Source organism: Parvimonas sp. KA00067, assembly GCF_001553085.1.
In the GTDB taxonomy this organism is placed as follows: domain Bacteria; phylum Bacillota; class Clostridia; order Tissierellales; family Peptoniphilaceae; genus Parvimonas; species Parvimonas parva.
On the sequence record NZ_KQ960141.1, the window covers coordinates 47,033 to 104,703 of the forward strand.

Sequence of the window (57,671 nt, forward strand, 5' to 3'; positions counted from 1 at the left end):
TTTATGTGGCTAATTTATTCTTGCAATTTAGGTTCGCAATAAAAATTTATAATAACAATGAAAATTTTTATTATTTTGTTGAAAAAAACAAAAAAATATGTTAATATATATTTGATAAAGTTAATACTAAAGGGGAGCATTAATTTTTATAGTTAATGCTTAACTTTTTTGCTTAATGTGCGATAGGTATTATCTTTATCATAAGATGTTATTTTTAAGGAGGTGCTAAGTTATAAAAAAGTTATTTTCTTTTTTTCTAGTCCTTTGTAGTGTATTATTTGTATGTAATATTGGTAATGTTGATGCAAAAGTTGAAAAGAAAAAATATTCAAACTGGCAAGAAGTTGCTAAAGATATGCATATAAAATTTACAGAGGCTAAAGAGTATGCCGATAAAAAAGATTTGAAAAAGGCTTATGAAGCTGTAAATTCTGCTTATTTTGACTATTATGAAGTTCAAGGATTTGAAAAAAATGTTATGGTTGCAATTTCTAATAGCAGAGTAAATGAAATAGAGGCAATGTTTAGAGAAATCAAACATACTTTTTTAGGGAATTCAAGTGGTTCTATTGAAAAGACAAAAGCCTCAATAGACGAACTTGATATGAAAGTTTATAAAGATGCACTTGTTTTAGATAAGGTAATTCCAAAAAGTGCTCCGGATTCTGAAGGAAAAGTTGTATTCGGTAATGCTGAAGTTAAACAAGGTGATGAAAAAGCGAAGAATATTCAAGACTTTTTAACATCATTTGGTTTGATGCTTAGAGAGGGATTGGAGGCAATTTTAGTTTGTGTTGCAATTATTGCTTATCTTGTAAAAACAGGAAATAAACATCTTTGTAAAGCAGTTTACATAGGCATGGGTGCTGCTGTTTTATGTAGTTTTGGTTTAGCTATAATGATAAATTATTTATTAGGAGGAGTTGGACAAGAGCTACTTGAAGGTTGGACTATGTTCTTAGCAGTTATTGTTTTATTTTATGTTAGTAACTGGATTTTATCAAAATCTGAAGAAGAGGCATGGGAGAATTATATTCAGTCTAAAGTTCAAAAATCAATAGATAATAAAAGTAAGTGGACTTTAGTTTTTGCAGCTTTTTTAGCTGTATTAAGAGAAGGTGCAGAACTTATATTGTTCTATAAAGCTGCATTTTCAGGTGGGAGTAAAATTTTATATCCTGCAGGTGGTTTTTTAGCAGCGTCAGCTGTTTTGGTGATTGTATTTTTTGTTTTTAGATTTACATCTGTTAAATTACCACTTAAACCATTTTTCTTATTTACAAGTGTACTATTATATCTAATGTGTATCTCATTTATGGGAAAAGGAGTTATAGAATTAACTGAGGCTGGAGTTATTTCAGGTTCAACAGTTATACCTGCAATGCAAGGTTGGAGTATTCCAATTTTGAATATTTACGATAGAGCTGAAACTTTAATTCCACAAATTATGTTATTAATAATAACTGTTTGGATATTGGTAGGACATTATTCCAAATTAAGAAAAATTAAAAATGAAAGTTAATTATTCTAATAGTTTTTATTGGGATTTAAAAAACTTGTTGTTACAAAAAAATAAAAAATTAGGAGGATTTATTTTATGAAAAAGTCAAGAATGGTTGTAACATTAGCATTATTAGCATCAGTAGGTTTAGTAGGTTGTCAAAAAAATGATACTGGAAAAGTAAATGAATTACAAAAGTCAGTTGAAGAAAAAGACAAAAAAATTGCTGAATTAACTGAAAAGTTAAAAGAAGCTGGTGAAGAAGAGGAAGAAGAACCTGAAAAACCAGGTGAATCAGGATTTAAGGAAATCAATATTGGAGAAGAAAAAATTGTAGGACCTTTCCAAGTTGCTGCAGTTTATTTCCAAGGTGTTGATATGATTCCTGAAGGCAGACAACCAAGTGCTGCTGAATCAGATATGCATTTAGAAGCTGATATTCATTTAACTAAGGAAGCTGGTAAAAAATATGGTTTTGGTAATGGAAAAGATATTTGGCCAGCTTACTTAACAGTAAATTACAAAGTTTTATCAGAAGACGGAAAAGAAGTAACTGCTGGTTCAATGATGCCAATGAATGCTGATGACGGTGCTCACTACGGAGTAAATATCAAGAAAAATACTGTTAAAGTAGGAAAATATAAATTGGTTATTGAAATTCAACCATCAGCTGATTACTTATTACACACTGATGAAGAAACAGGTGTTCCTGTAATTAAAGATGGAGGAAAAGCTGCTGCATCTAAATATTATGAAAAACAAACTGTTGAATTCGAATGGAATTATACAGGAGAACAATTACAAAATAAATAATATTTAAATTTTAAATTTAATTTAATTATGACAAATAGGCAAATCCTCTCTTAAAAACTTAAGAGAGGTTTTGCCATATTATGAAATAATAAGAGCCACTCTTTGCTTTTTATCGTGAAATAGTGGATTCTTTTTAGAAGAGAGGTTTTATTTTGGGAAAATTTTATGTTGATGTAATTTTTGCTATATGCACATTTTCTTTTTTCTTTGCATTAGTTTTATCTTTTTTAAAGAAAAATATATCTTTGGCAAATAAAATAATTTCATTTTCAATCTTAGCTGTAGGAATTTTTTTAGGTTTATACATACATATTCTTAGAGTAAAGAATAAAAAGGAAATGGTGCACACAGTTGCAAAATTAAATAGATACGTCTTGGTATTATGTTTATTTATTTTTATTTTAATGAGTATTTCTTTAATAATAAGTTTTTTTGTAAAAAACAAAAAAATATCTAAAGTAATGAAATCTTTAGATTTAGCTTTTATGTTTACATCAATTTCTTGTATGCTTTACTTAATAATACCAAGACTTTTAACTCAAGCTATGGAGTTTATTGCATTTGGAGAGGACTCTGTAAGTACAATGACTTTATTTAGGGTTAGTGGCTATATTTTAGGTATTTTAACTGGAGTATTACTTGTTTTGGCATTGTATAAATTTTTAATAAGATGTAGTAAAAAACAATATTTTATAATTTTTACTCTAATTTTTATTAATACATTTTTAGAATATGCTTTAAGAGGAATTACTTCTATTGTTAGACTTAAACAATATTTGAAAAAAGACTTTAATATGGGACCGATTTTAACTGAAAATAGTAAAGTTTTTGGAATAAAGACTTTTGATTTGATGATTTTTGAAGATAAAAGTGATGTGTATTTCATAGCAATAGCCTTTGCTATTATATTTATAGGTGCTTTATATTTTGTTTATAAGAATTTTAAAGTTAAAGGTGAGTTTGAAAGTAAAGCAAGTTTAAGAAAAGAAAAGTGGAGATTAATTGTTAATAGAAGATGGGCATATTTTACAACTGTTTTATCTTTTGTTATGTTATTCTCTGTAACATACTTAAACTACCAACTTACAAAACCTGTTGAATTAACAGCAGCACAACCTTATAATGAAGAAGGAAACAATATTATTATTCCGTTAACTGATGTTGATGACGGACATTTACACAGATTTTCTTATAATAAAGATGGACATGATATTAGATTTATAGTTGTAAAAAAACCTAATAGTACTTCTTATGGGTTAGGTTTAGATGCTTGTCAAATCTGTGGGATTGCAGGATATTTTGAAAGAAAAGATGATATAGTTTGTAAAAGATGTGATGTTGTTATGAATAAGGCAACAATAGGTTTTAAAGGTGGTTGTAACCCAATTCCTTTTGAATATAAAATTGAAAATTCAAAGATTATAATTGATAAAAGTGTTTTAGATAAAGAAAAAGAAAGATTTCCAATAGGTGAATAATATGTTTTGGAGAATGGTTTTTGGAACTGTAATTAGACAAAGAAAAAAAATGTTTATGATTGCATTCACAGTTGCACTTGGTGTTTCACTTGCAACAGGAATGCTTAATGTAATGCTTGGCGTTGGAGATAAAGTAAATAAAGAGCTTAAAACTTACGGTGCAAATATAAATGTAGTTTCTAAAGAGGCATCTCTTATTTCTGATTTGTATGAAATGGAAAATTCTGAAACTGCAACAAGTGACAAGTATTTAAAGGAAGAAGATTTACCAAAGATTAAGCAAATATTTTGGGGATTTTCTATTGTTGATTTTACTCCTTATCTTGAAAAAACTGCAAAAGTAAATAATCAAAAGACTAAATTTATCGGAACTTGGTTTTCTAAACATATGGATTTATCAACCGGTGAAAAAATAGATACAGGTATGAAAAATCTTAAAAATTGGTGGAAAATAAATGGTGAATGGTTAAATGAGGACGATAACGATAGTGTTATGGTCGGTAGTCTTTTTGCTGGTAAAAATGGAATAAAAATTGGAGATAAAATTGAAGTTAGTAGTGGAAATAAAACTAATTCATATAAAGTAAAGGGAATTTTTGAGTCCGGTGGAAATGAAGATTTAAATATATTTTCTACTTTAAAGACTGCTCAGGATTTATTTGGTATTGAAGGAAAAATTTCAAATATAGAAGTTTCTGCTCTAACAACTCCGGATAATGATTTAGCTAAGAAAGCTACAAGAGACCCTAATAGTTTAACTCCTACTGAATATGAAACATGGTATTGTACTGCTTATGTAAGTTCTATTTGTTATCAAATTCAAGAAGTTGTAGAAGATAGTGTTGCTAAACCTATAAGACAGGTTGCTGAGTCGGAAGGCAAAATTTTGGATAAAACAAAATTACTTATGATTTTAATTACTGCGCTTGGTTCAATAGGTTCAGCTCTTGGAATTTCAAATCTTGTTACAGCTACTGTAATGGAAAAGAGTCAAGAAATTGGACTTATAAAGGCAATAGGTGGTTCTAATTTAAGAATTATGTTGCTTATACTGACTGAAACGGTTATAACCGGAATTATTGGTGGTATAGTAGGATATTTCATAGGACTTGGTTTTACTCAGATAATTGGTATTACTGTTTTTGGCTCATATATTGAACCTGCTGTTATGGTTATTCCGATAGATATTGCTTTAGTAATAGGAGTTTCTTTAATAGGAAGTATTCCAGCTATTCATTATCTATTTAAACTTAAACCGACAGAAGTTCTTCATGGAAGGTAGGATTGTAATGACTAAAAGAAAAATGTATTTAAAGATGATTTTAAGTTCTTTCGTTAGAAGAAAATCAAGAATGGTAGTAGCTCTTTTAGCAGTAATAATTGGAGCAACAATTATGTCCGGACTTATTACAATATATTTTGATATTCCTAGACAATTAGGAAAAGAGTTTAGGTCTTATGGAGCTAACTTTGTTTGTTTGCCTAATGAAGGGAAAATTAGTGAAGAAGATTATAATAAATTTAAAGAGCTTATAAAAGATAAAAAAGTTGTAGGGATTGCTCCTTATAGATATGAAACGACAAAGATAAATCAAAAGCCTTATATCCTTGCAGGTACTGAAATGGATGGTGCGAAGAAAAATAGTCCTTTTTGGTATATTGAGGGAGAATGGTCAACTAATAGTGATACAAATGAAGTTATGGTTGGAAAGGAAATTGCCAATACTTTAGGACTTTCAGTTGGAGATAAATTTAAAGTCACAGGGGTAAAGCATGGAAAAAGTGCCATCGCATCTGATGTAAACGACTCTGCTGAAAAAAGTAAAAATAAAGATACTGGTGATGATTTTTACGATGTAACTTTAACTGTAAAGGGAATTGTAACTACAGGTGGTAAAGAAGAATCTTTTATATTTCTTAATTTATCCAAACTTAATGAAATTGTTGAAGATAGTACAAAAATTGATTCTATCGAATGTAGTATTGAGGCAAATCATAATGAATTAGATAATTTGGCAAAAGATTTGAATGGAAAATTACCAAATGTTTTTGGTACGGCTGTAAAAAGAGTTACTCAATCTCAAGATACTGTTTTGAATAAATTAACAGCGCTTATATTGTTGGTAAATGTTGTAATTTTAGTTTTAACAACAATATCCGTTTCTACAACTATGATGGCAATAATCGCTGAAAGAAGAAAAGAAATCGGATTAAAAAAGGCACTTGGTGCTCATAATAAAGAGATAATAATGGACTTTATTGGAGAGAGTGTACTTCTTGGATTGATAGGAGGAATTGTAGGAGTTGGATTAGGCTTTGTATTTGCACAAAGAGTAAGTCTTAGCGTTTTTGGTAGGACAATTACATTCCAATATTTATTAATTCCTGTAATCGTGGTTGTTTCGGTATTAGTAACTACTGCTGGTTGTATATTACCGGTTAAAAAAGCTGTTGAAATTGACCCGGCTTTAGTATTAAAAGGAGAATAGACTATGGAAAATGATAAAGTAATATTAGAACTAAAAGATGTTTCTAAAATTTATGAGTCAGTTAATGCTCTTAGCAATATAAATTTAAAGGTAAAAAAAGGAGATTGGATTGCCATAATGGGTTCATCAGGCTCTGGAAAGACAACTATGATGAATATAATCGGTTGTATGGATAGACCGTCCAATGGACAAGTTTTAATTGACGGAGTTGATATTTCTAAAGAAAGTCAAAAAAATCTTACAAAGATTAGAAGAGAAAAGATTGGACTTGTTTTCCAACAATTCCATTTGATTAGTTATTTAACTGCTCTTGAAAATGTAATGGTTGCTCAATATTATCACAGTATGATTGATGAAAAAGAGGCTTTAGAGGCTCTTAGAAAGGTTGGTCTTGCAGATAGAGCAAAGCATTTGCCTAGTCAATTATCTGGTGGAGAACAACAAAGGGTTTGTATCGCAAGAGCTTTGATAAATAATCCTGAAATTATTTTAGCAGATGAACCGACTGGTAACTTAGATGAGGCAAATGAAATTATGGTCATAGATATTTTAAAGCAACTTCATAAAGAGGGAGCGACTATAATTGTTGTTACTCATGACCCTGAGGTTGGAGATGAGGCAATGAGAAAAATAACTTTAGATTATGGGAAAATTGTGGATGATAAATTATTGACAATCTAGTTGCTTGATGATATACTAAAAAACGTGATGATAGTATGTTATATAAAATTTTATTTCATCACGTTTTTAGTTAATTTAATTTTAAAATTTGAAGAACAATTTGTTTTATTTGGTGGTGGATATGAAAAAGAAAAATTTTAAATTAAGTACAATTCTAATTTTATTTACAATGTTTGTTACAGCTTGTGGTGGTAAAAAAGAATTGAAAGACGGAACGTTTGAAGGAAATTATAAAGATGACAGTTCTACTGTTAAAGTAGTTATTACTGTTAAAGATAAAAAAATTGTTGACTGTATTAGAGAAGAAAGAGATAATAAAACTAATAAGATAAAAGATGAAAGTTATGGTAAAGATGATGCAGATTTCAACTACAAACAAGCACAAAAAGCAGTAAAAAATAGTCAAGGATATGCTAAGAAATTAGTAGAAGTTCAAGATATTGATAAAGTTGATTCAGTTAGCGGAGCAACTGTTTCTTACAAGAGATTTAAGAGTGCAGTTAAGGACGCTTTGAATAAATAAATTTTTTTGATAGGAGGATTTTTTAATGAAAATCGTAAAAGAAAAATGTGTAAACATAGTAGTTTTAGTGCTAGGTATAATTTTGGCATTAACACCTTTTGTTATAGCTCCTGTTTGTCCGGCAATGGCAAATGGAATGAGAATGAGCTGTTATTATAGTGGATTGCTTGCTACTTATGTTGGAATTGGTATAGTTATTACCTCATTAATTTCAATTTTTGTAAATAATAAGGTTGTTAATATTGTTTTGAACATTGTTAATATACTTGCCGGACTTTCTGTTCACTTAATACCACATAAAATTATTAAAATTGTTATTGGGGCAAAAAAAGATGGAAGTCCAAAATTTATGGGATATTGTATGAAAGATACTATGAAATGTATTTCAAATCATACATTTACAATAGTTTCTGCTTTAGGAATTGCAATAGCTGTTATTTCACTTATTTATGTTTGTTACATTTTTATAAAAAGAGAAAATTAATTTAGATAAAAGAGAGTGTGGAAATGAGTAAAAAAATTGACGTTAAATTTTTAGCAAAAGAAAATATTAGAAAAAAACCACTTAGAAGTATTTCTTTGATTAGTATAATTGCTATTTTTGTTTTGTTTTTATTTTGTGGAACTATTTTATCATCAAGTATTTCAGGAGGAGTAAACAACCTTTCAAACAGACTTGGTGCAGATATTATTGTCGTTCCTGAAGGATACAAAGCAAATATTGAAAGTGTTTTATTAAAAGGTGAGCCAAGTGAATTTTATCTTCCAAATGATTCTTTAGAAAAAATAAAAAAAATAGAAGGTATAGAATCTATAACTCCTCAACTTTATGTAGCTACACTTTCAGCGTCTTGCTGTTCATATCCGGTTCAAATAATTGGGATAGATTATGAATCAGACTTTTTGATTAAGCCTTGGTTACAAAAAACTCTTAATCGTGAGTTAAAGGACGATGAAGTTATTGTTGGAAATCATATAGTTGGAGAAAAAAATTCTAAAGTTAAATTTTTTGAAGAAGAACTTGATATAGTCGGCAAGCTTGAACAAACAGGAATGGGTTTTGACGCAACAGTTTTTGTTAATATGAAAACAGCTAGAAAACTTGCAAAAGCAAGTGAAAGAATACAAAAAAATCCTGCATCTGAAGGAGAAAAAGTTTCTACTATTTTGTTAAAATTAAAGCCAAATTATAGCGCATCAGAAGTTTCAAACAAGATTATGAAAGAATATGCTAAAGATGGAATTTTTGCTATGTTTAGTAAAAAATTTGTAAATGAAGTTTCTTCAAACTTAAAAGTTATTTCAAGCTATATTTATATCTCAATAGCAATAATTTGGATAATGTCAATGATTCTTTTAGCTGTTGTATTCTCTGTTATACTTAATGAAAGAAAAAAAGAGCTTAGCATTTTAAGAGTTTTAGGAGCATCAAAGAAAAAGCTAGCTAGTATTATAATGTATGAATCATTATATATAGGATTTTACGGTTCAGTTCTTGGAATAGTTGTTGGAATGATTACAGTATTTTCATTAATACCAATAATTCAAAAGAATTTGAATTTACCATTTTTAACTCCTTCAATAATGAATTTGCTTTTGGTTTCATTATTTAGTTTATTTGTTGGAACAGTAGTAGGTTGCTTATCTTCAATAAATGCTACTAGAAAAATTAGTAAAACAGATGCTTACTTAACAATGAGGGAGAATGATTAATATGCTAAAGATTGAAAATTTATATAAAACTTATGTTAGAGCAAAAGAATTTAATGCTTTAGATGATGTTAATTTGGAAATAAATGATGGTGAATTTATTACAATTATTGGTAAATCCGGAAGTGGAAAATCAACTCTTCTAAATATAATTTCAGGAATATTAAGTCCAACAAGTGGGAAAGTATTTCTTGACGATAAGGAGATAAGTGCTCTTTCAGATGATGAAAAGTCATTTATAAGAAATGATTCAATAGGATTTGTTCCACAATCAACGGTAACATTATCAACACTTAATGTTTTGGACAATGTTTGTTTACCTTTCTTTTTAAGTAAAAGAGAAGGCGATGTTGTTGGACGTGGAAGATATCTTTTAAAAGAATTGGGAATAGAACATTTAGAAAATTCTTATCCAAGAGAACTATCAGGAGGAGAGCTTAGAAGAGTTACAATCGCAAGAGCTTTGATGAACCACCCAAAAGTAATTCTTGCAGATGAGCCGACTTCCGATTTGGATATTGAAAACACAAAAGAAGTTTTGGAAATTTTAAAGAAGATAAACAAGGACAATAACACTACAATCATACTTGTTACACACGACCTTGCTTGTTTAGAATATTCAGATAAAACATACACAATGTCCTCAGGAAAAATAACAGAAGGAAAAAATATTTAATATAATCTAAAAAACTGATTAATTTTGAATTAATCAGTCAGAGCACAGACAAAACTAATGCTTTGTCTGAGCTCTAAGTAGCGATTTAATCGCTACTTTTTTTGTTGAAAATTAGGTAAGGGTTGGTTCTTATTATTAAAAAAATTTGATTTTATGATATACTTGTGGAGTATATTTTAAAATCACATAAAACTAATTTTTAAAAATTTTTTTATTGTAAAAACAATCTAAAATACTTGACATTGTAATGTCTTTATGTTATTATCTTATGTGGAATATGATGTATAGTTATGTTCAAATTTGGTTTTCAAGGAGGTGTTTCCATGAGAGATAAAGTTGTATTAGCATGTACAGAATGCAAAAACAGAAACTACAATACTAAGAAAAACAAGAAAGTTACTACTAACAGAATTGAGTTAAACAAATATTGTAAGTTTTGTAAAAAACACACTCTTCACAGAGAAACAAAATAGTTAGGAAATGGAGGAGAGTAGTATGGCAAAAACTACTGAACAAAAGCAAGCAAAGTCTAGCTTTATGCGTGGAGTTCGTCATGAATTCAAAAAAATTGTTTGGCCTTCTAAAAAAAGTGTTTTTTATTACAGCCTTGCAGTAGTTGCAATATCTATAATCAGCTCAACTATAATTTGGGGATTAGATAATGTATTAAAAAGATTGTTAGGTTTAATTATCCATTAATTATTAAGGAGGGAAGGACTTTAGTCCGCTTTATATGACAACAGAAGAATTAAAGGATATTAAAGAAAAAGAGGCCAGATGGTATGTAGTACATACATATTCTGGACACGAAAACAAAGTGAAGGCTAATATCGAAAAATTAGTTATTAATCGTGGTAATGACATTGATATATTTGAAGTTGTTGTTCCAACGGTTAAGGAAGAAACAGAAACTGGAAAGATTAAAGAAAGACAATTATTTCCGGGATATGTTTTAGTAAAAATGATAATCACAGATATTTCTTGGTATTTAGTTAGAAATACTAGAGGGGTAACTGGATTTGTTGGTTCAGGGAATAAACCTGTGCCATTATCAGAACAAGAAGTTGAGGCTTTAGGAGTTTCAACAAAACCATATAATGATGTGGATATAAACGAAGGGGATTCTATTACAATTATAGATGGGGCATTTAAAGATTTAACTGCTAAGGTAATAGAGGTATCTCCAGAAAATGGTAAATTAAAAGCTTTCGTTTCTTTATTTGGAAGAGATACACTTGCTGAATTAGACTTTAGCGACGTTGTAAAAAATTAAATTTGAAGATAATTTGAAATATTCAAAACAGAGATATACGAGAGTGGGAGGGGTTTAGCACCCGAAAACCACATTAGTTTTTAAGGAGGAACTATAAAATGGCTAAAAAAGTACAAGCATTAGTAAAATTACAAATTCCAGCAGGAAAGGCAACACCTGCTCCACCAGTAGGTACTGCACTTGGACCTCATGGTGTAAATATAATGCAATTTACAAAAGAATTTAACGCAAGAACAGCTGACCAAGTTGGTTTAATTATTCCAGTTGTGTTGACTGTTTACCAAGATAGATCATTTACATTCATCACTAAGACTCCACCAGTACCTGTATTAATTAAGAAAAAATTAGGTATTGAATCAGGTTCAAAAGTACCAAACAGAGATAAAGTTGGTAATTTAACTAAAGAACAAGTTAGAGAAATAGCAGAAGTTAAAATGCCAGACTTAAATGCAGCAAGCATTGAATCAGCTATCAGTATGGTTAAAGGTACTGCTAGAAGTATGGGAATAACTGTAGAAGAGTAATATTAAGTGGGAGCAAAATAAGCGAACACCACAAGGAGGATATAAATGAAAAAAGGTAAAAAATATTTAGAAAGTTTAAAATTAATAGACAAAACAAATTTATACGATTTAAAAGAAGCATGTGATTTAGCGATTAAAACTTCAACTGCAAAGTTTGATGAAACAGTAGAATTACATGTTAAGTTAGGTGTTGACTCAAGACACGCTGACCAACAAGTTAGAGGTACAGTAGTATTACCTCATGGAACTGGTAAAACTTTAAGAGTTTTAGTTTTATGTAAAGAAAACAAAGCTCAAGAAGCTAAAGATGCCGGTGCTGATTATGTTGGTGGAGATGATTACATTCAAAAAATTCAAAATGAAAACTGGTTTGAATTTGACGTAATTGTTGCAACTCCTGATATGATGGGTGTTGTTGGTAGAATTGGTAAAGTTTTAGGACCTAAAGGTTTAATGCCAAACCCTAAATCAGGAACAGTTACATTTGATGTAGCTAATGCTATTAAAGAAATTAAAGCTGGTAAAGTAGAATACAGAGTTGATAAAGCTAATATCGTTCACTGTCCTGTAGGAAAAGTTTCTTTCGGAGCAGAAAAGATTGAAGAAAACTTAAGAACATTAATTTCTGCTATTATTAAAGCTAAACCAGCTGCGGCAAAAGGAAAATATTTAAGATCAGTTTCTATTGCTACAACAATGGGACCTGGAATTAAATTAGCTTCTACAAGATTAGGAGAATAATTATATTAAGACACCTTAGGGTGTCTTTTTTTTATGTGAAAATTTTAGATGATGATTTTAGTATGAAAACATTATTAAAAAATGTATTTTAAATTTATCAAAAAGTTTTTTGGAAAATATTCTTTTTATATATGGACTTTTCTATATTTTTTTGATATAATCTAAATTAAAGAATTAAAAAATAAAGGAGGAAAATATGTTAAAGGAAAAGGTTGTAGTTAATTCAGAGATTGGACTTAATGCTAGAGTAGCTTCTATGTTTTTACGAAATTCAGTAAAATTCAATTCAGATATTATTTTAATAAAAGATAATAATAGATATAATGGAAAAAGTATTTTAAGTATTTTATCCATGCAAGTAGGAAATGGGGAAGAGATAGAAATAGAAATAACGGGAGATGACGAGAAACAAGCAATAGTTTGTTTAACAGCTTTCTTTAAACAAGACTTGAGAGAGTATTATACTATTTAATCTGCATATAAATTAAATATAGTAAAAAAATTTCTGCTAAGATAACTTAAATTAATTTAAATTTATATCATAAAAAAATCCCTAAAAAGGGATTTTCAGACTGATGACAAAACTAATGCTTTGTCTGCAATCTAATACTGGTTAACCCAGTATTTTTTTTGCCCATATTTTGTGTCTTATTACTATTAGATAGATATAGTATTGTATTTTAAATGAATATATTTTAAAAATAATTTAGATTTTTTATATAAAAATTTTTTATTAATAATATAAAAAATTAGTAAAAAATATTTTTTAGTTTTATACAATGTTTTTTTGAAAAAAATTTTTAATTTTTTTGTTTTGATAAAAATTTAAGTTTTTGTATTGTCTATTAAACTAAATTAAATTTAATTGTTATTAAAATTATCAAAATAGCCGTTTAGATAAAATATTTCTTTTGAAAAAACGTCAAAATTTTTAATACTTCATAACCTAAATGCTTGAAAAATCTTATAAATTTTGCTATACTTTAAGTGAGAGAAAGTCTGATTACTGACTATATTTCACAAAGAATAACCGTATATTAGTTATATACTAGAATGAGTACATATTTATATTTTTAGACTTTACAATTTAATACTTAATGTTTAAAAAAACATATACTATTTATTTTTTATATTCTTTATATGGTTTTTCTAAACTTTTTAAAAGGAGGCAAATTATGGCTTTTGTTTTTAATGTTGAAGAAAATCAAGACAAGATAAATGAACTTTGTGAATTTATCGATAAGAAAAAAGACATTCCCGGAGCGTTGATGCCGGTTTTACAGGAAGCTCAAAGTATTTTTGGTTATCTTCCAGAAGAAATTATGGATTTGATAGCAAAGAGAATGAAGATATTTCCTGCTAAAGTTTTTGGAGTGGCGACTTTTTATTCACAATTTTCATTCATTCCAAAAGGTAAGTACCAAGTTTCTGTTTGTATGGGAACTGCTTGCTATGTAAAAGGTGCTCAAGAAATTTTAGACGAGTTCTGCGATAGAATAGGGGTAGCTGTTGGTGGAACAAGTGAAGATTTAAAATTCTCTGTGGCTCAAACTCGTTGTATCGGGGAATGTAACTTAGCTCCTGTAGTTACAATAAATGAAGATGTTTATGCTTATATTAAAAAGGCAGACATTAGAAGAATAATGAGAAAGTATAAATAGGGGTGATTTTATGATAAAGACTGAAGTTGATATGAAATTATTAGATACTATCAAAGAAGAAAACTATCCTCTATTGATTGAAAGGTTAAAACAAGAACCTGATAAGTACATAATTGACGAAAATGGTATTCGTCTAAAAGGGGAGTTTTTTGAAAAACAAACTAGAATTGCTTTAAAGAATTTTGGTATTGTTGACGAACATAGTGTAAAAGAATATGTTGCTTTAGGTGGTTACTATGCTTTAGCTAAAGTTATTAGTAGTTGTACTCCTGAAGATGTAGTTAATGAAATGAAAAATTCAGGTCTTAGAGGACGTGGTGGTGCAGGTTTCCCTACTGGTAGAAAGTGGGAAGGTGCTATGCAACAACCTGCAGGGCAAAAATATGTTGTATGTAATGCCGATGAAGGTGACCCTGGTGCATTCATGGATAGGTCTATCCTTGAAGGCGACCCACATTCAGTATTGGAAGGAATGGCAATCTGTGGTTATGCAATAGGGGCTGATAGAGGTTTTATTTACGTTAGAGCTGAATATCCTAAGGCTGTTGTAAACTTAAGAGAGGCTATTAAAAAAGCTGAAGATGAAAATCTTCTTGGCGATAATATTATGGGAACAGATTTTAATTTCCATATTGAATTAAGACTTGGTGCCGGAGCGTTTGTTTGTGGTGAAGGTACTGCTCTTATTGAATCTATTGAAGGTAAACGTGGTATGCCTAGAACTAAGGTTTACAGAACAACTGTTAAAGGTTTATTCCAAAAACCTACAGTTTTAAATAATGTTGAAACTTTTGCAAATGTTCCACAAATTTTGGATAAGGGTTCTGATTGGTATAGATCAATCGGAACAGAAGATAGTTCAGGAACTAAGGTATTTGCTCTTGTAGGTAAGGTTGCAAATGCAGGTCTTGTTGAAGTTCCTATGGGTACTACTATTAATGAAATTGTATATGGTATCGGTGGTGGTACCGGTAATGATAAAAAAGTAAAAGCTGTACAAACTGGTGGACCATCAGGTGGTTGTATTCCGACTGATTACTTTGATACTCCGGTAGATTTCGGTTCTCTTGCGAAAATCGGTTCTATTATGGGTTCAGGTGGTATGGTTGTTATGGACGAAACTGACTGTATGGTTGACATCGCTAGATTTTTCTTGGACTTTACTGTTGAAGAATCTTGTGGTAAATGTGTTCCTTGTAGAGAAGGTACAAAGAGAATGTTAGAATTATTGGAAAAAATAACTTCCGGTAAAGGTGAAGACGGAGATATTGAAAGACTTGAAGACCTTTCAGAAACTATTACTGTTGCATCTCTTTGTGGTCTTGGACAAACTGCTGCAAACCCAGTAGTAAGTACGCTTCATTATTTTAGAAATGAGTATGAGGCTCATATTTATGATAAGAAATGTCCTGCCGGAGTTTGTCAATCACTTCTTGAGTTCTTTATTACAGACAAATGTGTTGGCTGTACTAAATGTGCTAAAGCTTGTCCAGTTGACTGTATTACTGGTGTTCAAAAGGAATTACATGTTATTGAACCTTCTAAATGTGTTAAATGTGGCTCTTGTGAAGATGCCTGTCCAGTTAATGCTATAATCAGAAGATAGGTTCAGGAGGTATATTATGGCTAATATGATTAATTTAACTATAAATGGCAAAAATGTTAGTGTTGAAAAAGGAACTACTATCATTGAGGCTGCTAAAAAAGTTGGAGTTGATATTCCTAACTTGTGTTATGAAAAAAGCCTTACCGCCTTTGCCGGTTGTAGAATGTGTGTTGTAGAAATTGAAGGAAGTAGAAAGTTAGAAACTGCTTGTTCTACACTTGCTAAAGAAGGTATGGTTGTTAATACTGAAAGTGAAAAATTAACAAAAATAAGAAGAAATATTTTAGATTTACTATTCTCTAATCACCCAAGTGATTGTTTGACTTGTGAGATGGTTGGAAATTGTAAATTACAAGAATATTGTTATAGATATGGAATGAAAGAAGGTACTTGGATTGGTGAAGTTCAAAATCATGAAATTGATGCTAACAATCCTGTTATGATTAGAAATCAAAACAAATGTATCCTTTGTGGTAAATGTGTTAGAGTTTGTCAAGACGTTCAAATTACAGGTGCTATTGATTTTGTAGATAGAGGTTTTGCCGCTCGTATAGGAACACATAAAAATTTAGATTTAAATACAGAAAATTGTAGATTCTGTGGACAATGTATCAGTGTTTGTCCAACAGGTGCTTTACTTAATAAGCAATTAATGGGAACTAGACCATGGGAAATTAAAAAAGTTAGAACAACTTGTCCTTTCTGTGGTACTGGTTGTAACTTTGATTTAAATGTTAATACTAGAACTGGAAAAGTTATTGGTGTTACTCCAAATGAAGATTCTCCTATAAATGGAACACAACTTTGTGTTAAAGGAAGATTTCATGTTGACTTAATCAATAGTAAAGATAGACTTACTGACCCATTGATTAAAAGAAATGGTGTTTTTGAAAAAGCAACTTGGGATGAAGCACTTAGTTTAATTGTTGATAAGTTTAACGAAATAAAACAAAATTATGGTCCGGATGCTATTGCTGGATTATCTTCTGCTAGAACTTGTAATGAAGATAACTATACATTCCAAAAGATGATGCGTGTGGCTGTTGGAACAAACAACGTTGACCACTGTGCGAGAACCTGACATGCTCCTACAGTTGCAGGTCTTGCAACAACACTTGGAGAAGGAGCAATGACAAACACCGTTAATGAAGTTTTTGATACAGATTTAATGTTTGTTATTGGGTCAAACTCAACAGAAGCCCACCCTATAATTGGAAATAAAATGCAACAATCTCACAGAAAAGGAACTAAACTTATAGTTGTTGATCCTAGAAAAACTGAGATTGCAAGAGAAGCAGACTTACACCTTTCTTTAAAATCAGGTACAGATGCTGCCTTAATAAATGGAATGTTACATATCATCATAAAAGAAGAACTTTATGATAAAGAATATGTAAAAGAAAGAGTTGAAGGCTTTGAAAATGTTAAAGAAATTGTAGAAAAGTACACTCCTGAACTTGTAAGTAAAATTACAACTCTTCCAGTTGAACAAATTTATAAAGCTGCAAGGATGTTCGCAGGAGTAAATGTTGCTGCAATTTACTATACACTTGGAATAACAGAACATACAACAGGTACTTCTAATGTAATGAATCTTTCAAACCTTGGACTTGTTTGTGGATATATCGGTAAAAAAGGTGGCGGTATAAACCCAATGCGTGGCCAAAACAATGTACAAGGAGCATGTGATGTGGCAGCTCTTCCAAATTATTATCCTGGATATAGAAAAGTTGTTGAAGAAAAAGATGCTTTATTATTTGAAGAAATTTGGGGAACTAAATTAAATAGAAAATTAGGTCTTAGAATTCCAGAAATGTTAGATGAAGCTGTTGAAGGAAAACTTAAAGCGATGTATGTAATGGGAGAAGATCCAATACTTTCAGACCCTGATGCAAACCATGTTAAACATGCTATGGGTAATTTGGACTTTTTAGTAGTTCAAGATATTAACTTAACTGAAACTGCAAAAATTGCAGATGTTGTATTACCAGCTACATGTTATGCAGAAAAAGATGGAACATTTACAGCTTCTGAAAGAAGATTACAAAGAGTTAGAAAAGCTGTTGACGCTCCGGGACAAGCTCGTGTTGACTGGGAAATATTAGCTGATATAGCAAGAAGACTTGGAGCTAAGGGATTTGATTTTAAAACATCAGAAGATGTATTTAATGATATAAGAAAAGCAATGCCTACATACAGAGGTATAACTTATGATAGAATAGATAAAGAAAATGGTATTCAATGGCCATGCTATGATGAAAATGATCCAGGAACACCATATTTACACAAAGGTAAATTTGTGAGAGGGCCTAAAGCTCTTATGGTACCAGTTGAATATGAAGGACCAAAAGAACTTGAAAACGAAGAATATCCTATCATTCTTACAACAGGTAGAGTATTATATCATTACAATGTAATGACAAGATATTCAAATGCATTAGATTCTATTCAACCTCATGAATTGATTGAAATTTCAAAAGAAGATGCTGAAAAACATGATATAGAAAATGGAGATTTTGTTAGAGTAACTTCAAGAAGAGGAAGCGTTGTTGGTAGAGCTAAAATTACAGACAGAGTAAAAGAAGGACTTATGTATATGACTTTCCACTTCTCTGAAACTCCGGTTAACCAACTAACAAGTTCACACTATGATCCAATCTCAAAAACTGCAGAATATAAAGTAACTGCTGTTAATATCAAGAAAGTAAATAAACTTGATAAAGGATTGGAAAGCGAAAAATTCATTGACTTAAATGAATTGGTTGAAGAAATAGTTTAATTGAAAAGTATTAAAAGTTGAAGACTTGTTCTTCAACTTTTTTTATGTTTAAATCTGTTTTTTGTTGAAACTTGTGTAGATTTGATATATACTTATAGTAATATATTTATTTTTATTTGAGGAGAAAATTATGAATAAGATTTTATTAGTTGAAGATGAAGATAATATTAGATTATTTACAAAAATAAATCTTGAAAGAGAAGGTTTTGAAGTTTTAGAGGCTGAAAGTGGAGAAAAGGGTGTAGAACTTGCTTTAAAATACAATCCACAAGTTGTTATTTTGGATATAATGTTACCAGGAATAGACGGTTTTGAAGTTTGTAAAATTTTAAGAGAAAAACTTCCTAAGATTGGTATAATAATGCTTACCGCAAAAACTCAAGATGTTGATAGAATTAATGGATTAGAAAATGGTACTGATGATTATTTAAGCAAACCATTTAATCCGGTTGAGCTTATTTTGAGAATTAAATCTTTGATAAGACGTATAGATTCAATCCAAAATAATAGTGATTTAATTAATATTTATCCTTTTAAATTGGATTTGTATTCTAAAACTTTTTATAAAGAAGGTAAAGAAATAGAACTTACACCAACAGAACTTGCAATGGTTACTATTTTTGTTTCTAATCCGGGAAGAGCATTTTCAAGAAATGAACTTTTGAATATGACTTGGGGTGAAGATTTCGAAGGGGATATTAAAATAGTAGATGTTAATATAAGACGTCTTAGAGCTAAGATTGAAGATAATTCAAGTAAACCAAAGTATATTGAAACTGTTTGGGGGACGGGTTATAGATGGAATTCAAACTAAGATATGGTAAATTAGTTGAAAAATTTAGTAATCTTAAGGAACTTTTTTTGAAGAAATCTTTAAGAATTAGAATAATGACTCAATTTTTCTGGATTATTGCTTTAATTGTAATATTTTTTGAAATTTTTTTAGTCTTTACAATAAAAAATTATTATTATTCCGGAGTTACAGGAATCATTCAAAGTCAGGCAAAATATAGTGCGAAGTTATATGAAATTCATTTGGCTAATTCCAGTCTGTCTGAGTTGGTTTTAGATGATTCTGAAGAGTTTTATAGTGAAGTAAATGCAGAAGTTCAGATTTTGAATAACTCAGGGAAAGTACTATTGGATACTGTTAATGGCAATGAGATAGGAAAAGTTTTAACAAGTGGCGATGTTGATTCTGCTAAAAATGGAAGTAATGGTTCTAGTATTTATAAAAATTTAATTTCTAAAAATAATGAATTAGCTGTATCTATTCCACTTAATAATGGTAGTGAACAGATTGGTATTGCAAGATTTATAATATCAATGGAAAATATAGATAATATGATTACTCAAAGATATCTGGTATTTTTCTTGTTTGGATTTTTTGTTTTAGTTATCGCTATAAGTATAAGTATTTTTATGAGTGGTAAAATAGTTTATCCTATTCAAAAACTTACTAATGTAGCTTTGAACTTGGCTGATGGTAGGCTACACGAAAAAGCCGATGAAGTTGGGGATTATGAGATTTCTCAACTTGGAAGTACAATGAATTTAATGAGTGAAAACTTGATTAAAAAAGAACAACTTAAAAAGGACTTTATTTCAAGTATTTCCCATGAGCTTAGAACTCCTCTAACTGTAATAAAAGGTTGGGCTTTTACTTTACAATCTGAGGCTAAAGGGAATAAACTTTTAGAGGATGGGTTGATTATCATAGAAAAAGAAAGTGATAGACTTGGTAATATGGTTACTGAGCTTTTGGACTTCTCAGAACTTAGTAGTGGAAGACTCATAATGAATAAGGAATTGTTAGACCTTAATGAACTTGGTTTATTTATAAATAAACAATTAATGCCAAAATCTAGTGCTAAAAATATAGATATGATTTTAAATTATGATGAGTCTAATAGTGTAATGGTTATGGCTGATAGGGATAGAATTAAGCAAGTCCTTATAAATATTTTAGATAATGCTTTGAAATTTACTGATGAGGGTGGAGTTGTTTTAACTGATATAAAGATTGAAGGTGAAAAGGCTGTTGTTGAAGTTATAGACAATGGTTGTGGTATCTCGGAAGAAGAAATTTCTTTAGTAACAGGAAAATTTTATAAAGGGTCAAACAGCAATTCGCATACAGGTCTTGGCTTATCTATTTGTGAAGAAATCGTTAAAGCTCATAATGGTAATTTGATTATAAGAAGTGTTTTAGAAAAGGGAACAGTAGTTAGGGTTGAGTTACCACTTGAAAAAGGAGATATTCAAAATGAAACATAAAAAATTAATACTTAGCAGTATAGGAATAAGCTTATTGGGATTAATTGTTTTACTGTTTTTCGTTTTAAGAGGTAATTTTTTTAAATATACAGATATAAACTCTATGATTTCAGAGCCAAAGTCTGATTCACTTTTGATATCCGGTACTTGGAAGTTGGAGTCAGTTACCACTATAAGCGACGGAAGTGAATCTACAAGTGAAGATGATAAATTGTATGTTAGCAAAAATTTTGTTTCTTTTGAAAAAATTTCTACAAATAATCCTAAGTTTAAATTTAGAAGATTGAATTTTAAAAATTATTTATTGTATAACGGGGTTATTACTGATAAAATTAAAATTGATTCAGACGAAGTTACCGTTGTTTCTATAAGAGATGAAAAAAACTTTTATAAAGAATTTATTGTTATAGATGAAAATAAAATTTCTACAATTTACAATAAGAAATATTATGTTTTTGAAAGAGTTTCTTTTGATGTTGAAGAAAATTTGATTGGAGATTCCAGTATGGAAGATGTTTCTAAGAAAAAAGATATATCTTTTTTGATAGGTCTTAAAAGTGTAGGAACGGGTAATGTCGATTATGAAACTTTGTTAATTAGAAAAAATGGAGAAAAAAAGATAACTATAAACAAGGTATCAGGGCTATTTATAAATAATAAAAATAAATTTTTTATAGCTAATTCGGTTGGAGATAAAATTTATATTTCTGATGATTATGTAAATAATTCTGAAAAAAAGATATTGGATATAAAAAATGCTACTATAAATTTTTTAAGTGAAAATTATATAAGTGTTGAATCTTTCAATACAGATATGAGCAAAAAAAATTATTCTATATATAATATCAATAGCTTGTCTGATGAAAATAAAATTTCAATAAAAGATATTGCTGGAGATAGAGGAGAACAGGCATATTTTAATAAGATAAGAAAGCTTGGGTATTCAAGTGAAAATATAACTTCTTTTGATATGCGAAATTTTGGAGTTAAGAGAAATAATTTTAGCTGGGTTTTTAAAGGTATTTTAAATAATTATTCACATAATAATTTTATCTCTAGTGAGATTAATTTAGATTTAATACCTAAAGTTAATATTTTTTTGAATAAATCGAGTAAAATTTCAAAAATAAAAGTAAAAGAAAAGACTCAAAATGTTTTAGATTATTTTATTTCTCCTGATGAAAGTATGATAGTAATTTTGACTGCAGATGATATATCCGTATATGAGATAAAAAATCAGAAAATCGAAACTTTGCCAATTTCTACAATTAGCTTAAATAGTAGAAGAGAAGTTGTTAATTTTCAATGGGAAAGTGCGATTAGTAGTGAATTAACTTATAATGAATTTTTAAAAATTAAACAATTAGAATTGAAAAAAACTATATAAAAAATCTCTATGAATAATATAGAGATTTTTTTGTTATAATATTTTGTTCTTAAATTGAATTTATGTCTAATCCTTTTTTTAATTCATTTATTTCTTCCACCATAAAGTCTTTAAATATTTTATTTACATTTGAAAATTGTAAATTCTTATTGTAAACAAAATAGAATTTTCTATTTAAATAAATATTTTTTATATTTAAAATTTTAACCTTATCTTTGAAAGGAGAAATATTTAACATTCTTTGAGAAACGAATCCACTTCCAACGCCTTTTGTTACAAGTTCTAAAATTGTGTTTGTATCGTGAATTATGGCAACACTATTTGAAATTACATTTAATGCATTATTTCTCTTCAACTCATCTTCTACTATTTGTCTAGTACCTGAACCTATTTCTCTTAAAATAATTTTATCATTCTTTAAATCGTCAATACTTATTACTGAATAATTTTTTAAATCAGGATATGCGTCTTTATTAACAACATACACTATGTGGTCATCCATAATTTGAGTGTAAATCAATTTAGGGTTAGATATTTTCAATCCAACTATACCAAAATCTGTTTCTCCAACTAAAATGCTGTCTATTACAGTTCTAGAATCATCATTACTTATATTAAACGAAATATCAGGAAATGAATTTGAAAATTTTTCAATTAAATCCGGTAATATAATCTTTCTTGGAACAGAAGACACACAGATATTTAAAGTTCCCTTTAGGTTTTGTGAATATATATCTAAATCTCTTATAATTTCGTCATAAGAAGATAATATATTAAGAGCATGTTTATATACTATACTTCCTGCTTGAGTTAGAGTAACACTTCTTCTAGTTCTAACAAAAAGGGAAGTATTAAGTTCTGATTCAAGTGCTTGTATATGATTTGTTACAGACGGTTGAGTTATGTATAAAACATCGGCTGTTTTAGTAAAAGATTTTGTTTTAACTATTGTAATAAAAGTTTCTAACTGTTTAAAATCCATAATATCCTCCATAAAATACATATTAAATTTATAATATATATATTTTTATTTATTATAACATTTTTTTAACAAAAAGTAAATATTAATAAAATATAATGAATTTATTGAGAATGTTTTTGATAAAATGTTGAAGTTTCAATCTTTGTATATTAAAGATAAATTTTATTTAAAAATTTACAGAAAACGTGTTGACTTAAGAAATAAAATATGTTAATATATCTTTGTTAGGGGGTATGTAAAATGTTTTCAAACGAGAATATAAAGAAAGTTGATCCAAGTATTGCTGAAATATTGGATAAAGAGTACGAAAGACAAAATAGTCATATTGAATTAATAGCATCTGAAAATTGGGTAAATGATGCGATTTTAGAGGCAGCTGGAAGTATATTAACTAATAAATATGCTGAAGGATATCCTGGAAAAAGATATTACGGTGGTTGTGAAGTAGTAGATGATGCAGAAAGATTAGCTATTGAAAGAGTTAAAGAACTTTATGGTTGTGAATATGCAAACGTTCAACCTCATTCAGGTTCTCAAGCTAACTTTGCAGCATTTTTTGCTATTTTAAATCCTGGTGATACTTACATGGGTATGAATTTAAACCATGGTGGACATTTAACACATGGAAATCCTATTAACTATTCAGGAAAGATATATAATCCAGTTCCTTATGAAGTTGATGAAAATGGATATATAGATTATGATGAAGTTTTAAGAATTGCAAAAGAATGCAAACCTAAATTAATTTTAGCTGGAGCATCTGCTTATGCAAGAAAAATAGATTTTAAAAAGTTTAGAGAAATTTGTGATGAAGTAGGAGCAGTATTAATGGTAGATATGGCTCATATAGCAGGACTTGTTGCTGCGGGATTACATGAATCACCAATTCCTTATGCTGACGTAGTTACTTCTACAACACATAAGACATTAAGAGGACCAAGAGGTGGACTTATTTTAGCAAGTGCTGCTGCAAACGAAAAATTCAATTTCAATAGAGCGGTATTCCCTGGCTCACAAGGAGGACCATTACTACACATTATAGCTGCAAAAGCGATTGCTTTTAAACAAGCATTAGAACCTGAATTTAAAGAATATCAAAAACAAGTTTTAAAGAATGCTCAAGCATTAGCAAAAGGTTTAATGGATAGAGGAATTAAACTTGTATCAAACGGAACAGACAATCATTTAATGTTAGTTGATTTAAGAGATTGTGATATGAGTGGTAAAGAATTAGAAAAAGCATTAGACTCTGTTCATATTACTTGTAATAAAAATACAATTCCAAATGATCCTAGATCACCATTTGTTACAAGCGGTATAAGACTTGGAACTCCTGCTATTACTACAAGAGGCTTAAAAGAGGCTGAAATGGATTTAATAGCAGAAGCAATCGCTGGAGTTATTAAAAATGGAGAAGAAGGTAAAACAAGGGCATTAGAAATAGTTAATGAATTAACTAAGAGATTCCCTCTAAAATAGTATCATTAATATAAAAAAATAAAACGTCTTAATAGGCGTTTTATTTTTTTAAAAAATTATATTAGATTTTTATGGAATGAGTGAAATTATTTTATTTATTATTAAATCATCAAAGTTAATATTTCCTTTTTCTGATTCTAATATTTCTTTTGAAAGAGTAACTTCATCTGTTATAATACCATCTATACCCTTTGAGTATGCATTTATAATATCATCATTTGTATTTGTTGTCCAAACATATACTCTCTTTCCGTTTTTTTGTATTTTTCTAATAAGCTCATTTGTTACTATTTCTTTTTCTATACAGAAAAAATCTATAAATTTTAAATTATAAAATTTTCCATAACTAAAAGCTAATATTAGTCCTGTTGAAATTGAAGGTTCTAAATCTTTAACTTCTCTTAGAGCCTTAGGAGATAGGGAAGAAACAATAATGTCATAAGGCTTGTCTTTTATCAACTTTACAACCTCTTCTGCCAATTTTTTATCATTTTTCCTAAAAGGCTTTAATTCTATATTTAATTTGATTTTTCCAGAAGTTTTTTCAAGAACTGTTTTTAAATCTACAAAATTATATTCTTTAGAATTTCTTTTATCTATCAATTTATACTTTTTTAATTCCTCAAAAGTTAAATTTTCAATTATTTCTTTTTTACCTGTTAATCTTTTTAAATTGTGGTCATGAGATAAAACTACAACATTGTCTTTAGTGAGTACGACGTCAATTTCGGCAAATTCTGCTCCTACTTTTATAGCCTCATTTAAAGACTCTAATGTATTTTCTAAAGAGTTTTTTGTGCTACCTCTATGAGCTATAATATCCGGTTTTAAATTTCTAAAAGCGTGATAAAATTTTATTTCTTCGCTTGAATTTCTATATTTACTAAAAATTCCTGCAAAAACTAAAAACAGCATAACTAAAGACATTTTTAATCTCATTTTATTTGTAGGATAAATACTTTCTGAAATTTCCGCATCTAACGATGTTCTAAAATAAAATTTAGAAATTCCTGAAAAAGTTATATAATTTGATAATACATTTGTAAATATTTTTAATAGTGTTGCAATGCACATATATGTGATTATTCCCATATTGCTTAGCGTCTTGTTACTTGTTTGCATATAGAATATGGATATTATCGAAATTAAGCTAAGTATTTTAAAAAATTGAACAATTAAATTCTTAATAGCCACGATAATTAAAGTTTTTATACTTTTTAGTTTGTTTTTTCTAAGTCTTTTAAAACTTATTTTAGCACTTTCGATAAAATTTTTATTTTCTAAGAAAAATATATGATAAATAAAAAGCAAAAATATTGAAAGTACAATAGCTATAAAAGTTATGAGAGCAAATAAAATTATCCCTGCATTAGTACTTAAAATATGCTCTGTAATAAATGTTGGTATTTTAATTCCTTTGTGAATTGATGTTGAAATAGGAATATTTATAGATACCATAATCAAAATTAAATAATTTTGAACTTTTTTTATTTTAGATTTTATTTGCTTGTATGAATTGTTAAAAATTTCTAAAATGGAAACTTTATTTCCAAGCCTTATTTGATTTGCAGTGAATACAAAACTACTCACTTCAAAGAGCTTTATGATTGCAAACGAAAAAGTTGCTATCAAAATAATCCCAATCTTAGTTGGCGACTTTACAAAAAGGCTAGGACTTTCTATCGAAAAAAATCCGAATTTAGTTAATCTAAGAACAAAATTAAAAAATTCTTTTGCAAAAGGCAATAAAATAACAATAAAAGCTAGTTGATATAATAAATCAAAAATCAACAAATTCTGAAAGCTTCTATTTTTTAATAATTTAAACATGATAACTCCTTCTTTGAGTTTTTTTATATGAATAATAATAGCACAAATCAAAGAAAATATAAAGAATTATTTATGTAAACATTGCTTAATTGTATATGCTTAAAATATATTTAATAAAAATTTACGGAAAAATACTTTATATTTTAATAATTTTTTAGTAAAATTTTTTTAAAAATTGTATTGACAAAAATAGATTTTATTGTTATTATTTAGGTGTAAGTTAAATTTTGATGACTTAATTGAAATAAAATCTATAAGAGAAAGAGTATCTAGGGTTCCGAATGTATTTTGCTGGTCCGAGCGATACGAGTACTTTTTAAAGTATTACACCTAAGGGAGAAAAGCCCAGGAGGTAGGTTTCGCTTGAAGCCTACTTGCTGGGCTTATTTATTTCTTATGTTAAATTTAGGAGGTATTTTATGGAAAAAATTTATACTGGAAAGACAAAAGATATTTATAAGAGCGAAGATGGAAATTATGTTTTAAAGTTTAAGGACGATGTTACCGGAGAAAATGGAGTTTTTGACCCGGGTGCTAATACTGTTGGTCTATCTATAGAAGGGGTAGGTCATGAGGGTTTAAAGATTACTAAGTATTTCTTCGAAATTTTAAAAGAAAAAGGAATTAGAACTCACTATATAGATTGTGATTTAAATGAGAATACCATGACTGTTAAGCCTTGTAAAGTTTTTGGTAAAGGCTTGGAGGTTATATGCAGATTTAAGGCTGTTGGTAGCTTTATCAGAAGATATGGTTTATATGCAAATATGAATGATGATTTAGATACTTATGTTGAAGTTACATTAAAAGATGACGAAAGATGCGACCCTTTAATTACTAAGGACGCACTTGTAATGTTAAATATATTGACAGAAAAAGAATATGAAGATTTAGTAGTGCTTACTAAGGAAATTTGTACTATTATTAGAGATATTTTAAAAGAAAAAGGGCTTACTCTATACGATATTAAATTAGAATTTGGTAAATCTTGTGGAGAAGTTGTATTGATTGACGAAATATCCGGTGGCAATATGAGAGTTTATAACGGAGATGAAATTGTTGCACCAACTGATTTATATTCTTTTTTGCTTAAATAATTTTAGCTGGGAAGAATATCCCAGCTTTTTGTTTTATACTAAACACTAATTAAGATTACTAAAGTTAAGTAAAGTACCATGCGTGAAGATGTTCACAGTCGATTGTTCCCAAATCAAAGATTTGGACAATCTTTGCGTCAGACCTACTATGTTTTAAAGCAAACAAGTTAGGGCTAGATTGACTTCGTGCTACGCACTTCGCTAAAGATGATGTTTTGGTTGTTTTTTTGAAAGTTTAGTCAGTAATTAGTTTTATTTTATTTGATTTTTGGAGGTAATTATGAAAGTAGCTGTTATTATGGGTAGCATTTCTGATAAAGATATTGCTAAAAAGACTTGTGATGTTTTAAAAGAATTTGGAATAGAATATGAGGCAAAAGTTATTTCTGCTCATCGTTCTTTAGATTTTGCAGTAGATTTTGTAAATAGTATGGAAGAAAAAAATATTGAATTAATAATTGCGTTTGCGGGTAAGGCTGCCCATTTAGCAGGGGTATTAGCCGGTATTTCAACTACACCTGTTATCGGTGTTCCTGTAAAGGCATCAACTCTTGACGGACTTGACGCTTTACTTTCAACTGTTCAAATGCCAAAGGGGGTTCCTGTTGCTACAGTTGCAATAGACGGGGCAGAAAATGCCGGAATTTTAGCAGCACAAATTCTTTCATTAAAGTATGATGAATTAAAGATAAAACTTAAAGAGTATAAAGTAAAAATGAAAGAACAAGTTAAACAAATGGATAATGAACTTAGTTTATAAATGGAGGATATTTTAATGGCATTAACTTATGAATCAGCAGGAGTAAATAAACACGAAGGGTATAATGAGGTAAATTTAATCAAAAAATTTATTAAAAATACTTATACAGATGGAGTGCTTTCAGATTTAGGAGGATTTTCCGGACTTTTTGAGTTGGGAAAAGATTTGAAAAATCCTGTTTTAGTTTCCGGAACTGACGGAGTTGGAACTAAGGTAAAATTAGCGCAAATGATGGACGTTCATAATACTGTTGGGATAGATTGTGTTGCAATGTGTGTTAATGACATTTTATGTCAAGGAGCTAAACCTCTATTTTTCTTAGATTATATTGCAACAGGAAAACTTGTTGCTGAAAAAATGGCAAGTATTGTTGAAGGTGTTGCAGAGGGTTGTATTCAATCAGGTAGTGCTTTAATTGGTGGAGAAACTGCTGAAATGCCTGGAATATATAAAGAAGAAGATTATGATATTGCAGGTTTCTGTGTTGGTGTTGTTGAAAAGGATAAAATAATTGACGGAAAGAAAAATGTAAAAAAAGGTAATGTTATTTTAGCTTTACCATCTTCCGGAGTCCATAGTAATGGTTTTTCTCTGGTTAGAAAAATAATTTTTGACCACAAAAACTTTTCATTAGATGATGTTATTGAAACCGGAAAAACTTTAGGAGAAGAGCTTTTAACTCCTACAAGAATTTATGCAAAGCAAGTAGTAGCTTTGTTAGAAAAATTTAATGTAAATGGACTTTGCCATATAACAGGTGGAGGTCTTTATGAAAATGTACCAAGAGTTTTAGGTGATGATGTTGATGCTAAAATTTTTGAAAAAAATATTCCAACAAAAGAAATTTTTTCACTTCTTCAAAAATGGGGAGAAATTTCAAAAGAAGAAATGTATGGAACTTTTAATATGGGAATAGGAATGTTGCTTTTTGTTGAAAAAGATGATGTAAACGGAATAAAAGAATTATTCAAGGAAATGAATGAAGAGATTTATGAAGTTGGAGAAGTTGTTGAAGGAAGTTCCAAAGTAATTTTATGTTAGTAAATTTTGGAGGAATTATGGATAAGAGAATTTTTGTAAAAAAAAGAGCTGGATACAATAAAGAGGCTTTAGATTTAAAAGATAGTTTAAATTTAGAATATAATTTAGGAATAAATGATTTAGAAGTTTATATAATATATGATATTTACAATATCAATGAAAAAACTTATGAATTAGCTAAAAATTCTGTTTTTTCAGAAGTTATGATTGATGAAGTTGTTGAAGATATTAAATTAGAGGATGGAAAATATTTTGCTTATGAAACGTTACCTGCTCAATATGACCAAAGAGCAGATAGTGCTGTTCAATGTGTATCTCTTTTGGACAATTCTTCAAAGATAACTGTAAGAAGTGGGAAACTTGTTATTTTTGATAAAGTTTTAAGTCAAAATGAACTTGAAAATGTAAAAAAATATTTAGTAAATCCTATTGAATCAAGAGTTAAGGATATGAGTGTTTTAAGTTTTTCAATGAATTCTGAAATGAAAGAAATGAAAGACTTAACAGGATTTTCTAACTTTTCAAAGGAAGAATTGATTTCTTTGAAAAAAGAAATGTCTTTAGCTATGGATATTGAAGATTTGATTTTCATTCAAAATTATTTTAAAGAAGAGGGAAGAACTCCTACTGAAACAGAAATTTATGTTTTAGATTGTTATTGGAGCGACCATTGTAGGCATACAACTTTTGAAACTATATTAGATGAAGTTAAGATTGAATCTGAACTTTTCCAAAAAGAAATGCAAGATGCTTTCGATATTTATTTAAATATCAGAAAAGAATTGAATATTACAAAGCCAATAACTTTAATGGATATGGCAAGTGTAATAGGAAAATATCATAGAAGAATATTGAATGACGAAAATATTGAAGTTAGTGAAGAAATAAATGCTTGCTCATTTTTTACAGATATAGAAAATAATGGAAAAACTGAAAAATGGTTAATTCAATTCAAAAACGAAACACATAATCACCCAACAGAAATTGAACCTTTTGGTGGTGCAAGTACTTGTGTTGGGGGTGCTATTCGTGACCCATTGTCAGGAAGAAGTTATGTTTATCAAGCAATGAGGGTAACCGGTTGTGGAAATATTTTACAAAGTAGGGAAGAAACTTTAGAGCATAAGTTACCACAAGTTGATATTTCAACAAAGGCTACAAGTGGTTATTCATCTTATGGTAATCAAATCGGACTTGCAACAACTTATGTAAAAGAACTTTATGATGATTCTTATGTTGCTAAACATATGGAAGTTGGAGCTGTTGTAGGTGCTGTTAAGTATGGAGATTTTAAAAGAGAAACACCTGTTAAAGATGATATTGTAATGTTAATCGGCGGAAGAACTGGTAGAGATGGTATTCAAGGTGCAAGTGGTTCAAGTTTAGTTCATACAAATGATTCGTTAGAAACTGCATCAAGTCAAGTTCAAAAGGGAAATGCCATTGAAGAGAGAAAAATTCAAAGATTATTTAGAAAACCTGAAGTTACAAAGTTAATTAAAAAATGTAATGATTTTGGTGCGGGCGGTGTTTGTGTTGCTATCGGAGAATTATCTGAAGGAATAGAAATTCATTTAGATAAAGTTTTGCTAAAATATGAAGGTTTGAATCCTACTGAAATTGCAACAAGTGAATCTCAAGAACGTATGGCGATTGTAATTTCTCCAAATGATTATGAATTTTTTGTTAAAGAGTGTGAAAAAGAAAATATAGAATATTCAAAAGTTGCAACTATTACTGATAGAAAAAGACTTGAAATGTATTACTATGATGAAAAAGTTATGGATTTAAGCGCAGACTTTTTAGCAACAAGTGGAGTTAGACAGCATTCAAATAGTACTTTAGTAGATAATAATAGAGTAAATCCTTTTGAAAATAAAGAATTTTCTAAAGAAAATGTATTGAATGAATTATCTTCATTAAATGTAACTTGTCAAAAGGGTATTGCTCAAAGATTTGACGGCTCAATTGGAGCTACTACTGTGTTAATGCCATTTTCAGGTAAAAATCAGTTAACACCTGTTCAAGCAGGAATTCAAGCTATTCCTACAATTCATTCAACAAGTGATACTGCTACGATTTTGAGTTATGGATTTATTCCTAAAATTTCTCATTATTCACCATTCTTATCAGCTATATATGCCGTTTTAGAATCTGTTGCTAAAGTTTATGCAGTTGGTGGAGATAGAAGTAATTTATATCTTTCATTCCAAGAGTATTTTGAAAAACTTGGAAAAGATAGTAAAAAGTGGGGTAAAGTTACTCAAAGTTTACTTGGAAGTATTTATGCACAAAATGAAATTGGCTGTCCAAGTATTGGTGGTAAAGACAGTATGTCCGGAACATTTAACGACTTAAATGTAGTTGAAACTTTAATTTCTTTTGCTTGTACTCCGGTAAAAATTAAAAATGTAATTTCTCCTGAATTAAAATCAGTTGGGAATTATTTATACTATATTCCGGTTGTTAAAGATTTAAAAGGATATCCGAATATAAAAGAAACTTTGAAAAATTATGAATTAGTAAATGAACTTATAAAAGATAAAAAAGTTTTATCTGTATATGTTCAAGAAGAGGGAAGTGTTGTAAGTTCTCTAGTAAAAATGGCTGTCGGTAATGGTTTAGGTTTTACAGTTAATAAAGAAAATATTTTAAACTTTGACCCGGCATCAATGGTTGTTGAGTCAAACTACGAATTACCTTTTGAAAAAATTGGTGAAGTAAGTGAAAAAATTGTTGTAAATGGAATTACTTTTGAATATGATGAAATTTACAATGCTTATACTAATACTTTAGATAAAATTTATCCTTTATATCAAAATAAAGATAAGGGAAGTTGTGAAAATTTATCTAGTGGAAAGGCAGAAAAGAGATATTACAAGGAATATGTTGAAGATGTAAATGTTCTTATTCCTGTATTTCCTGGAACAAACTGTGAATATGATGTGGAAAAAGCATTTATTGATGCAGGTGCTAAAATAAAAACCATTGTATTTAGAAATAAAAAAGAAGATGATATTGAAAAATCAATAGAAGATTTAGTAAATGGAATAAAAGATGCACATATCATTATGATACCGGGAGGTTTTTCAAGTGGAGATGAGCCTGACGGAAGTGCGAAATTTATTGTAAATGTTTTGAAAAATGAAAAAGTTAAAAATGCAATTCACAAACATTTAGATGATAAAAAATTAATTTTAGGAATTTGTAACGGATTTCAAGCTTTAATTAAGTCAGGTCTTTTACCTTATGGAAGAATAAAAGATTTAACAAAAGATGATTTAACATTGTATAGAAATGATAGTTACCACCACATTTCAACAAGCGCAATAACTCGTGTTGCAAATGTAAATTCTCCTTGGACATGGGATTTTGAAATTGGAGAATTACATGAAGTAATGTTTAGCCATGGAGAAGGAAAACTTGTTGGAGAAAACATTGAAAAATTCAAACATTTATGCGCTTTCCAATATTGTGATTTTGAAGGAAATGCAAGTAGTAACGGAAAGTTCAATCCAAATGGCTCATTGTATGCTATTGAGGGATTGTTGAGTGAAGACGGATTGGTTTTAGGTAAGATGGGACATAGCGAACGTTATGGAACTGATTTGTATAAAACTAAAACTGTAAAAGGAATACAAAATATATTTAAAAATGGTGTAAATTATTTTAAAGGGGGAAAATAGTATGAAACTTTTATACGAAGGAAAAGCGAAACAATTATTTGAATGTGAAAATAATGAAGAAATATATGTTCACTATAAAGATAGTGCAACTGCATTCAATGGGCAAAAGAAAGAAGAATTTAATAAAAAGGGTGTTTTAAATAATACAATTACTTCATTTATTTTTGAATATTTGGAAAAAAATGGAGTAGAAACTCATTTTATAAAAAAAGTGAATGATACAGACCAAATCTGTAAACATGTCAAAATAATTCCTTTAGAAGTAATTACAAGAAATATTGTTGCAGGTTCAATGGCTAAAAAATATGGTTTAGAAGAGGGAAGAAAATTAAAAAAACCTGTTTTTGAATTAAGTTATAAAAATGATGAGCTTAATGACCCGTTGATAAATGATGACCATACTATTGCTTTAGAAATAGTTACTGAAGAAGAACTTGCTTTTATAAAAAAAGAAACAGCAAAAATTAATGAGCTTTTAAAAGAATTTTTCTTAAAGGCAGGTTTGATTTTAGTAGATTTTAAAATAGAATTTGGTAAAACAAGTGATGGAAAGATAATTTTATCTGATGAAATTTCTCCGGATACTTGTAGATTGTGGGACGTAGAAACTATGGATAAACTTGATAAAGACCGTTTCCGTAGAGATTTAGGTTCAGTAATGGATGCTTATGAAGAAGTTTTAAGGAGAATAACAATTGCGTGGAATTAATGAAGAATGTGGAGTTTTTGGAATTTTCAATCATAATGATGCATCAAAATTAACTTACTTTGGACTTCATAGTTTACAACATAGAGGTCAAGAGGGGGCAGGTATTGTAAGTTCTGACGGAGAAAATTTATACAGTTATAGAAATTTAGGATTAGTTTCTGAAGTTTTTAAGGATAAAGAATTACTTTATAATTTAGTTGGAAGTTCGGCTATTGGTCATGTTAGATATGCAACAGCTGGAGATAATAGTGTTAGAAATGTTCAACCTTTTCTATTTGATTTTTATGATATGAGTGTTGGTATTTGTCATAATGGGAATTTGGTAAATGCAAAAACTTTAAGATTTGAATTAGAGAAAAAGGGAGCAATTTTTCATTCTTCATCAGATACTGAAGTTTTGATTCATTTGATTAGAAGAAGCAAAAAAGAAACTTTTGAAGAAAAATTGAAAGAGAGTTTGAATACAGTAAAAGGTGGTTTTACTTACTTAGTTTTACTTAAAGATACTTTATATGGAGCTGTTGACCCTAACTCATTAAGACCGCTTGTAATTGGTAAAACAAAAAATGGTGCTTATGTTATGGCAAGTGAAACTTGTGCAATAGATACTATTGGCGCAGAATTTGTTTGTAATGTAAAGGCAGGTCAATTAGCTATTATAGATAAAGACGGTCTTAGAATAGAAAACTATACAACTGCTGATAGAATTTCTATCGCTGCTATGGAATATGTTTATTTTGCAAGACCGGATTCAAATATTGCAAGTGTTAATGTTCATACTGCAAGAAAAAATACGGGAAGAACTCTTGCAAGAGAGTGCCCTGCTGATGCAGATATAGTAATAGGGGTTCCTAACTCTTCACTTTCTGCTGCAAGTGGATATGCTGAAGAAAGTGGTTTACCTTATGAAATGGGATTGATTAAAAATCAATATGTTGCAAGAACTTTTATTCAACCTACTCAAGAACTTAGAGAACAAGGTGTTAGAATGAAATTATCAGCAGTAAAAGGTGTTGTTAAAGGAAAAAGAGTTGTAATGGTTGATGATTCTATCGTTAGAGGTACTACTTCCAGAAGAATAGTTCAACTTTTAAAAGATGCAGGAGCTTTAGAAGTTCATGTTAGAATTGCATCACCACCTTTTGTTTTTCCAAGTTTTTATGGAATAGATATTTCTACTTCAGGAGAGCTTATTGCTGCTAATAAAACTTTAGAAGAAATAAGAGAAATAATCGGAGCGGATTCATTGGGATATTTAAGTGAACAAGGTCTTATAGATTCAATAGGACTTAAATTTGATGCACCGTATAGTGGTTTGTGTATGGATTGTTTCAATGGAGATTATTCTGCCGGATTATATGATTACGAAGAAGATTTTAATAATTCATTAACTGAAATTCAAAAAGAGTTTTTGAAAAGAAAAAATAAATAACCATAGCTCTTTTTAGAGCTGTGGTAAATTTTGTTATAGAAAGGTAAATTATGTTGAATATAGCTGTTTTTATTTCCGGTGGAGGAACAAATTTACAAGCCATAATTGATGCTGTTAAAGAAAATAAAATTAATGGAAAGATAGAGTTGGTTTTTTCTAATAGAAAAAATGCTTATGGTCTTGTAAGGGCGAAAAATGAAAATATTGATACATTTTATTTGAATAAAAAAGAATTTTTAAGTAATGAAGAATATGATGAAAGGATTATTGAGGAGCTTGAAAAAAGAAATATTGATTTAATAGTTCTTGCAGGTTACTTAAATATTTTATCATCAAAGTTGATTTCTAAATATTCTAAAAAAATAATTAATATTCACCCTTCTTTAATTCCTTCATTTTGTGGAATGGGATTTCATGGGGAAAATGTGCATAAGGCCGTTATTAAATCGGGAGTGAAATTCACCGGAGCTACTACTCATTTTGTTGATGAAAATGTAGATACCGGAGCTATAATATTACAAGATATTGTACCCGTTTTTATAGATGATGATTTTGAAATTGTAGCTAAAAGAGTTTTAGAAGTTGAGCATAGAATATTGGTAAAGACGATAAAAGCATTTTGTGAAAATAAAATTGTTTTTAAAGAAAATAGAGCATTCATAGTGGGGGAATAAAATGACAAAAAGAGCATTGATTAGTGTTTTTGAAAAAGATAATATAGTTGAATTTGCAAGTGAACTTATAAATTTAGGTTGGGAAATTATTTCAACCGGTGGAACTTATAGAATTTTAAAAGAAAGTGGACTTAATGTTATTGAAGTTGATGAGGTAACTAATTTTAAGGAAATTTTAGATGGACGTGTAAAAACTTTACACCCATTTATTCATGGAGGAATTTTATATAGACGTGATGAAAAAAGTCATGTTGAAACAATTGAAAAAATTGGTATTTCTTCAATAGATATGGTTGTAAATAATTTATATCCTTTTGAAAAAGTTTTAAATAGTGAAAATAAAACACATGAAAATTTAATTGAAAATATTGATATTGGTGGACCTTCAATGATTAGAGCTGCTGCTAAAAATTATAATGATGTTTCTATCGTTGTTGACCCTAGTGATTATTCTGAAATTATTGAAAGACTAAAAGAAGATAGATTGGATAAAGATTTTAGATTATATCTATCTTGTAAGGCTTTTAATTATACAGCTTATTATGATGCATTAATTTCAAGTTATTTCAATGATTTATTAAATATTGAATTTCCTGAAAAATTAACTACAACTTATAAAAAAGTTAGTGATTTAAGATATGGAGAAAATCCACACCAAAAAGCATCTTTTTATGAAAAAGTTTATGTTAAAGATGAAGAAAAAACTGAGTTTAAACAATTACATGGAAAAGAATTATCTTACAATAATTTAACAGATATGTATTCTGCTATAAAAATTGTAAAAGAGTTTGAAGAACCTTGTGTTGTTGCTGTTAAGCATAACAATCCTTGTGGACTTGCAATAGCTGAAAATATTGATGATGCTTATGATAAGGCTTATGCTTGCGATTCTGTTTCAATTTTTGGTGGGATCATTGCTTTGAATAGAGAAGTTACTAAGTATATTGCCGAAAAAATAAATAGCTTTTTTGTTGAAATTGTAATTGCAAATAAGTTTTCAAAAGATGCTATTGAAATTTTGACTAAAAAGAAAAATATTAGATTAATCGAAGTTGAAAATATATCAGAATTTAAACTTCCAAACATTATGACTAAAGAAGTTTTAAATGGATTGGTTGTTCAAAATTATGACGATACTTTATTAACTAAAGAATTAAAATTTGTTACAAAGAGAAAACCTACTGAAGAAGAATTAAAAAATTTAATTTTTGGTTTTAAGGCTTGTAAAACAGTTTGTTCAAATGGTATTGTAATTGTAAAAGATAATGCAACTATTGGAATCGGCCAAGGAGAAGTTAGACGTTCTTGGGCAGTCCAAGAGGGATTGGAAAGAGCGAAAGAAAATCTTAAAGATGCAGTTTTAGCATCAGATGCTTTCTTCTTTGAAGATACTGTTGAATTACTAAAAGAAAATGGAATTAAGGCTGTAATTCAACCGGGTGGTTCTATAAAAGATGAAAATGTAATAAAATTATGTGATGAATATGGAATAGCTATGGTATTTACATCTACAAGACATTTTAGACATTAGGAGGAAGATATGAAGGTTTTAGTTGTTGGTAATGGCGGGAGAGAAGATGCCATTTGTAAAAAAATATCTGAAAGTAGTAAATGTACTGAACTTTTCTGTTCAAAAGGAAATGCAGGAACTCTTAGATATGCTAAAAATATAGTATTAAATTCTAATGAAGAAATTTTTGAATTTTCAAAAAATAATAATATCGACCTTGTAGTAGTTGGACCTGAAGCACCTCTTTGTGAGGGAATAGTTGATTTATTTTCTGAAAGTAATATAAAAGTTTTTGGAGCTAATAAAAAAAGCGCAAGACTTGAAGGAAGTAAAAATTTTGCAAAAGAATTTATGAAAAAATATGATGTTCCAACTGCAAAATATGAAACTATAAAATCAAAAGAAGAGGGAATTAAAGCTATCGAAAGTTTTTCATATCCAATAGTTATAAAAGCTGATGGACTTTGTGCAGGAAAGGGTGTTAGAATTTGTAATTCTAAAGAGGAAGTTTTGGAATATTTTACAGAACTTTTTGAAGATAAAATTTTTGGACAAGAGGGAACTACTGTTGTCATAGAAGAATTTTTAAAAGGGAAAGAGGCATCTTTACTTTGTTTTGTATCAAAAGGAAATTTAATTCCTATGGAAAGTGCAAGAGATTACAAGAGAATTTTTGATAATGATGAAGGTGAAAATACTGGAGGGGTTGGTTGCTATTCTCCAAGTGAATTATTCAATGATGAATTAAAATTAAAAATAGAAAAAACTTTAGAGAAAATTTCAGAAGGATTGAAAAAAGAAAAATTAGATTATTCAGGAATACTTTTTATCGGATTTATGATTGATGAAGAGCCTAAAGTTTTAGAATTTAATGTAAGATTTGGAGATCCTGAAACTGAAGTTGTTTTACCTAGAATGAAAAGTGATTTACTTTTAGCGATAGAAAAATCTTTAGATGGAACACTTAAAAGAGAAGATTTAAAATGGAAGAGTGAAAAATGTTTAACAGTTATACTAACTTCAAAAGGCTATCCAAAAGCTTATGAAAAAGGAAAAGAAATAATAGGAATTGATTCAGTTGATGAAGATATTTATGTTTATCATAATAATACAAAATTTGTAGATGGAAAAATTTTAACAGATGGTGGTAGAGTTTTATCTGTTACAGGATTTGGAAATACTTATGATGAAATAAGAGAAAAAGTTTATAAAAATATTGAAAAAATATCTTTTGAAACAAAACAATTTAGAAAAGATATCGGAAAAATGTAAAATTAAAGGAAATATATGTAATTTTTTTTGTTGAAAACTTTACATATATTTTTTTTTATGCTATAATATATCAGTAAATCCTTGCTCAATAAAAAGAGCCAGAGACCATAAGGAGGTGAATGTAATGAGAAAATACGAAGGAGTTTTTATTTTTAAACCAAATTTAGAAGAAGAAGTAAGAAACCAAGCGTTCGATAAAATTAAATCAGCTATTGAAGCCAATGGAACTATTACTGAAATTAATGAATGGGGAAATAGAAAACTTGCTTACGAAATTAACTACATTAAAGAAGGATATTATATCATAGTTAATTTTGAAGCTGCTGTTGAAGTAGTTGCAGAAGTAGAAAGAAGATCAAGAATATCTGATGCTATCATTAGATATATGGTTGTTAAGCAAGAAGCTTAGTGGAGGAACTTTATGAACAGTGTAATTTTGATAGGTAGATTAATTAGGGATCCAGAATTAAGATATACTCAAACATCTAGTAGCAGTTATGCCAGATTTACCATTGCAGTTGATAAGGGAATGTCTAAGGAAAAGAAACAAGAATTAGAAGCTAAAGGACAACAAACAGCTGATTTTATAAATATAGTTGTTTGGGGTAAGCAAGCTGAACATTGCCAAAAATATTTGCAAAAAGGTAGAAATGTAGCAATACAAGGAAGACTTCAATCAGGAAGTTATACTGCACAAGATGGAACTAGAAGATTCGTTACAGAAGTTTGGGCTGAAAGAGTTCAATTCATCGACTGGGGCGATAGAGTTCAAAAATCTGCTACAACACAAGGATTTGGTTCATTTGATACAGGTGTGGACGATGGTTTTGATTTACCATTCCAAGATGCCTCAGATGAAGAAATTCCATTTTAATTTTTAAAGGAGAATGAATATGCAAAGAAAATTTAGACCAAGAAAAAAAGTTGTTGCATATTTCTCAGATAACAGTAAACCACTTGATTATAAAGATGTAAATACTCTAAAAAAATTCATTAGTGAAAGAGGTAAGATTTTACCAAGAAGAGTAACAGGTGCTACTGCTAAACAACAAAGAGAAATTACAGCAGCAATTAAAAAAGCTAGACAAGTTGCATTATTACCATATAGTGCTGAATAGTTTGTAATTAATGGGGAGAGTAATCTCCCATTTTTATTATTAGGAGAATTTATGAATACTAAAAAAAGAAACTTGTTTCTTATTGCAGGGATATTATGGTTAATAGCCGGAACAATGATTATGAAAGTAGGAGTTCCTTTTTTAATAAATGATGATAAAAATTTTTTATTGGGACTGCTTGGTGCAATAGCGATATTTTTGATATTTTATATAATGATATTTTCTAAGTATGTAAATAAACATAAGAACAGAATTTTAAATGATAAAAGAGAAAAAATGAAAATATGGGAATTTTTTGATAAATCAAGTTATATTTTAATGATATTTATGATGTCTTTTGGTATGGCGTTAAGATTTAGTGGATTATTGCCAAACTTTTTCTTTGAATTTTTTTATTCCGGATTGGGTTTAGCACTTTCCTTAAGTGGTATTTCATTTTTGATTTTGGCTGTTAAAAATATTAATATTTAAAATTGATTTACTTTTCAAACTTTTAATGATAAAATGAGAATGTAATCGTTATTATAAAGAAATTATGTAATTTTTCTAAGAGGGGTGAGCTTGTGAATAATAAATTATCTTCTAAAAATAATGTAGAAAAATTCAGAGTTGAAAGAGAACTTTCTCAAAGAGAGTTGGCTAACTTAATAGGAGTTTCAACGGAAACTATTGTTTCAATAGAAAATGGAAATTTGATTCCAGGCATAAGACTTGCTCTTACAATTTCCACTGAGTTAGATAAAAAGTTTGGAGAAGTTTTTTTCTTTGCTTTTGGTTAAGATGTTTGATTATAATACACTTGAGAAAGTGTATTTTTTTTATTTTTTATTGGAATTATTCCAAGAAATTTTACCAGATATTATTACTATAAAAGAAAAAAAGATTTGATTTTGGGAATATTGATGATTATTTTAGCTTGTGTTAGTGCTTATTTACATTTTGTTAAAGCTTAAGGAGTTTATATGAATGAAGAACTGATTTTAAAAAATAATTTAAAAGAGGCACGAACCCAAAAAGGTCTTTCTCAGCAAAAATTAGCTGATATGATTGGTGTTTCGAGAAACACTATAAGTTCTATTGAAACGGGACAATTTAATCCTACTGCAAAACTTGCTTTAATTTTATGTATTGCATTGGATAAAAAAATTGAAGATTTATTTTATTTTTAAAAGATATGTTTTAGTAAAATATTACATATCTTTTTGTTTGTCTTTATATATGATTTTGTGATACAATTAGATTAGTTTAAATTAAGGAGTTTTTATGGAACAAAAAGTTATTACAGTTACTGTAAATATGAATATGGATGAAAAAACTTTGGAGGATAAAGTTTTTGAACTTGAAAAATTGGTTGAGGCTTTAGATGGTGAAGTTGTTTTAAATTTAACTCAAAATAAATCTAGTATAGATAAAGCCTTTTATATAGGAAAAGGTAAAGTAAGTGAAATAAAAGATTATTGTGAAAAGTTAGATGTAAAAGTAGTTGTTTTTAATAATGAATTGACAGGTTCTCAAGTTAAAAATTTAGAAGAAATTATAGGTGTTAGAGTTATTGACAGGACAAATTTAATTTTGGATATTTTTAACGAAAGAGCTAGAACAAAAGAGGCTAAGTTACAAGTAAAACTTGCAAAATTAAAATATACATTACCAAGATTGTCTGCACTTAGAAGTGGTTTTTCAAGACAACAAGGTGGAATTGGTGGTAAGGGTGTAGGTGAACAACAAATAGAACTTGATAGAAGAACTATCAATAGGGAAATATCAAGTATTACTGCACAGCTTAAAGAAATTGAAAAAAATAGAAATGAAATTAGAAAAAAGAGAATAAATTCAAAAGAGCCGATGATTTCTCTTGTTGGATATACAAATGCAGGGAAATCCACTTTAATAAATAAGTTAATAGCTTATGGAAAAGATGAAAATACTGAAATTAAAGAAGTTTTTGTTAAAGATATGTTGTTTGCGACTTTGGATACCTATGTTAGAGAAGGAATTCTTTTTAGTGGATCAAAGGCTATGTATGTAGATACCGTTGGTTTTGTTTCCGATATTCCACATAATTTAGTTGAAAGTTTTAAAAGTACATTGGAGGAAATTAAATATTCAGATTTGATTCTTCATGTTGTGGATATTTCAAATGTTAATGTGGATGAACAAATCAAAATAACAAATGATATGATAAAAAAACTTGAATGTGAAGATAAAAAAGTAATTTATGTTTTTAATAAAGTTGATAAGTTGGAAGATGAAAATATAAAGTTACAGTATGCAAATGTTGAAAATAAGGTGTTTATAAGTGCTAAGAGTGATGAGGATATAGTTTTTCTTTTGAAGGAAATTGAAAAAGTTTTATTTTCATCATCTATTAAAACTAAACTTTTAATTCCTTATGATAAACAAAAAATTATGAGTAATATTTTAAATGATTATACTCCGGAACTTGTAGAGCATCTTGAAAATGGAACTTTTTTAGAAGTTATCTTAAAAAAGGATGATTATGAAATTTATAAAGGATATGAGGTAAATGAAGGATAAAGAAAGTTTTTTAAGTATTCATAGTAATAAATCTTATAGTTTTATAGTAAATAAATCTGAATTTATTGGTCATGCTTTTTATGTTGAAAGTGTAGATGAGGCTGAAAAATATATTTCTGAGATAAGGGAAAAATATAAAGATGCAACACATAATTGTTTTGCATATATTATCGGTATGGATAAATTAACACAAAAATATTCTGATGATGGAGAACCTTCAGGAACTGCAGGAGTACCTATGCTTGAAGTTTTGCGTAAAAAAGATATAACAAATTGTCTTGTAATTGCTACAAGATATTTTGGAGGAATTTTACTTGGCGCAGGTGGACTTGTTAGAGCATATACAAAATCTGTTGTAGGTGCTTTAGATGAGGCCAAAATTGTTAGAAAAGAACTTTTCTACAATGTAGATATAATTTTGGATTATATTTTCTGGGGAAAAATTGAAAATATTTTAAAAAATTTTGGACTTGAAATTTTAAATATAGAATATCTTGAAAATGTAAAAATAAATTTGTCTGTAAAAAAAGAGGAGTTTGAAAGATTAAAAAATATTATGATTAATGAAACTTCGGATAATTGTATTGTAAAAATTAATGGAGAAAAATATGGCTCTGTATTTTTAGATTAACAAACATTATTTAACATTTAGTAAACTAATGTTTAATCGGAAAATATGTTTTCTGAAATTTACATTTTTATCATTTTTTTTCCTTGTATTAAAACGATTTTTATTGTATAATAATTGTTGTGATACGAAAATTGCATATTATTTATAGGAGGGTTTTGACTTGTCTGACAATAAAACAAATGATAATATTGTAGTTATGAAAGGCATTACTAAAATTTTTGGAAAAAATAAAGTTTTAGATGAAGTTAATTTCGAATTGAAAAAAGGAGAAATTCATGCTCTTTTAGGAGAAAATGGTGCCGGTAAAACTACTTTGATGAATATTCTTTATGGACTTTATTCTCCAAATGCAGGAGAAATTTATATCAATTCTAATAAATACACTGCGATGACTCCAAAAATGGCTGTTGAAAATGGAGTTGGTATGGTGCATCAACATTTTATGCTTATAGAACCTTTTAGTGTTATTCAAAATATAGTTTTAGGAACTGAAGATACTAAAGGAATGTTTATTGACATTGAAAAATCCAGAAAAAAAGTTCTTTCCATAATTGAAAAATATGGTTTTAATATTGATTTAGATGCAAAAATTCAAGATATTACTGTAGGTTCTCAACAAAAAGTTGAAATTTTAAAAGCTCTTTATAAAGGTGCTGAAATTATTATTTTTGATGAGCCTACAGCTGTTCTTACGCCACAAGAAATTGATGAATTTATAAATATTTGTAATAATTTGAGAAATGAAGGAAAATCCATCATAATAATTACACATAAATTAGATGAAATCAAAAAAATGGCAGATTACTGTACAATTATTCGTCGTGGTAAATTTATTGATAAAGTCACTGTCGCTGAATCTTCACAAAAAGAACTTGCTGAAAAAATGGTTGGTAGAGAAGTCAGCTTTAGTGTTAATAAAAAAGAATCTGAAGTTGGCGATGTTGTTTTAGATGTTAAGGATATTAATGTTTTAAATAATAGAGATTTACCAATTTTAAATGGACTTAGTTTAAATGTTAGAAAAGGTGAAATTCTAGGGATAGCCGGAGTTGACGGCAATGGTCAATCAGAACTTATAGAGGCTATAACAGGTCTTAGAAAAGTTGAATCAGGAAGTATTTCAATTCTTGGAAAAGACATAACAAATAAATCTGTTTATGATATTATTGAAAGTGGAATAAGTACGATTCCGGAAGATAGACATAAACGTGGTTTAGTGTTGGATTTTTCTGTTTCTGAAAATATGATTTTAGAAAAAAGAGGAAAGGATCCTTTTTCAAAGAAAGGTATTTTGAATTTTAAAGAGATAGAATCTTATACTCAAGAAATGATTGACAAATTTGATATAAGACCGAATGATATTCACGCTATTGCTAGAGGACTTTCCGGGGGAAACCAACAAAAAGTAATCTTAGCAAGAGAAATTGATAACAACCCTGATTTATTAATAGCTGCACAACCTACTAGAGGTCTTGATGTTGGAGCTATTGAAATTATTCATAAATATATTGTAGAACAAAGAGATAAAGGAAAAGCGGTTCTTTTGATTTCATTTGAATTAGATGAAGTTATGGACTTGTCAGATAGGATTGCTGTTATCTATAAAGGAAAAATCGTTGGAGAAAAACTTGGAAAAGATGCTAACGAAAATGAATTAGGACTTATGATGGCAGGGGGTGTTATTAATAATGAACAATAGAAAAAAGATATTAATGCTTTTATTTTCTGTATTAATAGGATTTATAGTAGGGTCTATTGTTATTATGGTAGCAGGTTTTAACCCTATTAAATATTATAAAATAATGATAGAAACAACTTTTTCAAGACCAAAATTCTTTGCAAGAACTTTGGTAGATGCAGTACCACTTATCATAGGTAGTATTGGGGTTTCATTGGCATTTAAGACAGGAGCTTTCAATATTGGTGCCGAAGGACAATTTATAATCGGTTCTTTAACTGCTGCATTTTTTGGATACTTTTTAAAATTACCACCAATAATTCATCCAATAGTTTGTATTTTATTAGCAGCTTTAGCCGGAATGGCTTGGGGTGGATTTGCAGGTTGGGTTAAATCAAAATTTGGTGTTCACGAAGTAATTACTACAATTATGTTGAACTGGATAGCACTTTATTTTTCAAATTTAGTTGTAACTTTTGGTAAATTTTACAACGAAACAGGACAAACATCAAACGATATTCAATCAACTGCTAGCATAAAAATGTTTGGAGGATTGAGAAATTCTTCAATTCCATTTGTTAAAGATTTCTTTTCAGCTGATATAAACTTTGGTATTATTCTTGCTGTTGTTTTAGCATTTGCAGTTTATTATTTATTAAATAAAACTTCAAAAGGTTATGAATTAAAAGCAGTAGGACTAAATCCTTATGCTGCCGAATTTGGTGGAATAAATGTTGGAAGTAATTTAGTTTTATCTATGGGATTATCAGGTGCTTTATGTGCTGTTGCCGGTGCTGTTAAAGTTCTTGGATTTGCAGGAAATGTTGCAAGACTTACAGTTGCTGAAGGTAATGGTTTTGACTCAATGTCTGTTGCACTTTTAGCAAATAGCCATCCAATAGGCTCAATATTCTCAGGTTTCTTCTTTAGTGTTCTAAAAAGAGGAGGATTTAGAGTTCAACAATTATTAGGTGTTCCTTACGAAGTTGTACAAATTATTATAGGTATTATAGTTTTATTCATTTCAATGCCTTTAGTTATAAAAATTATTTCAAAAAAATTCAAAAAAGTTGGAGGTAAAAAGTAATGAGTTTATTAAAAATAGCTTTATTTATATCTGATACATTATTATTTGCAACTCCATTATTATTTGCTGCTTTGGGTGGTATGTTCACAGAAAAAGCAGGTGTTACAAATATCGGTTTAGAAGGAATGATGACAATAGGAGCTTTCTTTGGTGCTGCTGTTGGATATTTTACAAAGAGTGCATTGTTAGGATTTTTAGCAGGTGGATTGGCAGCATCTTTAGTTGCTCTTATTCACGCGATTGTTAGTATAACATTTGGTGCAGACCAAATTGTTTCCGGTATAGCTATAAACTTCATAGGACCTGGTGTTTCATTGTTTGTATGTTCATTATTCTTTGACGGTGCAAAACAAACAATACCTGTATCATCTGGTGCTGGTAAAATGGCTAAAATTTTTGATAATTTAACAGGTGTTGAAATTATTGACAAAATTTTAGGACAATATGTTACTACTTATGTAGCGATAGCTTTTGTAGTATTGATGTCAATATATTTATATAAAACTAAATTTGGATTAAGACTAATTGCTGTTGGAGAACATCCAAAGGCTGCTGAAACATTAAATGTTAATATATATTTATATAGATATTTTGCAGTTGTAGTTTCAGGATTATTAGCTGGATTTGGTGGAGCTACTATGAGTTTAGCGACAGTTTCCAACTTTTCACAATCACTTGTTTCAGGACATGGTTTCATAGCTTTGGTTGCTGTAATCTTTGGTAAATGGAAACCTTACGGAGTTTTGGGAGCTTGTTTGTTCTTTGGGGCAGCTCAAGAATTAGCGATTTTATTACCTGGATTGGGTGTTAATATACCAGAATCTATATTACCAATGGTTCCATATATCAGTACATTGTTAGTACTTATTTTCTTTGTTGGAAAATCAAAAGGACCTTCTTCAGCAGGAGTTCCATATATAAAATTGGAAGATTAAATGAAAAAGGCATACTATTTTGGTATGTCTTTTTGTTGAATATTTTGAAATTTGGAGGGGATAATATGATAACTATAAAAAGTAAAAAAGAAATTGAAGGAATGAAAAAATCTGCAGAGATTTTATCAAAAATTCATATAGGATTGAGAGATTTTATAAAACCCGGAGTTACTACTTTAGAAGTAAATAAATTTTGTCATGACTTTATGTTAAAGCATGGAGCTACACCTAAGCAAATAGGATATCACGGATATCCTTATGCAACTTGTACTTCTGTAAATGATGTAATTTGCCATGGCTTTCCGAGTAAACAAAAATTAAAATCCGGAGATTTAATTACAGTTGATATGGTTGTAGATTTAGATGGATATTTATCAGATAGTGCTTGGAGTTATGCAGTAGGTGAAGTTTCAGATGAAGTTAAAAATCTTATGGACGTAACAAAAGAGGCTATGTATAGAGGAATAGAGGCAGCGGTTATTGGAAACAGAATTGTTGATATTGGAAAGGCTATTCAAAATTTTGTTGAGCCAAAAGGTTATTCAATCGTTAGAGATTTTTGTGGCCATGGGATTGGTGTTGAAATGCATGAAGACCCACAAGTTCCACATTATATTACTGCAACAAGAGGTGTTAGACTTGTTGAAGGTATGGTAATAACTGTTGAACCTATGATAAATACAGGAGATTGGAGATGTACTATTGATGATGACGGTTGGACTGCAAGAACAATAGATGGGGGACTTTCATGTCAATACGAACATACATTTGTAATTACAAAAGATGGTCCTTTGATTTTAACAGACCAATCATTATATGAATAAAAATAGGTTGATTTTTAACTAACATTGAAGTATAATCTAGGTATGTGATTTTTTAATAATTTTTTATTATTTAATTAATCTATTTTAAGAAAATTCTTTTATAAAAATTTAAGGAGGAATCAAGATGAGAGTTGCGATTAATGGATTCGGAAGAATAGGTAGATTGGCATTTAGATTAATGCATGATTTAGAAGGAGTTGAAGTAGTTGCTATAAATGACTTAACAGATGCAAATATGTTAGCTCATTTGTTAAAATATGATTCAACTCAAGGAAGATTTGAAAAGGAAGTTATCGTAAATGAAGGTAGCTTTGTAATCGACGGAAGAGAAGTTAAAGTATTTTCTGATGCAGACCCTAAAAATTTGCCTTGGAAAGAATTAGATATAGATGTTGTATTAGAATGTACTGGTTTCTTTGTAGCAAAAGAAAAAGCACAATTTCATATAGATGCTGGAGCTAAGAGAGTTATTATTTCTGCTCCGGGAAAAGGAGATATGAAAACTGTCGTTTATGGAGTAAACCATGATATACTAGACGGTTCTGAACAAATTTTATCAGGTGCTTCTTGTACTACTAACTGTTTAGCTCCAATGGCTAAAGTTTTACAAGATAAATTTGGTATTGTTCAAGGTATAATGACTACTATTCATGCCTATACAGGAGATCAAAACACTTTAGATGCACCACATAGAAAAGGTGATATGAGAAGAGCTAGATCAGCTGCTATAAATATTGTTCCAAATACAACAGGAGCTGCTAAAGCTATCGGTCTTGTTATTCCTGAATTAAAAGGAAAATTAGATGGTTCTGCTCAAAGAGTTCCGGTTGCTACCGGCTCATTAACAGAATTAGTAACAGTTTTAGAAAAGAATGTTACAGTTGAAGAAATTAATAATGCAATGAAAGAAGCATCAAGTGAATCTTTCGGATATACTGAAGACCCAATTGTTTCAACAGATGTAATTGGAATTAAATATGGTTCTTTATTTGATGCTACTCAAACTAGAATTGTTGAAGTTGATGGAAAACAATTAGTTAAAACAGTTGCTTGGTATGATAATGAAATGTCATATACTGCAAATTTAATCCGTACTTTCCAATATTTAGTTAATCTTTCAAAATAGTATGCAAATAGATGATATGAGGTGAAGATTTTCACCTCATATTGTATAGTAAGGAGTAATTATGAATAAAAAAGTTATTACTGATTTAGATGTTAACTCAAAAAGAGTTATTGTAAGAGTTGATTTTAATGTTCCTATGTCAAAAACTGAAATAGGGAAAATTACAGATAATGCTAGGATTGTAGCAGCTTTACCTACAATAAATTATTTAATTGAAAACAATGCAAAAGTAATTTTATTATCTCATTTAGGCAGACCAAAGGGAGAAGCTAAAAAAGAATTTTCTTTAGAACCTGTTGCTAAAGAGTTGTCAGCCCTTTTAAATAAAGAAGTTAAATTTTTACAAAGCGATATAGTTGTAGATGAAAATGTTAAAAATGAAGTTTTAAGTCTAAAAGATGGAGAAGTTGTTTTATTAGAAAATACAAGATTTAGAGCTGAAGAAACTAAGAGTGTTGATGAATTTTCTAAAGAATTAGCAGAACTTGGAGAAGTATATATTAATGATGCTTTTGGAACAAGTCATAGAGCGCATTGTTCAAATGCAGGTCTTTGTAAATTTTTACCATCAGCAGTTGGATTTTTAGTTGAAAAAGAGATTTCTATTATGGGAAATGCTCTTTCTAATCCTAAAAGACCTTTTGTTGCAATTTTAGGCGGAGCAAAAGTTTCTGATAAGATTACTGTAATTGAAAATTTAATAGAAAAAGTTGATACTATTATAATCGGTGGTGGAATGGCATTTACTTTCTTGAAATCTCAAGGATATTCAGTAGGTAAAAGTTTATTGGAAGAAGATAAAATTGATTTAGCCAAGGAATTATTAGAAAAAGCTAAATCTAAAAATGTTAAAATATTGTTGCCTGTTGATGTAGTTATAAGTAAAGAGTTCTCTAATGATTCTGAATTTAAAACCGTTAATGTGGATTCAATTCCGGAAGATTATATGGGACTTGATATTGGAGAAGAAACTGTTAAATTGTTTGAAACTGAAATAGCAAATGCTAAAACTGTTGTTTGGAATGGACCTATGGGAGTTTTTGAAATGTCAAACTTTGCAAAAGGTACATTTGCAATGGCAAAAGCAATTGCAGAAACTGATGCTATAAGTATCATAGGTGGTGGAGATAGTGCATCTGCAGCTGAAAAATCAGGTTATAAAGATAAAATAACTCATATTTCAACTGGTGGAGGTGCATCTTTAGAATTTTTAGAAGGAAAAATTTTACCTGGAATTGATGCTATAGATAATAAATAATGGAGGTAATATGAGAAAACCTGTTATTATTGGAAATTGGAAAATGAATAAGAGTTTAGATGATGCTAAACTTTTAATTAAAAATATTTCATCAGAAAATTTGGATATTAATGTAGAAAAAGTTGTATGTGTTCCTTTTGTATATGTTACTGAAGTAAAAAAACTTTTAGAAGAAACTGATATAGGACTTGGTGTTCAAAATATGTATTTTGAAAATAGTGGTGCATTTACCGGAGAAATTTCTCCAATGATGTTAAAAAGTTGTGGGGTTTCTTATGTCATATTAGGACACTCAGAAAGAAGAACTATTTTTAAAGAAACTGATGAAATGATAAATAAAAAAGTTAAATCTGCATTACAAAATGATTTGATTCCTATATTATGTTGTGGAGAAACACTTGAAGAAAGAAATTCTAAAGTTGAAAAAGAAATCGTTGAAAAACAAATAAGAAGTGCTTTAGAGGAAATTGACAAAAATGATATTGAAAAAGTTATTATTGCCTATGAGCCTATTTGGGCAATTGGAACTGGTCTTACTGCATCTTCTGATGATGCTGAAGATATGATTAAATTCATAAGAAACATACTAAATGATATTTATGGTGATTTATCTCAAAAAGTAAGAATTCAATATGGTGGAAGTGTTAAACCGAATAATATAAAAGAATTGATGGGAAAAGAAAATGTAGATGGAGCTTTGGTTGGTGGAGCTTGTTTAGAAAGTACAAGTTTTTGTGCTTTAGTAAATTATAATTTATAAGGAGAATGTTATGAGCTTAATAGTTGATATTTATGCAAGAGAAGTTTTAGATTCAAGGGGAAATCCTACTGTTGAAGTTGAAGTTACAACTGAAGAAGGTACAATGGGTAGTGCTATTGTTCCATCAGGAGCATCAACTGGTATTCATGAGGCTGTTGAACTTAGAGATGGAGATAAGAGTAGATATCTAGGAAAAGGAACTTTAACTGCTGTTAATAATGTTAATGAAATTATTTCTGAGGCATTAATCGGATTTGATGTTTTTGACCAAGTTGGTATTGATAAAGCATTAATTCAATTAGACGGAACAGAAAATAAATCTAAATTAGGAGCTAATGCTATTTTAGGGGTTTCAATGGCTGTTGCTAGAACTGCGTCAATAGAATCATGTACACCACTTTATGAGTATATAGGAGGAGTGAATGCAAAAACTTTACCTGTTCCTATGATGAATATTTTAAATGGTGGAGAACATGCAGATAACAATGTAGATATTCAAGAATTTATGGTTATGCCTGCAGGAGCTTGTTCATTTAAAGAGGCTCTTAGAATGGGAACAGAAGTTTTCCATAATTTAAAGGCTGTTTTAAAATCAAAGGGATATAATACTGCAGTTGGAGATGAAGGTGGTTTTGCACCTAACTTGAACTCTAATGAAGAGGCGTTACAAACAATTATGGAGGCGATTGAAAAAGCCGGTTATGTAGCTGGAAAAGATATTTTCTTAGCACTAGATGTTGCATCAAGTGAAATGTATGAAAACGGAAAATATAATTTCAAAGGTGAAGGAAAAGTTTATTCTTCAGAAGAATTAGTAAATTATTATTGTAAATTAGTAGAAAAATATCCAATTATTTCTATTGAAGATGGATTGGCAGAAGATGATTGGGACGGTTGGAAACTTATTACTGAAAAAATTGGAAATAAAGTTCAATTAGTTGGAGATGATTTATTTGTTACTAACTATTCAAGATTAGCTATGGGAATTGAAAAGGGTATTGCTAATTCAATTTTGATAAAATTAAACCAAATTGGAACAATTACAGAAACTTTAGATGCGATAGAACTTGCTAAAACTCATGGATATACTTGTGTAATTTCACATAGATCCGGAGAAACAGAAGATACAACTATTGCCGATTTAGCAGTTGCAGTAAATGCCGGACAAATCAAAACTGGTTCTGCATCAAGAACAGATAGAATTTGTAAATATAATCAATTACTAAGAATAGAAGATAGATTATGTGAAGATTCAAAATTTTTAGGATTATCAGCATTCTACAATATAGACAGAAAATAAAAATAAAAAATTAAATTTTTGTTAGCCCATTTTTCGTGTGAGCAAAAATATTATAAAAATTATTTTAAATTAATTAAACATTTTATTTAAAATATGATATAATAATAGTGTATGGCTTATATGAATATATGGGCTAATCTTTTAATTATTTTTGAATGATTTTGGAGGCATTATGTCAATCATTATTTCGGTTTTAGGTGGATTAGGTTTGTTTTTATACGGAATGAATCTAATGGGGGCAGGACTTCAAAAGTCTTGTGGAGAAAAATTAAAAGGAATAATCGCTGCAATAACTAAAAATAGAATCTATGCAGTTTTAGTAGGTATATTTGTTACTATGATTATCCAATCAAGTTCAGCTACTACTGTAATGGCTATCGGTTTTGTAAATGCCGGATTTATGACTTTAGCACAATCAGTTGGAATAATAATAGGAGCTAATGTAGGTACTACTGTTACAGCTCAGATTATTGCGTTTGATATTTCAAAATATGCTCCATTGGTTATATCAGTCGGAGTTTTTTTATGGATGAGAGCTAAAAATGATAGGAAGAAAGATATTGCTGAAATTTTAATCGGTTTTGGTATTTTATTTTTAGGTATGTCCATTATGAGTAATGGTTTAGCACCATTATCTAAAGAACAATGGTTTAAAGATATACTTATAAAATTAAATAATCCTTTTGTAGGAGTTTTAGCCGGTATTTTCTTAACAACTATTTTACAATCATCATCAGCCTCAATAGGTTTATTAGAGGCGCTTGGAGTGCAAGGTGCAATTAATATAAATCAAGCATTTGGTATTTTGTTTGGTGATAATATAGGAACAACTACAACAGCTATGATTTCAAGTATAGGTGCAAGTAAAAATGCAAAGAGAGCTGCGTTTATACATTTCTTATTTAACTTAATTGGTACTATATTATTTATGACTATATTGAGAGTACCTGTTCAATATTTGGTAGAGTACATATCTCCGGGAAATGTTCAAAGACAAATTGCGAATGCTCATACATTATTTAATGTAATTAATGTTTTTGTTCAGTTACCATTTGCTAATTTCTTAGTAAAAATTTCTCAAGCGGTTATTAAAGGAGAAGATAATCTTGAAGAACGTTATTCTGAACATTTGGATAAGAGAATTTTGGAAACTCCAAGTATAGCTATTATTCAAGCTCAAAAAGAAGTTGTCAGAATGGGCGAGGTAGTAATTGAATCTCTTGAAAAGACAATAGAAGCATTCAAAACAAAGAGTAGTAAAAATATATCATTTGTACTTGAAAGAGAAAAGATGATTAATGGTCTGGAAAAAGAAATAATTGATTATTTAGTTCCTTTAGCTGATAAAAATTTATCTGATGAAGAAAAACATAAGGTCTTTGTAATGATGTATTCTATAAATGATTATGAAAGAATAGGAGACCATTGTGAAAATATAATTGAGTTAATTCAAGAAATAAAGGATGAAAACTCTGTTTTTAGTAAGACAGCTTTTGATGAATATGAAAAAATTTCATCAGATATTATAAAAATTGTTAGAGATACAACTAATGCATATAAAAATAATGACTTGGATTTGGCCAAGAATTGTATTAGCATTGAAGAGGAAGTTGACATTTTAGAAGAAACATATAGAAGAAATCACATGGATAGAATTAACAGAGGAATTTGTGAAACAAATGCCGGAGTTAAATTCTTAGATATTATTTCTAATTTTGAAAGAATTGCTGACCATAGTGTAAACATTGCAAATTACACATTGGGAAAAGAATTGTAAAACATTGTTAATTTAATATACAAATACTTAAAGTTATAAAAAAGTTTTATTAGGAATTTATCAAAAAAGACTTTACAATTGGGTAAACTTAAGATATAATAATAAACGGTTAATGATTTGGTACAGTTTATTATTCTAATATTGTAATTGGAGGTAAATTATGTACGATTGTATAATAATTGGAGCTGGCCCTGCCGGTATAAGTGCAGGGATATATGCTGCAAGATCAAGTATGAAAACTATAATAATTGAAAAAGGAACACCGGGTGGATTGATTGCTAAGACTGATGAAATAGCAAACTATCCTGGAGCAGAAGATGTTCCAACTGGTCCTGCATTAATAGAAAGAATGGTTAAACAAGCAAAATCATTTGGTGCGGAATTTATTACTGATACTGTTGTTGATGTAGATTTTTCAAATGCTACAAAAGTAGTTGTTGGAGAAAATAATACTTATGAAGGAAAATCAGTTATTATAGCTACAGGGTCAAATCCAAGATTATTAGACGTTCCGGGAGAAAAGGAATTTACAGGTAAAGGAATAGCTTATTGTGCTACTTGTGATGCACCATTTTTCCAAGGATTAGATATTTATGTTGTAGGTTCTGGAGAGGCTGCAGTTGAAGAGGCTATGTATCTTACTAAATTTGGTAGAAGTGTAACACTATTAGTTAGAAAAGATAAGTTATCAGTTGCTAAATCAATAGAAGAAAAGGCATTTAAATGTGAAAACTTAAATATTATGTGGAATGTCGAAGTTGAAAGTTTTGAAGGATCAGGAATATTAGGTGCTATGAATATAGTAAATAATAAAACTGGAGAAAAAACTAAAATTGTTCCAAGAGAAGGAGATATGATATTTGGAGTATTTATCTTTATAGGATATGTTCCGGAAAGTAGTATCTTTGAAGGAAAGATTGAAACAAATAGAAATTATGTTGTTTCAGATGGATCTATGAAAACTAATGTTGAAGGTGTATTTGTTGCTGGAGATGTTAGAGTAAAAGAACTAAGACAAGTTGTTACAGCTGTTAATGATGGCGCGATTGCTGCTGTTAATGCTGGAAAATATGTTGAAAGTTTAAATTAATTGAATTTAATTCCGAAAGGATTAAATATATAAATTTTAAGGAGGTGAGTATATGCGTCTAGAATTAGGAAAAATCTTAATTAACGATGTTCAATTTTGTTCAGAAACAAAAGTTGACAAAGGTGTTTTATACATTAATAAAGAAGAATTAATCGCTCATTTAATGGATGATGAACACTTAAAATCAGTAGACGTAGATCTTGCAAAACCAGGTGAAAGTGTAAGAATTACTCCAATTAAGGATGTTGTAGAACCAAGAGTAAAGGTTAATGGACAAGGTGGAGTATTCCCTGGAATGATTTCAAAAGTTGATGTAGTTGGTTCAGGAAGAACTCATGTTCTTAAGGGAGCTGCAGTAATGACAGTTGGTAAAATAGTAGGTTTCCAAGAAGGTATTGTTGATATGCAAGGACCAGGAGCTGAATATACTCCATTCTCAAAAACTAATAACATAGTTTTAATCGTGGAACCAGCTGAAGGAGTTGCAACTCATGCTTATGAAAAGGCTGTTAGAATGGCTGGCTTAAAAGCTGCTACTTATTTAGGATTAGCTGGTAAAGAAGTTGAACCAGATGAAGTAGAAGTATTCGAAACTAAACCATTATTCGAACAAGCTGAAGAATTAAAACATTTACCAAAAGTAGCTTATGTACAAATGTTACAATCTCAAGGATTATTACATGATACATATGTATATGGTGTAGATGCTAAACAAATAGTTCCAACACTATTATATCCAACTGAATTAATGGACGGAGCTATCTTAAGTGGTAACTGTGTATCTTCTTGTGATAAGAATACAACTTACCATCACTTAAACAACCCAGTTGTTAGAGCAATGTACGAACAACACGGAAAAGAAATCAACTTTGTTGGTGTTATTATCACTAACGAAAATGTATACTTAGCAGATAAAGAAAGATCATCAAACTGGACTGCTAAATTATGTGAATTCTTAAATCTTGACGGAGCTATCGTATCACAAGAAGGATTCGGTAACCCAGATACAGACTTAATAATGAACTGTAAGAAAATCGAAGGTAAAGGCGTTAAAACAGTTATCATCACTGATGAATATGCTGGTAGAGACGGTGCGAGCCAATCTTTAGCAGATGCTGACGTTGCTGCAAATGCAGTAGTAACTGGTGGTAATGCTAACGAAACTATCGTATTACCTAAGATGGATAAAGTTATTGGAACTTTAGATTATGTTGACATTATTGCAGGTGGATTCGACGGATCATTAAGAGAAGATGGTTCAATTATGGTTGAATTACAAGCAATCACTGGAGCAACTAACGAATTAGGATTTAATAGATTATCAGCTACTGGCTATTAGAATTTATTAATCAAACGGAATATTATATAAAATAAAACGAAAATAAAAATTAAAGAAAGGAAGTGTAAGCGATATGGCACTTTTTACAGAAAACACAAAAGTAATCATAATCGGCGATAGAGATGGTATACCAGGACCAGCTATGGAAGAATGTGTCGCTACAACTCCTGCAGAAATAGTATTTTCAGCAACTGAATGTTTTGTCTGAACTGCAGCAGGAGCAATGGACTTAGAAAATCAAAGAAGGGTAAAAGAATTAGCAGAAAAATACGGAGCAGAAAACTGTGTAGTTCTTTTAGGAGCATCTGAAGCAGAATCAGCAGCATTGGCTGGTGAAACTGTTACAACAGGAGACCCTACTTATGCAGGTCCATTAGCAGGAGTTCAGTTAGGACTTAAAGTTTATCACGCAGTTGAACCTGAATTTAAAGCAGAAGTTGATGAATCAGTTTACGATGACCAAATTGGTATGATGGAAATGGTTCTTGACTGTGATGCTATCATTGAAGCTGTAAGTGAAATTAGAAACTCATTATAATTAATTAAGATAAAATCATATATAAATATATGATAGAGAGGTGATTAGTGTGGAAAAATTAAGAGTAGTTCACTATATAAACCAATTCTTTGCTGGTATCGGTGGAGAAGAAAAAGCAGATTACAAACCAGAAGTTAGAGAAACAAAAATTGGACCTGGTTTAGCATTAAACGCTGGTTTTAAAGGTGAAGCTGAAATAGTTGCTACAGTTATCTGTGGAGATAGCTATTTTGGTGAAAATATGGACCAAGCTAAAGCAGAAGTTTTAGAAATGGTTAAAAAATACAATCCAGATTTATTCATAGCAGGACCTGCATTCAATGCTGGACGTTATGGAGTTGCTGCTGGTACAATTACTGAAGCTGTTCAAAACGAATTAGGAATTCCAGCTTTAACTGGTATGTATATTGAAAACCCAGGTGCAGATATGTTCAAGAAGAGCGTATATGTAGTTTCAACTAAAAATAGCGCTGCGGGTATGAAAGATGCTGTAAGCAAAATGGTTCCACTTGCAATGAAACTTGTTAGAGGAGAAGAAATTGGTTCTCCGGCTGAAGAAGGATACATTGAAAGAGGAGTTAGAAAAAATATATTTAGAGAAGATTTCGGTGGTAAGAGAGCTGTAACTATGATGATCAAAAAGTTAAAGGGTGAAGAATTCGAAACTGAATTCCCAATGCCAAACTTTGACAGAGTAGATCCAAATCCAGCTGTTAAGGACATTAAGAAGGCTAAAATTGCTTTAGTAACTTCAGGTGGTATAGTTCCTCATGGCAACCCAGATCATATTGAATCATCTTCTGCTTCAAAATATGGAAAATATGACATTGAAGGTGTTATGGATCTTAAAGAAGGCGAATGGGAAACAGCTCACGGTGGTTATGACCCAGTTTATGCTAACCAAGATTCAGACAGAGTTTTACCAGTTGACGTTTTAAGAGAATTAGAAAAAGCTGGCGAAATCGGAAGTCTTCATAGATATTTCTATACAACAGTAGGAAATGGTACAGCAGTAGCTTCTGCAAAAGCATTTGCTGAAGAATACAGTAAAGAATTAGTAGCTGATGGTGTAGATGCAGTT

55 protein-coding genes (1 of these 55 cut by a window edge) are annotated in these 57,671 nt (G+C 29.4%); 53 read left to right on the forward strand and 2 right to left on the reverse strand.

What is annotated here, in order from left to right; all coding sequences use genetic code 11:
* Positions 1 to 355 precede the first annotated feature (355 nt).
* The 22 genes from HMPREF3181_RS00810 to HMPREF3181_RS00920 all read left to right on the forward strand — a co-directional run bounded on the left by HMPREF3181_RS00810 (position 356) and on the right by HMPREF3181_RS00920 (position 22,119).
* Positions 356 to 1,522: an FTR1 family iron permease gene (locus tag HMPREF3181_RS00810; RefSeq protein ID WP_082713856.1), complete on the forward strand. Its 1,167-nt coding sequence runs from the start codon at positions 356 to 358 to the stop codon at positions 1,520 to 1,522.
* 75 nt (positions 1,523 to 1,597) lie between these two features.
* Entirely contained in the window at positions 1,598 to 2,314 is a 717-nt protein-coding gene (locus HMPREF3181_RS00815; RefSeq protein WP_068472061.1) for an iron transporter, read from the forward strand.
* A gap of 152 nt (positions 2,315 to 2,466) precedes the next feature.
* On the forward strand, positions 2,467 to 3,792 hold the full coding sequence (locus HMPREF3181_RS00820) for a Fe-S-containing protein (protein ID WP_231723238.1): 1,326 nt from the start codon (positions 2,467 to 2,469) through the stop codon (positions 3,790 to 3,792).
* A gap of 1 nt (position 3,793) precedes the next feature.
* Positions 3,794 to 5,074, forward strand: coding sequence for an ABC transporter permease (locus HMPREF3181_RS00825; protein ID WP_068472065.1), 1,281 nt, complete (start codon positions 3,794 to 3,796; stop codon positions 5,072 to 5,074).
* Positions 5,075 to 5,081: 7 nt separating this feature from the next.
* Complete coding sequence (locus HMPREF3181_RS00830) at positions 5,082 to 6,281, forward strand: ABC transporter permease (RefSeq protein ID WP_068472483.1); 1,200 nt, start codon at positions 5,082 to 5,084, stop codon at positions 6,279 to 6,281.
* Positions 6,282 to 6,284: 3 nt separating this feature from the next.
* Positions 6,285 to 6,962, forward strand: coding sequence for an ABC transporter ATP-binding protein (locus HMPREF3181_RS00835; RefSeq protein ID WP_068472067.1), 678 nt, complete (start codon positions 6,285 to 6,287; stop codon positions 6,960 to 6,962).
* A 121-nt stretch (positions 6,963 to 7,083) separates the two neighbouring features.
* Positions 7,084 to 7,485 (forward strand): FMN-binding protein, encoded by a 402-nt coding sequence (locus HMPREF3181_RS00840; RefSeq protein WP_068472069.1) that lies wholly within the window; start codon positions 7,084 to 7,086, stop codon positions 7,483 to 7,485.
* 25 nt (positions 7,486 to 7,510) lie between these two features.
* The gene (locus HMPREF3181_RS00845; RefSeq protein ID WP_068472071.1) at positions 7,511 to 7,969 is read left to right on the forward strand and encodes a DUF4418 family protein; all 459 of its coding nucleotides are present in this window, start codon (positions 7,511 to 7,513) and stop codon (positions 7,967 to 7,969) included.
* Between the two features lie 23 nt (positions 7,970 to 7,992).
* Positions 7,993 to 9,198, forward strand: a complete 1,206-nt coding sequence (locus HMPREF3181_RS00850; protein WP_068472073.1) for an ABC transporter permease — start codon at positions 7,993 to 7,995, stop codon at positions 9,196 to 9,198.
* Between the two features lies 1 nt (position 9,199).
* Positions 9,200 to 9,871: an ABC transporter ATP-binding protein gene (locus HMPREF3181_RS00855; protein WP_068472485.1), complete on the forward strand. Its 672-nt coding sequence runs from the start codon at positions 9,200 to 9,202 to the stop codon at positions 9,869 to 9,871.
* Between the two features lie 323 nt (positions 9,872 to 10,194).
* Positions 10,195 to 10,344, forward strand: coding sequence for a 50S ribosomal protein L33 (gene rpmG, locus HMPREF3181_RS00860; RefSeq protein ID WP_009372623.1), 150 nt, complete (start codon positions 10,195 to 10,197; stop codon positions 10,342 to 10,344).
* Between the two features lie 22 nt (positions 10,345 to 10,366).
* Complete coding sequence (secE, locus tag HMPREF3181_RS00865) at positions 10,367 to 10,570, forward strand: preprotein translocase subunit SecE (protein ID WP_068472075.1); 204 nt, start codon at positions 10,367 to 10,369, stop codon at positions 10,568 to 10,570.
* A 34-nt stretch (positions 10,571 to 10,604) separates the two neighbouring features.
* The gene (gene nusG, locus HMPREF3181_RS00870) at positions 10,605 to 11,144 is read left to right on the forward strand and encodes a transcription termination/antitermination protein NusG (protein WP_068472077.1); all 540 of its coding nucleotides are present in this window, start codon (positions 10,605 to 10,607) and stop codon (positions 11,142 to 11,144) included.
* Positions 11,145 to 11,242: 98 nt separating this feature from the next.
* Positions 11,243 to 11,668, forward strand: a complete 426-nt coding sequence (gene rplK, locus HMPREF3181_RS00875; protein ID WP_068472079.1) for a 50S ribosomal protein L11 — start codon at positions 11,243 to 11,245, stop codon at positions 11,666 to 11,668.
* Positions 11,669 to 11,713: 45 nt separating this feature from the next.
* A complete protein-coding gene (gene rplA / locus HMPREF3181_RS00880) occupies positions 11,714 to 12,409 on the forward strand; it encodes a 50S ribosomal protein L1 (protein ID WP_068472081.1) in 696 nt (231 codons plus the stop codon).
* A gap of 196 nt (positions 12,410 to 12,605) precedes the next feature.
* On the forward strand, positions 12,606 to 12,881 hold the full coding sequence (locus HMPREF3181_RS00885) for an HPr family phosphocarrier protein (protein ID WP_068472083.1): 276 nt from the start codon (positions 12,606 to 12,608) through the stop codon (positions 12,879 to 12,881).
* A 703-nt stretch (positions 12,882 to 13,584) separates the two neighbouring features.
* Complete coding sequence (locus tag HMPREF3181_RS00890; RefSeq protein WP_068472085.1) at positions 13,585 to 14,070, forward strand: NADH-quinone oxidoreductase subunit NuoE family protein; 486 nt, start codon at positions 13,585 to 13,587, stop codon at positions 14,068 to 14,070.
* Positions 14,071 to 14,080: 10 nt separating this feature from the next.
* Positions 14,081 to 15,676: an NADH-ubiquinone oxidoreductase-F iron-sulfur binding region domain-containing protein gene (locus tag HMPREF3181_RS00895; protein ID WP_068472087.1), complete on the forward strand. Its 1,596-nt coding sequence runs from the start codon at positions 14,081 to 14,083 to the stop codon at positions 15,674 to 15,676.
* A gap of 25 nt (positions 15,677 to 15,701) precedes the next feature.
* A complete protein-coding gene (gene fdhF / locus HMPREF3181_RS07430) occupies positions 15,702 to 18,455 on the forward strand; it encodes a formate dehydrogenase subunit alpha (protein WP_082713865.1) in 2,754 nt (917 codons plus the stop codon).
* A 130-nt stretch (positions 18,456 to 18,585) separates the two neighbouring features.
* Positions 18,586 to 19,269: a response regulator transcription factor gene (locus HMPREF3181_RS00910; protein WP_068472091.1), complete on the forward strand. Its 684-nt coding sequence runs from the start codon at positions 18,586 to 18,588 to the stop codon at positions 19,267 to 19,269.
* Positions 19,254 to 20,732: a sensor histidine kinase gene (locus HMPREF3181_RS00915; protein ID WP_068472094.1), complete on the forward strand. Its 1,479-nt coding sequence runs from the start codon at positions 19,254 to 19,256 to the stop codon at positions 20,730 to 20,732. Before HMPREF3181_RS00910 ends, HMPREF3181_RS00915 begins: the two co-directional genes overlap by 16 nt.
* Positions 20,722 to 22,119: a hypothetical protein gene (locus HMPREF3181_RS00920; protein WP_068472096.1), complete on the forward strand. Its 1,398-nt coding sequence runs from the start codon at positions 20,722 to 20,724 to the stop codon at positions 22,117 to 22,119. Before HMPREF3181_RS00915 ends, HMPREF3181_RS00920 begins: the two co-directional genes overlap by 11 nt.
* A 49-nt stretch (positions 22,120 to 22,168) precedes the next feature.
* Here the strand turns inward: HMPREF3181_RS00920 and HMPREF3181_RS00925 are convergent, their stop codons facing one another.
* Positions 22,169 to 23,101 (reverse strand): selenium metabolism-associated LysR family transcriptional regulator, encoded by a 933-nt coding sequence (locus tag HMPREF3181_RS00925; protein ID WP_068472099.1) that lies wholly within the window; start codon positions 23,099 to 23,101, stop codon positions 22,169 to 22,171.
* A 240-nt stretch (positions 23,102 to 23,341) separates the two neighbouring features.
* On the opposite strand from HMPREF3181_RS00925, the gene glyA reads away from it, so the two are divergent.
* Positions 23,342 to 24,580: a serine hydroxymethyltransferase gene (gene glyA / locus HMPREF3181_RS00930; RefSeq protein WP_068472101.1), complete on the forward strand. Its 1,239-nt coding sequence runs from the start codon at positions 23,342 to 23,344 to the stop codon at positions 24,578 to 24,580.
* 69 nt (positions 24,581 to 24,649) lie between these two features.
* Here the strand turns inward: glyA and HMPREF3181_RS00935 are convergent, their stop codons facing one another.
* Positions 24,650 to 26,410 carry a glycerophosphodiester phosphodiesterase family protein gene (locus HMPREF3181_RS00935; RefSeq protein ID WP_068472103.1) on the reverse strand — a complete coding sequence of 587 codons (1,761 nt, stop codon included), beginning with the start codon at positions 26,408 to 26,410 and terminating at the stop codon, positions 24,650 to 24,652.
* Positions 26,411 to 26,829: 419 nt separating this feature from the next.
* Between HMPREF3181_RS00935 and HMPREF3181_RS00940 the strand changes: the two genes are divergently transcribed.
* From HMPREF3181_RS00940 to grdB, 30 genes are all read left to right on the forward strand, one after another.
* Positions 26,830 to 27,507 carry a phosphoribosylaminoimidazolesuccinocarboxamide synthase gene (locus HMPREF3181_RS00940; protein WP_068472105.1) on the forward strand — a complete coding sequence of 226 codons (678 nt, stop codon included), beginning with the start codon at positions 26,830 to 26,832 and terminating at the stop codon, positions 27,505 to 27,507.
* 280 nt (positions 27,508 to 27,787) lie between these two features.
* Entirely contained in the window at positions 27,788 to 28,267 is a 480-nt protein-coding gene (purE, locus tag HMPREF3181_RS00945) for a 5-(carboxyamino)imidazole ribonucleotide mutase (protein ID WP_068472107.1), read from the forward strand.
* 15 nt (positions 28,268 to 28,282) lie between these two features.
* On the forward strand, positions 28,283 to 29,308 hold the full coding sequence (gene purM / locus HMPREF3181_RS00950; protein WP_068472109.1) for a phosphoribosylformylglycinamidine cyclo-ligase: 1,026 nt from the start codon (positions 28,283 to 28,285) through the stop codon (positions 29,306 to 29,308).
* A gap of 17 nt (positions 29,309 to 29,325) precedes the next feature.
* Positions 29,326 to 32,994, forward strand: coding sequence for a phosphoribosylformylglycinamidine synthase (locus HMPREF3181_RS00955; protein ID WP_068472111.1), 3,669 nt, complete (start codon positions 29,326 to 29,328; stop codon positions 32,992 to 32,994).
* A 1-nt stretch (position 32,995) separates the two neighbouring features.
* Positions 32,996 to 33,703 (forward strand): phosphoribosylaminoimidazolesuccinocarboxamide synthase, encoded by a 708-nt coding sequence (gene purC, locus HMPREF3181_RS00960; RefSeq protein WP_068472113.1) that lies wholly within the window; start codon positions 32,996 to 32,998, stop codon positions 33,701 to 33,703.
* Positions 33,690 to 35,135, forward strand: coding sequence for an amidophosphoribosyltransferase (gene purF / locus HMPREF3181_RS00965; protein WP_068472115.1), 1,446 nt, complete (start codon positions 33,690 to 33,692; stop codon positions 35,133 to 35,135). Before purC ends, purF begins: the two co-directional genes overlap by 14 nt.
* A gap of 50 nt (positions 35,136 to 35,185) precedes the next feature.
* Positions 35,186 to 35,809, forward strand: a complete 624-nt coding sequence (purN, locus tag HMPREF3181_RS00970; RefSeq protein ID WP_068472117.1) for a phosphoribosylglycinamide formyltransferase — start codon at positions 35,186 to 35,188, stop codon at positions 35,807 to 35,809.
* A 1-nt stretch (position 35,810) separates the two neighbouring features.
* Positions 35,811 to 37,340, forward strand: a complete 1,530-nt coding sequence (gene purH / locus HMPREF3181_RS00975) for a bifunctional phosphoribosylaminoimidazolecarboxamide formyltransferase/IMP cyclohydrolase (protein WP_068472119.1) — start codon at positions 35,811 to 35,813, stop codon at positions 37,338 to 37,340.
* Positions 37,341 to 37,349: 9 nt separating this feature from the next.
* Positions 37,350 to 38,591 carry a phosphoribosylamine--glycine ligase gene (gene purD, locus HMPREF3181_RS00980; RefSeq protein ID WP_068472121.1) on the forward strand — a complete coding sequence of 414 codons (1,242 nt, stop codon included), beginning with the start codon at positions 37,350 to 37,352 and terminating at the stop codon, positions 38,589 to 38,591.
* A 124-nt stretch (positions 38,592 to 38,715) separates the two neighbouring features.
* Positions 38,716 to 39,000 carry a 30S ribosomal protein S6 gene (gene rpsF / locus HMPREF3181_RS00985; RefSeq protein WP_068472123.1) on the forward strand — a complete coding sequence of 95 codons (285 nt, stop codon included), beginning with the start codon at positions 38,716 to 38,718 and terminating at the stop codon, positions 38,998 to 39,000.
* 12 nt (positions 39,001 to 39,012) lie between these two features.
* Positions 39,013 to 39,465 carry a single-stranded DNA-binding protein gene (locus HMPREF3181_RS00990; RefSeq protein WP_068472125.1) on the forward strand — a complete coding sequence of 151 codons (453 nt, stop codon included), beginning with the start codon at positions 39,013 to 39,015 and terminating at the stop codon, positions 39,463 to 39,465.
* A gap of 19 nt (positions 39,466 to 39,484) precedes the next feature.
* Positions 39,485 to 39,709, forward strand: coding sequence for a 30S ribosomal protein S18 (gene rpsR, locus HMPREF3181_RS00995; RefSeq protein WP_004833472.1), 225 nt, complete (start codon positions 39,485 to 39,487; stop codon positions 39,707 to 39,709).
* Positions 39,710 to 39,760: 51 nt separating this feature from the next.
* Positions 39,761 to 40,180 (forward strand): hypothetical protein, encoded by a 420-nt coding sequence (locus HMPREF3181_RS01000; RefSeq protein WP_068472127.1) that lies wholly within the window; start codon positions 39,761 to 39,763, stop codon positions 40,178 to 40,180.
* Between the two features lie 92 nt (positions 40,181 to 40,272).
* Positions 40,273 to 40,488, forward strand: a complete 216-nt coding sequence (locus tag HMPREF3181_RS01005; RefSeq protein ID WP_068472129.1) for a helix-turn-helix transcriptional regulator — start codon at positions 40,273 to 40,275, stop codon at positions 40,486 to 40,488.
* A 183-nt stretch (positions 40,489 to 40,671) separates the two neighbouring features.
* The gene (locus HMPREF3181_RS01010) at positions 40,672 to 40,878 is read left to right on the forward strand and encodes a helix-turn-helix transcriptional regulator (protein WP_068472131.1); all 207 of its coding nucleotides are present in this window, start codon (positions 40,672 to 40,674) and stop codon (positions 40,876 to 40,878) included.
* A gap of 94 nt (positions 40,879 to 40,972) precedes the next feature.
* Positions 40,973 to 42,247, forward strand: coding sequence for a GTPase HflX (gene hflX / locus HMPREF3181_RS01015; RefSeq protein WP_068472133.1), 1,275 nt, complete (start codon positions 40,973 to 40,975; stop codon positions 42,245 to 42,247).
* The gene (locus HMPREF3181_RS01020) at positions 42,237 to 42,878 is read left to right on the forward strand and encodes a YigZ family protein (protein ID WP_068472135.1); all 642 of its coding nucleotides are present in this window, start codon (positions 42,237 to 42,239) and stop codon (positions 42,876 to 42,878) included. Before hflX ends, HMPREF3181_RS01020 begins: the two co-directional genes overlap by 11 nt.
* 160 nt (positions 42,879 to 43,038) lie before the next feature.
* Positions 43,039 to 44,577 carry an ABC transporter ATP-binding protein gene (locus tag HMPREF3181_RS01025; protein ID WP_082713857.1) on the forward strand — a complete coding sequence of 513 codons (1,539 nt, stop codon included), beginning with the start codon at positions 43,039 to 43,041 and terminating at the stop codon, positions 44,575 to 44,577.
* Positions 44,567 to 45,643 (forward strand): ABC transporter permease, encoded by a 1,077-nt coding sequence (locus HMPREF3181_RS01030; protein ID WP_068472137.1) that lies wholly within the window; start codon positions 44,567 to 44,569, stop codon positions 45,641 to 45,643. Before HMPREF3181_RS01025 ends, HMPREF3181_RS01030 begins: the two co-directional genes overlap by 11 nt.
* Positions 45,643 to 46,578, forward strand: a complete 936-nt coding sequence (locus tag HMPREF3181_RS01035; protein WP_068472139.1) for an ABC transporter permease — start codon at positions 45,643 to 45,645, stop codon at positions 46,576 to 46,578. Before HMPREF3181_RS01030 ends, HMPREF3181_RS01035 begins: the two co-directional genes overlap by 1 nt.
* Before the next feature lie 65 nt (positions 46,579 to 46,643).
* Positions 46,644 to 47,402, forward strand: a complete 759-nt coding sequence (gene map / locus HMPREF3181_RS01040; protein WP_068472141.1) for a type I methionyl aminopeptidase — start codon at positions 46,644 to 46,646, stop codon at positions 47,400 to 47,402.
* A 124-nt stretch (positions 47,403 to 47,526) separates the two neighbouring features.
* Positions 47,527 to 48,528, forward strand: coding sequence for a type I glyceraldehyde-3-phosphate dehydrogenase (gene gap, locus HMPREF3181_RS01045; protein ID WP_068472143.1), 1,002 nt, complete (start codon positions 47,527 to 47,529; stop codon positions 48,526 to 48,528).
* 61 nt (positions 48,529 to 48,589) lie between these two features.
* On the forward strand, positions 48,590 to 49,786 hold the full coding sequence (pgk, locus tag HMPREF3181_RS01050) for a phosphoglycerate kinase (RefSeq protein ID WP_068472145.1): 1,197 nt from the start codon (positions 48,590 to 48,592) through the stop codon (positions 49,784 to 49,786).
* 10 nt (positions 49,787 to 49,796) lie between these two features.
* Complete coding sequence (gene tpiA / locus HMPREF3181_RS01055; RefSeq protein ID WP_068472147.1) at positions 49,797 to 50,546, forward strand: triose-phosphate isomerase; 750 nt, start codon at positions 49,797 to 49,799, stop codon at positions 50,544 to 50,546.
* Positions 50,547 to 50,556: 10 nt separating this feature from the next.
* Positions 50,557 to 51,846: a phosphopyruvate hydratase gene (eno, locus tag HMPREF3181_RS01060; RefSeq protein WP_068472149.1), complete on the forward strand. Its 1,290-nt coding sequence runs from the start codon at positions 50,557 to 50,559 to the stop codon at positions 51,844 to 51,846.
* 172 nt (positions 51,847 to 52,018) lie between these two features.
* On the forward strand, positions 52,019 to 53,623 hold the full coding sequence (locus HMPREF3181_RS01065; RefSeq protein WP_068472151.1) for a Na/Pi cotransporter family protein: 1,605 nt from the start codon (positions 52,019 to 52,021) through the stop codon (positions 53,621 to 53,623).
* A 160-nt stretch (positions 53,624 to 53,783) separates the two neighbouring features.
* Complete coding sequence (locus HMPREF3181_RS01070) at positions 53,784 to 54,713, forward strand: NAD(P)/FAD-dependent oxidoreductase (protein ID WP_068472153.1); 930 nt, start codon at positions 53,784 to 53,786, stop codon at positions 54,711 to 54,713.
* Between the two features lie 52 nt (positions 54,714 to 54,765).
* Positions 54,766 to 56,052, forward strand: coding sequence for a glycine/sarcosine/betaine reductase component B subunit (locus HMPREF3181_RS01075; protein WP_068472155.1), 1,287 nt, complete (start codon positions 54,766 to 54,768; stop codon positions 56,050 to 56,052).
* Positions 56,053 to 56,125: 73 nt separating this feature from the next.
* Positions 56,126 to 56,590, forward strand: a complete 465-nt coding sequence (gene grdA / locus HMPREF3181_RS01085; RefSeq protein ID WP_082713858.1) for a glycine/sarcosine/betaine reductase complex selenoprotein A — start codon at positions 56,126 to 56,128, stop codon at positions 56,588 to 56,590.
* 49 nt (positions 56,591 to 56,639) lie between these two features.
* A protein-coding gene (gene grdB, locus HMPREF3181_RS01090; RefSeq protein ID WP_082713859.1) for a glycine reductase complex selenoprotein B crosses the window boundary here: on the forward strand, positions 56,640 to 57,671 show its 5' portion. The gene runs 276 nt beyond the window's last position; only the first 1,032 of its 1,308 coding nucleotides appear in the window; it begins with the start codon at positions 56,640 to 56,642; its stop codon lies off the right edge, out of view.

Coding starts and splice junctions, on each gene's coding strand:
- HMPREF3181_RS00810 (WP_082713856.1), top strand. CDS start 356: ATGCATATAAAATTTACAGAGGCTAAAGAGTATGCCGATAAAAAAGAT.
- HMPREF3181_RS00815 (WP_068472061.1), top strand. CDS start 1,598: ATGAAAAAGTCAAGAATGGTTGTAACATTAGCATTATTAGCATCAGTA.
- HMPREF3181_RS00825 (WP_068472065.1), top strand. CDS start 3,794: ATGTTTTGGAGAATGGTTTTTGGAACTGTAATTAGACAAAGAAAAAAA.
- HMPREF3181_RS00830 (WP_068472483.1), top strand. CDS start 5,082: ATGACTAAAAGAAAAATGTATTTAAAGATGATTTTAAGTTCTTTCGTT.
- HMPREF3181_RS00835 (WP_068472067.1), top strand. CDS start 6,285: ATGGAAAATGATAAAGTAATATTAGAACTAAAAGATGTTTCTAAAATT.
- HMPREF3181_RS00840 (WP_068472069.1), top strand. CDS start 7,084: ATGAAAAAGAAAAATTTTAAATTAAGTACAATTCTAATTTTATTTACA.
- HMPREF3181_RS00845 (WP_068472071.1), top strand. CDS start 7,511: ATGAAAATCGTAAAAGAAAAATGTGTAAACATAGTAGTTTTAGTGCTA.
- HMPREF3181_RS00850 (WP_068472073.1), top strand. CDS start 7,993: ATGAGTAAAAAAATTGACGTTAAATTTTTAGCAAAAGAAAATATTAGA.
- HMPREF3181_RS00855 (WP_068472485.1), top strand. CDS start 9,200: ATGCTAAAGATTGAAAATTTATATAAAACTTATGTTAGAGCAAAAGAA.
- rpmG (WP_009372623.1), top strand. CDS start 10,195: ATGAGAGATAAAGTTGTATTAGCATGTACAGAATGCAAAAACAGAAAC.
- secE (WP_068472075.1), top strand. CDS start 10,367: ATGGCAAAAACTACTGAACAAAAGCAAGCAAAGTCTAGCTTTATGCGT.
- nusG (WP_068472077.1), top strand. CDS start 10,605: ATGACAACAGAAGAATTAAAGGATATTAAAGAAAAAGAGGCCAGATGG.
- rplK (WP_068472079.1), top strand. CDS start 11,243: ATGGCTAAAAAAGTACAAGCATTAGTAAAATTACAAATTCCAGCAGGA.
- rplA (WP_068472081.1), top strand. CDS start 11,714: ATGAAAAAAGGTAAAAAATATTTAGAAAGTTTAAAATTAATAGACAAA.
- HMPREF3181_RS00885 (WP_068472083.1), top strand. CDS start 12,606: ATGTTAAAGGAAAAGGTTGTAGTTAATTCAGAGATTGGACTTAATGCT.
- HMPREF3181_RS00890 (WP_068472085.1), top strand. CDS start 13,585: ATGGCTTTTGTTTTTAATGTTGAAGAAAATCAAGACAAGATAAATGAA.
- HMPREF3181_RS00895 (WP_068472087.1), top strand. CDS start 14,081: ATGATAAAGACTGAAGTTGATATGAAATTATTAGATACTATCAAAGAA.
- HMPREF3181_RS00910 (WP_068472091.1), top strand. CDS start 18,586: ATGAATAAGATTTTATTAGTTGAAGATGAAGATAATATTAGATTATTT.
- HMPREF3181_RS00915 (WP_068472094.1), top strand. CDS start 19,254: ATGGAATTCAAACTAAGATATGGTAAATTAGTTGAAAAATTTAGTAAT.
- HMPREF3181_RS00920 (WP_068472096.1), top strand. CDS start 20,722: ATGAAACATAAAAAATTAATACTTAGCAGTATAGGAATAAGCTTATTG.
- HMPREF3181_RS00925 (WP_068472099.1), bottom strand. CDS start 23,101: ATGGATTTTAAACAGTTAGAAACTTTTATTACAATAGTTAAAACAAAA.
- glyA (WP_068472101.1), top strand. CDS start 23,342: ATGTTTTCAAACGAGAATATAAAGAAAGTTGATCCAAGTATTGCTGAA.
- HMPREF3181_RS00935 (WP_068472103.1), bottom strand. CDS start 26,410: ATGTTTAAATTATTAAAAAATAGAAGCTTTCAGAATTTGTTGATTTTT.
- HMPREF3181_RS00940 (WP_068472105.1), top strand. CDS start 26,830: ATGGAAAAAATTTATACTGGAAAGACAAAAGATATTTATAAGAGCGAA.
- purE (WP_068472107.1), top strand. CDS start 27,788: ATGAAAGTAGCTGTTATTATGGGTAGCATTTCTGATAAAGATATTGCT.
- purM (WP_068472109.1), top strand. CDS start 28,283: ATGGCATTAACTTATGAATCAGCAGGAGTAAATAAACACGAAGGGTAT.
- HMPREF3181_RS00955 (WP_068472111.1), top strand. CDS start 29,326: ATGGATAAGAGAATTTTTGTAAAAAAAAGAGCTGGATACAATAAAGAG.
- purC (WP_068472113.1), top strand. CDS start 32,996: ATGAAACTTTTATACGAAGGAAAAGCGAAACAATTATTTGAATGTGAA.
- purN (WP_068472117.1), top strand. CDS start 35,186: ATGTTGAATATAGCTGTTTTTATTTCCGGTGGAGGAACAAATTTACAA.
- purH (WP_068472119.1), top strand. CDS start 35,811: ATGACAAAAAGAGCATTGATTAGTGTTTTTGAAAAAGATAATATAGTT.
- purD (WP_068472121.1), top strand. CDS start 37,350: ATGAAGGTTTTAGTTGTTGGTAATGGCGGGAGAGAAGATGCCATTTGT.
- rpsF (WP_068472123.1), top strand. CDS start 38,716: ATGAGAAAATACGAAGGAGTTTTTATTTTTAAACCAAATTTAGAAGAA.
- HMPREF3181_RS00990 (WP_068472125.1), top strand. CDS start 39,013: ATGAACAGTGTAATTTTGATAGGTAGATTAATTAGGGATCCAGAATTA.
- rpsR (WP_004833472.1), top strand. CDS start 39,485: ATGCAAAGAAAATTTAGACCAAGAAAAAAAGTTGTTGCATATTTCTCA.
- HMPREF3181_RS01000 (WP_068472127.1), top strand. CDS start 39,761: ATGAATACTAAAAAAAGAAACTTGTTTCTTATTGCAGGGATATTATGG.
- HMPREF3181_RS01010 (WP_068472131.1), top strand. CDS start 40,672: ATGAATGAAGAACTGATTTTAAAAAATAATTTAAAAGAGGCACGAACC.
- hflX (WP_068472133.1), top strand. CDS start 40,973: ATGGAACAAAAAGTTATTACAGTTACTGTAAATATGAATATGGATGAA.
- HMPREF3181_RS01020 (WP_068472135.1), top strand. CDS start 42,237: ATGAAGGATAAAGAAAGTTTTTTAAGTATTCATAGTAATAAATCTTAT.
- HMPREF3181_RS01030 (WP_068472137.1), top strand. CDS start 44,567: ATGAACAATAGAAAAAAGATATTAATGCTTTTATTTTCTGTATTAATA.
- HMPREF3181_RS01035 (WP_068472139.1), top strand. CDS start 45,643: ATGAGTTTATTAAAAATAGCTTTATTTATATCTGATACATTATTATTT.
- map (WP_068472141.1), top strand. CDS start 46,644: ATGATAACTATAAAAAGTAAAAAAGAAATTGAAGGAATGAAAAAATCT.
- gap (WP_068472143.1), top strand. CDS start 47,527: ATGAGAGTTGCGATTAATGGATTCGGAAGAATAGGTAGATTGGCATTT.
- pgk (WP_068472145.1), top strand. CDS start 48,590: ATGAATAAAAAAGTTATTACTGATTTAGATGTTAACTCAAAAAGAGTT.
- tpiA (WP_068472147.1), top strand. CDS start 49,797: ATGAGAAAACCTGTTATTATTGGAAATTGGAAAATGAATAAGAGTTTA.
- eno (WP_068472149.1), top strand. CDS start 50,557: ATGAGCTTAATAGTTGATATTTATGCAAGAGAAGTTTTAGATTCAAGG.
- HMPREF3181_RS01065 (WP_068472151.1), top strand. CDS start 52,019: ATGTCAATCATTATTTCGGTTTTAGGTGGATTAGGTTTGTTTTTATAC.
- HMPREF3181_RS01070 (WP_068472153.1), top strand. CDS start 53,784: ATGTACGATTGTATAATAATTGGAGCTGGCCCTGCCGGTATAAGTGCA.
- HMPREF3181_RS01075 (WP_068472155.1), top strand. CDS start 54,766: ATGCGTCTAGAATTAGGAAAAATCTTAATTAACGATGTTCAATTTTGT.